The organism is Stakelama flava (genome assembly GCF_019351405.1).
Taxonomy (GTDB): domain Bacteria; phylum Pseudomonadota; class Alphaproteobacteria; order Sphingomonadales; family Sphingomonadaceae; genus Sphingomonas; species Sphingomonas flava_A.
In genome coordinates, this window is the sequence record NZ_JAHWZX010000002.1 from 169,007 (window position 1) to 226,677 (window position 57,671).

General features: G+C 62.3%; 49 protein-coding genes, 2 tRNA genes and 1 pseudogene (2 of these 52 running past the window's edge). 27 read left to right on the forward strand and 25 right to left on the reverse strand.

Features of this window, described 5'->3' with window-relative positions; translation table 11 throughout:
• Together rpoB and rpoC are read left to right on the forward strand one after the other, a co-directional pair.
• Positions 1–2,353, forward strand: the 3' portion of a protein-coding gene (gene rpoB, locus KY084_RS02960; protein ID WP_219236940.1) for a DNA-directed RNA polymerase subunit beta. Its footprint begins 1,799 nt before the window's first position; 2,353 of the gene's 4,152 nt are visible here — the last part of the coding sequence; the start codon falls outside the window, past its left edge; it ends in the stop codon at positions 2,351–2,353.
• Between the two features lie 79 nt (positions 2,354–2,432).
• Positions 2,433–6,710 carry a DNA-directed RNA polymerase subunit beta' gene (gene rpoC / locus KY084_RS02965; RefSeq protein ID WP_219236941.1) on the forward strand — a complete coding sequence of 1,426 codons (4,278 nt, stop codon included), beginning with the start codon at positions 2,433–2,435 and terminating at the stop codon, positions 6,708–6,710.
• Between the two features lie 281 nt (positions 6,711–6,991).
• Here the strand turns inward: rpoC and KY084_RS02970 are convergent, their stop codons facing one another.
• Entirely contained in the window at positions 6,992–7,588 is a 597-nt protein-coding gene (locus KY084_RS02970) for a TetR/AcrR family transcriptional regulator (protein ID WP_219236942.1), read from the reverse strand.
• Positions 7,589–7,687: 99 nt separating this feature from the next.
• On the opposite strand from KY084_RS02970, the gene KY084_RS02975 reads away from it, so the two are divergent.
• Positions 7,688–8,050: a VOC family protein gene (locus KY084_RS02975; RefSeq protein ID WP_246586825.1), complete on the forward strand. Its 363-nt coding sequence runs from the start codon at positions 7,688–7,690 to the stop codon at positions 8,048–8,050.
• Positions 8,051–8,080: 30 nt separating this feature from the next.
• Here KY084_RS02975 and KY084_RS02980 read toward each other — a convergent pair.
• The 3 genes and pseudogenes from KY084_RS02980 to thiS all read right to left on the reverse strand — a co-directional run.
• Positions 8,081–8,359, reverse strand: a pseudogene (locus KY084_RS02980) (acyl-CoA carboxylase biotin carboxyl carrier protein subunit); the annotation flags it as partial.
• 122 nt (positions 8,360–8,481) lie between these two features.
• Positions 8,482–9,390 (reverse strand): formylglycine-generating enzyme family protein, encoded by a 909-nt coding sequence (locus tag KY084_RS02985; RefSeq protein WP_219237098.1) that lies wholly within the window; start codon positions 9,388–9,390, stop codon positions 8,482–8,484.
• Between the two features lie 125 nt (positions 9,391–9,515).
• The gene (gene thiS, locus KY084_RS02990; RefSeq protein ID WP_219236943.1) at positions 9,516–10,520 is read right to left on the reverse strand and encodes a sulfur carrier protein ThiS; all 1,005 of its coding nucleotides are present in this window, start codon (positions 10,518–10,520) and stop codon (positions 9,516–9,518) included.
• A gap of 73 nt (positions 10,521–10,593) precedes the next feature.
• Between thiS and aroQ the strand changes: the two genes are divergently transcribed.
• From aroQ to bfr, 10 genes are all read left to right on the forward strand, one after another.
• Entirely contained in the window at positions 10,594–11,028 is a 435-nt protein-coding gene (gene aroQ / locus KY084_RS02995; RefSeq protein WP_219236944.1) for a type II 3-dehydroquinate dehydratase, read from the forward strand.
• A 31-nt stretch (positions 11,029–11,059) separates the two neighbouring features.
• A complete protein-coding gene (gene accB / locus KY084_RS03000) occupies positions 11,060–11,566 on the forward strand; it encodes an acetyl-CoA carboxylase biotin carboxyl carrier protein (protein WP_219236945.1) in 507 nt (168 codons plus the stop codon).
• 3 nt (positions 11,567–11,569) lie between these two features.
• Complete coding sequence (gene accC / locus KY084_RS03005) at positions 11,570–12,934, forward strand: acetyl-CoA carboxylase biotin carboxylase subunit (RefSeq protein ID WP_219236946.1); 1,365 nt, start codon at positions 11,570–11,572, stop codon at positions 12,932–12,934.
• Entirely contained in the window at positions 12,931–13,275 is a 345-nt protein-coding gene (gene arsC / locus KY084_RS03010) for an arsenate reductase (glutaredoxin) (protein ID WP_219236947.1), read from the forward strand. The genes accC and arsC overlap by 4 nt, the downstream gene beginning before the upstream one ends.
• 6 nt (positions 13,276–13,281) lie before the next feature.
• Complete coding sequence (locus tag KY084_RS03015; protein ID WP_343227941.1) at positions 13,282–14,760, forward strand: phospholipase D-like domain-containing protein; 1,479 nt, start codon at positions 13,282–13,284, stop codon at positions 14,758–14,760.
• A 33-nt stretch (positions 14,761–14,793) separates the two neighbouring features.
• Positions 14,794–17,013, forward strand: coding sequence for a phosphoribosylformylglycinamidine synthase subunit PurL (purL, locus tag KY084_RS03020; protein ID WP_219236948.1), 2,220 nt, complete (start codon positions 14,794–14,796; stop codon positions 17,011–17,013).
• A gap of 88 nt (positions 17,014–17,101) precedes the next feature.
• On the forward strand, positions 17,102–17,476 hold the full coding sequence (locus tag KY084_RS03025) for a hypothetical protein (protein ID WP_219236949.1): 375 nt from the start codon (positions 17,102–17,104) through the stop codon (positions 17,474–17,476).
• 84 nt (positions 17,477–17,560) lie between these two features.
• Complete coding sequence (locus KY084_RS03030; RefSeq protein WP_343227942.1) at positions 17,561–18,838, forward strand: DUF418 domain-containing protein; 1,278 nt, start codon at positions 17,561–17,563, stop codon at positions 18,836–18,838.
• Positions 18,839–18,900: 62 nt separating this feature from the next.
• The gene (locus KY084_RS03035) at positions 18,901–19,071 is read left to right on the forward strand and encodes a (2Fe-2S)-binding protein (RefSeq protein ID WP_219236950.1); all 171 of its coding nucleotides are present in this window, start codon (positions 18,901–18,903) and stop codon (positions 19,069–19,071) included.
• A gap of 74 nt (positions 19,072–19,145) precedes the next feature.
• On the forward strand, positions 19,146–19,631 hold the full coding sequence (bfr, locus tag KY084_RS03040) for a bacterioferritin (RefSeq protein ID WP_219236951.1): 486 nt from the start codon (positions 19,146–19,148) through the stop codon (positions 19,629–19,631).
• Between the two features lie 12 nt (positions 19,632–19,643).
• Here bfr and KY084_RS03045 read toward each other — a convergent pair whose 3' ends face one another.
• The 4 genes from KY084_RS03045 to KY084_RS03060 all read right to left on the reverse strand — a co-directional run bounded on the left by KY084_RS03045 (position 19,644) and on the right by KY084_RS03060 (position 23,064).
• Complete coding sequence (locus KY084_RS03045; protein ID WP_219236952.1) at positions 19,644–20,066, reverse strand: Hpt domain-containing protein; 423 nt, start codon at positions 20,064–20,066, stop codon at positions 19,644–19,646.
• 121 nt (positions 20,067–20,187) lie between these two features.
• Positions 20,188–21,708, reverse strand: coding sequence for a succinyl-CoA:acetate CoA-transferase ScpC (scpC, locus tag KY084_RS03050; RefSeq protein WP_219237101.1), 1,521 nt, complete (start codon positions 21,706–21,708; stop codon positions 20,188–20,190).
• A 129-nt stretch (positions 21,709–21,837) separates the two neighbouring features.
• Positions 21,838–21,912: transfer RNA gene (locus KY084_RS03055), tRNA-Gln, on the reverse strand.
• Positions 21,913–21,966: 54 nt separating this feature from the next.
• Positions 21,967–23,064 carry a branched-chain amino acid aminotransferase gene (locus KY084_RS03060; protein ID WP_219236953.1) on the reverse strand — a complete coding sequence of 366 codons (1,098 nt, stop codon included), beginning with the start codon at positions 23,062–23,064 and terminating at the stop codon, positions 21,967–21,969.
• 91 nt (positions 23,065–23,155) lie between these two features.
• On the opposite strand from KY084_RS03060, the gene KY084_RS03065 reads away from it, so the two are divergent.
• Positions 23,156–23,665, forward strand: coding sequence for a MarR family winged helix-turn-helix transcriptional regulator (locus KY084_RS03065; protein ID WP_219237102.1), 510 nt, complete (start codon positions 23,156–23,158; stop codon positions 23,663–23,665).
• Between the two features lies 1 nt (position 23,666).
• On the opposite strand, the gene proC is transcribed toward KY084_RS03065, so the two are convergent.
• The 5 genes from proC to KY084_RS03090 form a co-directional block, all read right to left on the reverse strand.
• Positions 23,667–24,485, reverse strand: a complete 819-nt coding sequence (gene proC, locus KY084_RS03070) for a pyrroline-5-carboxylate reductase (protein WP_219236954.1) — start codon at positions 24,483–24,485, stop codon at positions 23,667–23,669.
• The gene (locus tag KY084_RS03075; RefSeq protein ID WP_219236955.1) at positions 24,482–24,988 is read right to left on the reverse strand and encodes a type III secretion system chaperone family protein; all 507 of its coding nucleotides are present in this window, start codon (positions 24,986–24,988) and stop codon (positions 24,482–24,484) included. Before KY084_RS03075 ends, proC begins: the two co-directional genes overlap by 4 nt.
• 176 nt (positions 24,989–25,164) lie before the next feature.
• Positions 25,165–25,437, reverse strand: coding sequence for an accessory factor UbiK family protein (locus tag KY084_RS03080; protein ID WP_219236956.1), 273 nt, complete (start codon positions 25,435–25,437; stop codon positions 25,165–25,167).
• A 13-nt stretch (positions 25,438–25,450) separates the two neighbouring features.
• Positions 25,451–26,008 (reverse strand): TspO/MBR family protein, encoded by a 558-nt coding sequence (locus KY084_RS03085; RefSeq protein ID WP_219236957.1) that lies wholly within the window; start codon positions 26,006–26,008, stop codon positions 25,451–25,453.
• A 121-nt stretch (positions 26,009–26,129) separates the two neighbouring features.
• Positions 26,130–26,882: a TlyA family RNA methyltransferase gene (locus KY084_RS03090; RefSeq protein WP_219236958.1), complete on the reverse strand. Its 753-nt coding sequence runs from the start codon at positions 26,880–26,882 to the stop codon at positions 26,130–26,132.
• Positions 26,883–26,958: 76 nt separating this feature from the next.
• Between KY084_RS03090 and KY084_RS03095 the strand changes: the two genes are divergently transcribed.
• Positions 26,959–28,845: an ABC-F family ATP-binding cassette domain-containing protein gene (locus KY084_RS03095; RefSeq protein WP_219236959.1), complete on the forward strand. Its 1,887-nt coding sequence runs from the start codon at positions 26,959–26,961 to the stop codon at positions 28,843–28,845.
• A gap of 21 nt (positions 28,846–28,866) precedes the next feature.
• Here the strand turns inward: KY084_RS03095 and KY084_RS03100 are convergent, their stop codons facing one another.
• From KY084_RS03100 to KY084_RS03110, 3 genes are read right to left on the reverse strand one after another with little or no spacing between them, the layout of a single operon-like run.
• A complete protein-coding gene (locus KY084_RS03100) occupies positions 28,867–29,220 on the reverse strand; it encodes a lysozyme inhibitor LprI family protein (RefSeq protein WP_219236960.1) in 354 nt (117 codons plus the stop codon).
• A gap of 34 nt (positions 29,221–29,254) precedes the next feature.
• Positions 29,255–31,180 (reverse strand): 1-deoxy-D-xylulose-5-phosphate synthase, encoded by a 1,926-nt coding sequence (gene dxs, locus KY084_RS03105; protein ID WP_219236961.1) that lies wholly within the window; start codon positions 31,178–31,180, stop codon positions 29,255–29,257.
• Positions 31,181–31,238: 58 nt separating this feature from the next.
• Positions 31,239–31,697: a Fur family transcriptional regulator gene (locus tag KY084_RS03110; RefSeq protein WP_219236962.1), complete on the reverse strand. Its 459-nt coding sequence runs from the start codon at positions 31,695–31,697 to the stop codon at positions 31,239–31,241.
• Between KY084_RS03110 and KY084_RS03115 the strand changes: the two genes are divergently transcribed.
• On the forward strand, positions 31,671–32,900 hold the full coding sequence (locus tag KY084_RS03115; RefSeq protein ID WP_219236963.1) for an alpha/beta hydrolase: 1,230 nt from the start codon (positions 31,671–31,673) through the stop codon (positions 32,898–32,900). The two genes, KY084_RS03110 and KY084_RS03115, sit on opposite strands and share 27 nt — an antisense overlap.
• Here the strand turns inward: KY084_RS03115 and KY084_RS03120 are convergent.
• Positions 32,836–33,219, reverse strand: coding sequence for a MerC domain-containing protein (locus tag KY084_RS03120; protein WP_219236964.1), 384 nt, complete (start codon positions 33,217–33,219; stop codon positions 32,836–32,838). The genes KY084_RS03115 and KY084_RS03120 overlap by 65 nt on opposite strands.
• A gap of 127 nt (positions 33,220–33,346) precedes the next feature.
• Between KY084_RS03120 and KY084_RS03125 the strand changes: the two genes are divergently transcribed.
• From KY084_RS03125 to KY084_RS03150, 6 genes are all read left to right on the forward strand, one after another.
• Positions 33,347–34,390 (forward strand): COX15/CtaA family protein, encoded by a 1,044-nt coding sequence (locus KY084_RS03125; RefSeq protein WP_343227943.1) that lies wholly within the window; start codon positions 33,347–33,349, stop codon positions 34,388–34,390.
• Entirely contained in the window at positions 34,387–34,707 is a 321-nt protein-coding gene (gene cutA / locus KY084_RS03130; RefSeq protein ID WP_219236966.1) for a divalent-cation tolerance protein CutA, read from the forward strand. The genes KY084_RS03125 and cutA overlap by 4 nt, the downstream gene beginning before the upstream one ends.
• The gene (locus KY084_RS03135) at positions 34,685–35,497 is read left to right on the forward strand and encodes a hypothetical protein (RefSeq protein ID WP_219236967.1); all 813 of its coding nucleotides are present in this window, start codon (positions 34,685–34,687) and stop codon (positions 35,495–35,497) included. Before cutA ends, KY084_RS03135 begins: the two co-directional genes overlap by 23 nt.
• Before the next feature lie 142 nt (positions 35,498–35,639).
• Positions 35,640–36,119, forward strand: coding sequence for a 50S ribosomal protein L13 (gene rplM, locus KY084_RS03140; RefSeq protein WP_219236968.1), 480 nt, complete (start codon positions 35,640–35,642; stop codon positions 36,117–36,119).
• Positions 36,119–36,673: a 30S ribosomal protein S9 gene (rpsI, locus tag KY084_RS03145; protein ID WP_219236969.1), complete on the forward strand. Its 555-nt coding sequence runs from the start codon at positions 36,119–36,121 to the stop codon at positions 36,671–36,673. The genes rplM and rpsI overlap by 1 nt, the downstream gene beginning before the upstream one ends.
• Positions 36,674–36,866: 193 nt before the next feature.
• Positions 36,867–40,406: an autotransporter domain-containing protein gene (locus KY084_RS03150; protein WP_219236970.1), complete on the forward strand. Its 3,540-nt coding sequence runs from the start codon at positions 36,867–36,869 to the stop codon at positions 40,404–40,406.
• A gap of 174 nt (positions 40,407–40,580) precedes the next feature.
• On the opposite strand, the gene KY084_RS03155 is transcribed toward KY084_RS03150, so the two are convergent.
• Positions 40,581–41,525 carry an AraC family transcriptional regulator gene (locus KY084_RS03155; protein WP_219236971.1) on the reverse strand — a complete coding sequence of 315 codons (945 nt, stop codon included), beginning with the start codon at positions 41,523–41,525 and terminating at the stop codon, positions 40,581–40,583.
• Positions 41,526–41,626: 101 nt separating this feature from the next.
• On the opposite strand from KY084_RS03155, the gene KY084_RS03160 reads away from it, so the two are divergent.
• Entirely contained in the window at positions 41,627–42,520 is an 894-nt protein-coding gene (locus KY084_RS03160) for an SDR family oxidoreductase (RefSeq protein ID WP_219236972.1), read from the forward strand.
• A 95-nt stretch (positions 42,521–42,615) separates the two neighbouring features.
• Here KY084_RS03160 and KY084_RS03165 read toward each other — a convergent pair whose 3' ends face one another.
• Both KY084_RS03165 and KY084_RS03170 read right to left on the reverse strand, forming a co-directional pair.
• The gene (locus tag KY084_RS03165; protein ID WP_219236973.1) at positions 42,616–43,353 is read right to left on the reverse strand and encodes a metallophosphoesterase family protein; all 738 of its coding nucleotides are present in this window, start codon (positions 43,351–43,353) and stop codon (positions 42,616–42,618) included.
• 103 nt (positions 43,354–43,456) lie between these two features.
• The gene (locus KY084_RS03170; protein WP_219236974.1) at positions 43,457–46,342 is read right to left on the reverse strand and encodes a DUF2339 domain-containing protein; all 2,886 of its coding nucleotides are present in this window, start codon (positions 46,340–46,342) and stop codon (positions 43,457–43,459) included.
• A 214-nt stretch (positions 46,343–46,556) separates the two neighbouring features.
• Here KY084_RS03170 and KY084_RS03175 point away from each other — a divergent pair.
• Positions 46,557–46,630 (forward strand) — tRNA-Gly (locus KY084_RS03175).
• Here the strand turns inward: KY084_RS03175 and KY084_RS03180 are convergent.
• Together KY084_RS03180 and KY084_RS03185 are read right to left on the reverse strand one after the other, a co-directional pair.
• The gene (locus tag KY084_RS03180; RefSeq protein WP_219236975.1) at positions 46,596–48,215 is read right to left on the reverse strand and encodes a recombinase family protein; all 1,620 of its coding nucleotides are present in this window, start codon (positions 48,213–48,215) and stop codon (positions 46,596–46,598) included. The two genes, KY084_RS03175 and KY084_RS03180, sit on opposite strands and share 35 nt — an antisense overlap.
• A 169-nt stretch (positions 48,216–48,384) precedes the next feature.
• Positions 48,385–49,539 (reverse strand): hypothetical protein, encoded by a 1,155-nt coding sequence (locus KY084_RS03185; RefSeq protein WP_219236976.1) that lies wholly within the window; start codon positions 49,537–49,539, stop codon positions 48,385–48,387.
• Between the two features lie 668 nt (positions 49,540–50,207).
• On the opposite strand from KY084_RS03185, the gene KY084_RS03190 reads away from it, so the two are divergent.
• Positions 50,208–51,230 carry an alpha/beta hydrolase family protein gene (locus KY084_RS03190; protein ID WP_219236977.1) on the forward strand — a complete coding sequence of 341 codons (1,023 nt, stop codon included), beginning with the start codon at positions 50,208–50,210 and terminating at the stop codon, positions 51,228–51,230.
• 8 nt (positions 51,231–51,238) lie between these two features.
• On the opposite strand, the gene KY084_RS03195 is transcribed toward KY084_RS03190, so the two are convergent.
• The 3 genes from KY084_RS03195 to KY084_RS03205 form a co-directional block, all read right to left on the reverse strand.
• On the reverse strand, positions 51,239–52,033 hold the full coding sequence (locus tag KY084_RS03195) for a glycosyltransferase family A protein (protein ID WP_219236978.1): 795 nt from the start codon (positions 52,031–52,033) through the stop codon (positions 51,239–51,241).
• A 99-nt stretch (positions 52,034–52,132) separates the two neighbouring features.
• Positions 52,133–54,256 carry a peptidase domain-containing ABC transporter gene (locus KY084_RS03200; RefSeq protein WP_246586827.1) on the reverse strand — a complete coding sequence of 708 codons (2,124 nt, stop codon included), beginning with the start codon at positions 54,254–54,256 and terminating at the stop codon, positions 52,133–52,135.
• Positions 54,253–55,491 carry an HlyD family secretion protein gene (locus tag KY084_RS03205; RefSeq protein WP_219236980.1) on the reverse strand — a complete coding sequence of 413 codons (1,239 nt, stop codon included), beginning with the start codon at positions 55,489–55,491 and terminating at the stop codon, positions 54,253–54,255. The genes KY084_RS03200 and KY084_RS03205 overlap by 4 nt, the downstream gene beginning before the upstream one ends.
• Before the next feature lie 333 nt (positions 55,492–55,824).
• Between KY084_RS03205 and KY084_RS03210 the strand changes: the two genes are divergently transcribed.
• Together KY084_RS03210 and KY084_RS03215 are read left to right on the forward strand one after the other, a co-directional pair.
• Positions 55,825–56,226 carry a hypothetical protein gene (locus KY084_RS03210; RefSeq protein WP_219236981.1) on the forward strand — a complete coding sequence of 134 codons (402 nt, stop codon included), beginning with the start codon at positions 55,825–55,827 and terminating at the stop codon, positions 56,224–56,226.
• 106 nt (positions 56,227–56,332) lie between these two features.
• Positions 56,333–57,671: the 5' portion of a radical SAM family RiPP maturation amino acid epimerase gene (locus tag KY084_RS03215; protein WP_219236982.1), read on the forward strand. Its footprint extends 116 nt past the window's final position; only the first 1,339 of its 1,455 coding nucleotides appear in the window; it begins with the start codon at positions 56,333–56,335; the stop codon falls past the right edge of the window.

Consider the following 57,671-nt stretch of genomic DNA (forward strand, 5'->3'; position numbering starts at 1 on the left):
GTACCGCAAGGTGATCGACGGCAAGGTGACCGACGAGGTCGTCTATCTGTCGGCGATGGAAGAGCAGAAGCACACCATCGCGCAGGCGAATGCCGAGTTGAACGAGGATGGCAGCTTCGTCGAGGAAATCATCTCCAGCCGTCAGGCGGGCGAGTTCCTGATGGCGATGCGCGAATCGATCACGCTGATGGACGTCAGCCCCAAACAGCTGGTGTCGGTCGCGGCGTCGCTCATTCCGTTTCTGGAAAACGATGACGCCAACCGCGCGCTGATGGGATCGAACATGCAGCGCCAGGCGGTGCCGCTGGTCCGTGCCGAGGCGCCGTTCGTCGGCACCGGCATGGAAGCGACCGTGGCCCGCGATTCGGGCGCTGCGATCGCGGCAAAGCGCGCGGGCATCGTCGATCAGGTCGATGCCGCCCGTATCGTGATCCGTGCCACCGGTGAGGTGGACGCCACCGAAAGCGGCGTCGACATCTACACGCTGATGAAGTTCGAACGCTCTAACCAATCAACCTGCATCACGCAGCGTCCGTTGGTGAAGGTGGGCGATGTGGTCAATGCCGGCGACGTGATCGCCGACGGCCCCTCGACCGAATTCGGCGAACTGGCGCTGGGCCGCAACGCGCTCGTCGCGTTCATGCCCTGGAACGGCTATAACTACGAGGATTCGATCCTGATCTCCGAACGGATCGTGAAGGACGATGTCTTCACCTCGATCCATATCGACGAGTTCGAGGTCATGGCCCGCGACACCAAGCTGGGTCCCGAAGACATCACCCGCGACATTCCGAACGTCGGCGAGGAAGCGCTGCGCAACCTTGACGAAGCGGGCATCGTCTATGTCGGCGCAGAGGTCGAGCCGGGCGACATTCTGGTCGGCAAGATCACGCCCAAGGGCGAAAGCCCGATGACGCCGGAGGAAAAGCTGCTCCGCGCGATCTTCGGCGAAAAGGCCAGCGATGTGCGCGATACCTCGCTTCGCCTGCCGCCGGGCGTTTCCGGCACGATCGTCGATGTGCGGGTGTTCAACCGCCACGGCATCGACAAGGACGAGCGCGCGCTGGCGATCGAGCGCGAGGAAATCGAGCGGCTTCGCAAGGACTCCGACGACGAACGCGCGATCCTCAACCGTGCGACCTGGTCGCGGCTGCGCGAGATGCTGCTGGACCAGACTGCCACCGCCGCGCCCAAGGGCGTGAAGAAGGGCGTCGCGATTGATCACGACGTGCTGGAAAGCGTCGATCGCCACGAGTGGTGGAAGTTCGCCGTCGCCGACGATTCGGTTCAGGCGAACCTTGAAGCCATCAAGGGCCAGTATGACGAAGCGGTGAAGAAGATCCGCGACAAGTTCGAGGATCGCCGCGAGAAGCTGGAACGTGGCGACGAACTGCCGCCGGGCGTGCTGAAGATGGTCAAGGTCTTCGTCGCGGTGAAGCGCAAGCTGCAGCCGGGCGACAAGATGGCCGGCCGTCACGGCAACAAGGGCGTTATCAGCCGCATCCTGCCGGTCGAGGACATGCCGTTCCTGGAAGACGGGACCCCGGTCGATCTGGTGCTCAACCCGCTTGGCGTGCCGAGCCGCATGAATGTCGGTCAGATTTTCGAAACGCATCTCGGCTGGGCCGCCCGCAATCTGGGCATGCAGGTCGCACGGCAGCTTGAAGACTGGCGCGAGGCCAATCCCGATGCCCAGCCGGGCGCGATGCCCGATGCGGTGCGGGACCGGTTGAAGGCGATCTATGGCGATCATTACGTCGCTGAGATCGATGCGCGCGACCCCGAACAGGTTGCCGAGCTTGTCCACAATGTCCGCACAGGCGTTCCCATGGGCACCCCGGTGTTCGACGGTGCGCGCGAAAGCGACGTGACGGCGATGCTGGAACTGGCGGGCCTCGATCCGTCGGGCCAGTCCACGCTGTTCGACGGGCGCACGGGCGATGCGTTCGACCGCAAGGTGACCGTGGGCATCATCTATATGCTGAAGCTGCACCACCTGGTCGACGACAAGATCCACGCGCGTTCGATCGGACCGTACAGCCTCGTCACCCAGCAGCCGCTGGGCGGTAAGGCGCAGTTCGGCGGCCAGCGTTTCGGCGAGATGGAGGTGTGGGCGCTTCAGGCGTATGGCGCCGCCTATACCTTGCAGGAAATGCTGACGGTGAAATCGGACGACGTGGTCGGCCGCACCAAGGTCTATGAGGCGATCGTCAAGGGCGACGACACGTTCGAGGCCGGCATTCCGGAAAGCTTCAACGTGCTGGTGAAGGAAATGCGCTCGCTCGGCCTCAACGTCGAACTCAAGTCCCATGAGGACGAAGAGGACGGCGGCATGGCCGAGGCGGCGGAATAAGGAATTTCGGGCGTCGCCGACCGGTGACGCCCGGCCTTCCCCGCCCGCCAGAGATATCTTCCCCGAAGGGAATTAAAACATGAACGAACTGACCAACTTTTCGAATCCGCTGGCCAAGCCGGAAACCTTCGACCAGATCCAGATCGGCCTTGCCTCGCCCGACCGCATCCGTTCGTGGAGCTTCGGCGAGATCAAGAAGCCCGAAACGATCAACTATCGCACGTTCAAGCCCGAGCGTGACGGCCTGTTCTGCGCGCGCATCTTCGGTCCGATAAAGGATTACGAATGCCTGTGCGGCAAGTACAAGCGCATGAAGTACAAGGGCATTGTGTGCGAAAAGTGCGGCGTGGAAGTGACCGTTTCGAAGGTCCGCCGCGAGCGCATGGGCCATATCGAACTGGCCGCCCCGGTCGCGCATATCTGGTTCCTGAAATCGCTGCCCAGCCGTATCGGCCTGCTGCTCGACATGCAGTTGAAGCAGCTTGAGCGCGTTCTGTATTTCGAAGCATATATCGTCACCGAACCGGGCCTCACCCCGCTGGAAAAATACCAGCTGATGACCGAGGACGAACTGCTCGACGCGCAGGACGAATATGGCGAAGACGCCTTTTCGGCCGGAATCGGCGCGGAAGCGGTCAAGGCGATGCTCATGGACCTCGATCTCGAGACCGAGCGCGACGACCTGCTGAAAGAACTGGCCGAGACCAAGTCGGAACTGAAGCCCAAGAAGATCATCAAGCGGCTGAAGGTCGTCGAAAGCTTTATCGATTCGGGCAATCGCCCCGAATGGATGATCCTCGACGTCGTTCCGGTCATTCCGCCCGAACTGCGCCCGCTGGTCCCGCTGGACGGTGGCCGCTTCGCGACCTCGGACCTGAACGATCTGTATCGCCGCGTCATCAACCGCAACAACCGACTGAAGCGGCTGATGGAACTGCGCGCGCCCGACATCATCGTGCGCAATGAAAAGCGCATGCTGCAGGAATCGGTCGACGCATTGTTCGACAACGGCCGTCGCGGCCGCACGATCACTGGTGCGAACAAGCGTCCGCTGAAATCGCTGTCCGATATGCTGAAGGGCAAGCAGGGCCGCTTCCGTCAGAACCTGCTCGGCAAGCGCGTCGACTATTCGGGCCGTTCGGTCATCGTGACCGGCCCCGAACTGAAGCTGCACCAATGCGGCCTGCCCAAAAAGATGGCGCTCGAGCTGTTCAAGCCGTTCATCTATGCCCGGCTCGACGCCAAGGGTCTGTCCATGACCCTGAAACAGGCGAAGAAGTGGGTCGAAAAGGAACGCAAGGAAGTCTGGGACATCCTTGACGAGGTGATCCGCGAGCACCCGGTGATGCTGAACCGCGCACCGACGCTCCACCGCCTTGGCATTCAGGCGTTCGAACCGGTCCTGATCGAGGGCAAGGCGATCCAGCTTCACCCGCTGGTCTGCTCCGCTTTCAACGCCGATTTCGACGGCGATCAGATGGCCGTGCACGTTCCGCTGAGCCTTGAGGCGCAGCTGGAAGCCCGCGTGCTGATGATGAGCACCAACAACATCCTGTCCCCCGCCAACGGCAAGCCGATCATCGTGCCGTCGCAGGACATGGTGCTGGGTCTCTATTACCTCTCGATGGAGAAGGAAAAGGAACCCGGCGAAGGCATGATCCTGGGCGACATGGCCGAAATCCATCAGGCGCTCGATACCGGCGCGGTGACGCTTCACACGAAGATCACCACCCGCGTGCCGCAGACCGACGAGAATGGCGACGTGTATCTGAAGCGCGTTGAAACAACGCCGGGCCGCCTGCTGATCGGCGAAAAGCTGCCGCAGAGCCACAAGGTGCCGTTCGAAACGATCAACCGCCTGCTGACTAAGAAGGAGATCGGCGACGTCATCGACACCGTCTATCGCCACACCGGCCAGAAGGAGACAGTGTTGTTCGCCGACGGCATCATGACGCTGGGTTTCCGCCACGCGTTCAAGGCGGGCATTTCGTTCGGCAAGGACGACATGGTCATCCCCGAATCGAAGGACGGGATGGTAGAGGAAACCCGTGCGCTGGTCGCCGATTACGAACAGCAATATCAGGACGGCCTGATCACTCAGCAGGAAAAGTACAACAAGGTCATCGACGCCTGGAGCCGTTGCGGCGATCAGGTGGCGAACGCCATGATGGACGAAATCCGCGCGGTGCGTCACTATGAAGACGGGCCGGATAAGGGCCGTGAGAAGCCGATCAACTCGATCTACATGATGTCGCATTCCGGTGCGCGTGGTTCGCCGGCGCAGATGAAGCAGCTCGCCGGTATGCGCGGCCTGATGGCCAAACCGTCGGGCGAGATCATCGAAACGCCGATCATCTCGAACTTCAAGGAAGGCCTGACCGTCCTTGAATATTTCAACTCGACCCACGGCGCCCGCAAGGGTCTGGCCGACACCGCGCTCAAGACGGCGAACTCGGGCTATCTGACCCGCCGTCTGGTCGATGTCAGCCAGGACTGCGTCATCATCGAGGATGATTGCGGCACCGAACGCGCGCTGGAGATGAAGGCGATCGTTCAGGGCGGTTCGACGATCGCATCGCTCGGCGAACGTATCCTTGGCCGTACCACCGCGGAGGACGTGGTCGATTCGAAGACCGGCAAGGTCGTCATCCCGTCGGGCACGCTGCTCGACGAAGCGATGGTCGCGCGGATCGAGGAAATCGGCGTCCAGGGCATGAAGATCCGCTCGCCGCTGGTGTGCGAATCGAAGATCGGCGTGTGCGGCAAATGCTATGGCCGCGACCTTGCCCGCGGTACACCGGTGAATATCGGTGAAGCCGTCGGCGTCATCGCGGCGCAGTCGATCGGTGAACCGGGTACGCAGCTTACCATGCGTACCTTCCACATCGGCGGCGCGGCACAGCTCAACGAACAGTCCAACCTTGAGGCTCCGGCCGACGGCAAGGTCGAGTTCCGCGACCTGCGCGTAATCGAGGACCAGCGCGGCCGCCGCGTGGTACTCAGCCGCAACGGCGAGCTGGCGATCCTCGACGATGAGGGCCGCGAGCGCGCGGTGCACCGCATCCCCTATGGCGCCTATGTCATGTTCGACGATGGCCATATCGTCAGCAAGGGCGACCGGATGGCCGAATGGGACCCGTACACCATGCCGGTGATCACCGATCACCCCGGTACGGTGAAGTATCAGGACCTTATCGATAACAAGACGCTGACCGAGCAGGTCGACGAAGCGACGGGCATCACCCAGCGCGTCGTCACCGAATATCGCGGCAAGTCGAAGGAAGACCTTCGTCCCCGCCTGACGCTGCACGACGCGGAATCGGGTGAGGCCGGCCGCTATATGCTTCAGCCGGGCGCGGTGATCAGCGTCGAGGACGGTGCCGAGGTAAAGGCGGGCGACGTGCTTGCCCGTGTTGCCCGCGAATCGGCCAAGACGCGCGACATCACCGGCGGTCTGCCGCGCGTCGCCGAACTGTTCGAGGCGCGCAAGCCCAAGGAGAACGCGATCATCGCCAAGGTCTCCGGCCGGGTGGTGTTCGGCAAGGATTACAAGGCGAAGCGCAAGATCGGCATTCAGCCCGAGGATGGCGACATCGTCGAATATCTGGTGCCGAAGTCGAAGGTGATCGACGTTCAGGAAGGCGACTATGTCAAGCGCGGCGAGAATCTGATCGGCGGATCGCCCGATCCGCACGACATCCTCGAAGTGCTGGGCGTGGAAGCGCTGGCCGAATATCTGGTCAGCGAAATTCAGGAAGTCTATCGACTGCAGGGCGTGAAGATCAACGACAAGCACATCGAGGTGATCGTTCGCCAGATGCTGCAAAAGGTCGAGATCACGGCCGCCGGCGACACCACCCTGCTCCCCGGTGAGCAGGTGGATCGCGAAGAGATGGACGCGGTGAACGAGAAGCTGGGCAAGAATCAGGCGCGCGCCGAAGGCAAGCCCATCCTGCTCGGCATCACCAAGGCCAGCCTGCAGACCCGCAGCTTCATTTCGGCGGCGTCGTTCCAGGAGACCACGCGCGTCCTCACCGAAGCATCGGTGCAGGGCAAGCAGGACACGCTGATCGGGCTGAAGGAAAATGTCATCGTCGGCCGCCTGATCCCGGCGGGTACGGGCGCGGGCATGAACCGGATGCGGATCGCCGCGACGTCGCGTGACGCGGCGCTGCGCGCCCAGCAGCGCAAGCTTCAGGAAGCGCTGATCGCCGCCGACACGGCCGAAAAGGAGCATGAGGCCGAACTGGCACAGGACCCCGTCGATGCGATGGTGACGTCCGACGCGCTGGAATCGGTCGAAACCTCCGGCGACGGCAGCGACGAAGCGGCGGGCGATTACTTGAACAAGGAATAATCCCCCTACCGCCCGCCTGCCGGGCCGACACGAAAAAGCCGCCGTCCGGAATACCGGGCGGCGGCTTTTTTTATGCGGCGCTCAGGGTGAGGTGTTCCGGCTTCAAGGATGTTTGCTACGGCAAGTTCGCGCCCATTTCGGTCGTAAACGGTCGGCTACATGCTACCTGAAAGCGGTCATCCGATCAGATAGCAGCCACGCTTAGCGAATGGCCGAGATTGGGTGATTTCGCGACGGTCCAGTTTGGGAAAGGTGTGCTACAATGCCGAGCCTTTCGCCACTCAAACTTGATCGCGTCGGAGAAGTTGCGAACAGGCGATCAAACTGTCCGTGATGTCGTCATTCGTAGAAGGGACCTCCCCCGCCAGCCAGCTTCTCAGTATCGCAAATTGAGCAGCCGCGATCCCTTTTGCAGCTAAGAACGCAGCATTGTCTTTGAGACCCGCCCGAGTGCCATGCGATCGAATGGCTTCCGAAAGACACCGCTGAACGGCCGGTGCTGCGGTCGAATCCAAGAGAGCCCGCCAGACCGACCTGCGCTCCCAGAGATGCCGGACCGTTTCGCAAACGTAAGAACGGGCCGCACGCCCTGAAGCTGCCGTTGCAAGAGCCAGAACAACGGGCTGCAAAGCATGAACCAAGACATCGTCCTTGCCGCGAAAGTGCTCATAGAAAGTCGATTTTCCGAGGCCGGCGAGCGCAATGATATCGGATGCGCGTAGCGTTTCATACCGGTGCCGCAGCGCAAGTGCGGTGAAGGCATCGACGATAGCAGCGCGAGTGCGGGATACACTGCGAGTCTCTGACAATGGCAAGGCGAGCATTTGCGGCTGCTTAGCATCGGCAACCGCGCAATCGAAGTCTGGTTCGCCGGACATCTGCCGTCCTATGTCCGATTCGACGTGTCCGAGATGTTTTAGCACTCGTCAAAAGCGAAGAGTGCGGCCAGACCACACAATGATCTGATCTGGGAGACTATGAGCATGGACCATCGGGCAGTTGCGATAATTCCGAGCAACGATTTGGATAAGAGCGAGGCATTCTATCGGCGCCTGAAGTTCGATGTGGTTAGCGATTATGGCCACTACCGCATACTGGACGACGGTCATGGGTGGCACCTTCACCTCACCCATGTAGCCGGTTGGCCAAGGAACATCGAAGACAATCCGTTCGGCTTGTACCTTTATGTCGAAGACGTCGACGCACTGGCCGAGGCCGTGCGCGAACTCATAATCGAAGAGGGCGCGCCGCACGAGAAACCGTGGGGCACATATGAGTTTTCGGTTAGCGATCCCAGCGGGCTTCTCGTGCGCGTAGGCCGCATTATCGACGTTCCGTAGTGTCTGAGGCGGTGGGCTCAATGATTACAATTAGGGTCGCTTTCTGCCTTCAAATTCCATGATTACCGCATCAAGGCCAGGCTGTCGCCCGGCTTTGCGTTGAGCGATTTGACCACGGCCGATTTTTCGGCGCGCAGGATGTTTTCCATCTTCATCGCCTCGACCACCGCAAGCGGCTGGCCTGCCTCGACCGGCTCGCCTTCCTCCACCTCGAATCCGGGTGACGAAGCCCGGCATTGTACACAGCAGCAATCCGGAAAGGTCGGGCGGCTGCTTCTCGATCATATGCCTGGCAAGTTCGGCGATGCGCGATCCGCACCATTAAATCCTGGGACGAGACACGTGGTGCCGCCGAGCATCTTACGGTGCTGCGTAACCCGCGATGGCCCGATCATGCGAGTGATATTCGGCTACTTCATGAATGAAGTCGTTCATGGCCTCCGGACGCAGCGAAATCCGATATGCGAAGTCGAACTCTCGATCATTTCCGGATGGCGGGCGGCGGGGCGATAGCGCTGGCAGTAATTTTCGGCGCACAGATGCGATCCGCCCTTCAGCACCTTTCGCCCGATAGCGATTTGCGGCTGTTCGGGGTCGAGGCTCCGGCGCCGGGTGCCGCCGCGCGGATTTTCGATTGCACAGCATTTTCTGGGGGACGCAGCCGGTCTGGCGCTCCACCAGTCGGCGGTCCATTCCCACACATTACCGATCATGTCGTAAATGCCGAAATCGTTCGCCGGAAAGCTTCCGACGGGGGAAGTTCTTTCCCATCCGTCCAGGCACTGATTGGCGAAGGGGAACAGCCCCTGCCAGTAATTCGCCATCATTCTGCCCGCCGGGGCCAGTTCGTCGCCCCAGGCATATTCCGCGCCCTCCACACCGCCACGCGCGGCACATTCCCATTCAGCTTCGGTGGGAAGCGCCTTGCCCGCCCAGGCCGCATAGGCTTCGGCATCGCGATAGGCGATGTGGACAACCGGGTGATCGTCCAGCCCCTCGATCGCGCTTTGCGGACCAAGCGGGTGACGCCAATCCGCGCCAAAGCAGAATTCCCACCATTGGCCGGGATTTGAGGTATCGACCGGCGTCTTCGTTTTCCGAAAGACAAGCGAGCCAGCATGGCACATTTCGGGAAGGATGCCGGGATACTCTTCTGGATTCGGGGCTTCCTCCGCCATGGTGACATGGCCGGTATCGGCAACAAACCGCGCGAAATCGGCGTTCGTCACTGGATATATGTCGATTTCGAACGGATCGACGCGAACCCGGCGGGTCGGCGCTTCTTCGGGATAGAAACGGTCCGATCCCATCGTGAAAACCCCGCCCGCCACGGCGCGCATTTCGGGCTGGCCGGAATCGGCAGCAAAACTGCTGACGCGGACTGTCGAGGCGGCATGGGCACGCGATCCGGACTGATATCCTTTCTTCATATCCTGCACCCTCCGTCCCCGGCGCGCCGATCCTTTCAGATCAGGCCCGACAACGGGCTGGAGGGGTCGGCGTAGCGGCGCTTGCCCATGCGCCCCGCGCGATAGGCGAGCCGGCCGCTTTCCACCGCCAGCTTCATCGCGCGCGCCATCATGATCGGGTCCTTCGCCTCTGCAATGGCGGTGTTCATCAACACGCCGTCACAGCCGAGTTCCATCGCCACGCCCGCATCCGAAGCGGTGCCGACCCCGGCATCGACCAGCACGGGCACGTTCGCACCTTCCACGATCAGGCGGATCGTCACCCGGTTCTGGATGCCCAGCCCCGATCCGATCGGCGCGCCCAGCGGCATAATCGCCACCGCGCCCGCCTCCTCCAGCTGTTTCGCCGCGATCGGATCATCGGTGCAATAAACCATCGGCTTGAACCCTTCGGCGACCAGCGTTTCAGTCGCTTTCAGCGTTTCACGCATATCGGGGTACAGCGTCTTCGCCTCGCCCAGTACTTCCAGCTTGACCAGGTCCCAGCCGCCGGCTTCGCGCGCCAGCCGCAATGTGCGCACAGCCTCATCCGCGGTGAAGCATCCGGCGGTGTTGGGCAGATAGGTGACCTTTTGGGGGTCGATATAATCGGTCAGCATCGGCGCTTTGGGATCGGACACGTTCACCCGGCGCACCGCCACAGTGACGATGTCCGCCCCCGACGCCTCAAGCGCAGCCGCGTTCTGCGCGAAATCCTTGTATTTTCCGGTGCCCACGATCAGCCGCGAGCGAAACGTTCGTCCAGCGACCGTCCAGCTGTCATCGTCGATCGCCGCCTGATGATCGCCGCCGCCGACGAAATGGACAATCTCCAGCTCGTCGCCGTCCTCGACCCTCACCTCGCCCAATTTGGAGCGCGGAACGACCTCCAGATTGCGTTCGACCGCGATCTTTTCGGGAACGAAACCCAGTTCGCTCGCCAGTTCGGCGATGCTGTGCCCGGCCTTTACCCGGCGGTGTTCGCCATTGATGCGGATCGATGCGGTGCCGTCCTTGTGCATTGCTTTCCCTGTGCCGTAAGACCGATGGCGATTTAGGGGCGCGGCCCGCGCCCCGCAACCGAAAGGCTGTTCCTTGGCGCAAACGATTTTCGTCCTCAACGGTCCGAACCTGAACCTGCTCGGGCTTCGCGAACCCGAAATTTACGGCAACGAGACGCTGGACGACATTGCCGGACGGCTTCAGGACCGGGCGGGCGAACTCGATCTGGAAATCGACCTTCGCCAGTCGAATCATGAAGGGCACCTGATCGATTGGCTGCACGAGGCGCAGTCGCGAGAAGCGAAGGCGGTGATCCTCAACCCCGGCGGGCTTACCCACACATCGGTCGCGCTCCACGATGCGGTGAAGGGCATCACGACACCGGTCATAGAGGTGCATTTGTCCAACCCGCATGCGCGCGAGGAATTCCGCCATGTCAGCTTTATCGGTCGCGCCGCGCGCGGAACCATCGCGGGCTTCGGCGCGCTTTCCTACCTTCTGGCGCTTGAAGCGGCCGCGACTCTCTGACACAGGCCACGCTTCGTATTAAGAGGGGTTCATGAGCGAAGACAAGAAGCACGCAGGTGCAATCGCGGTCGATATCGACCTGGTGCGGCAACTCGCCGCGGTTCTGGACGATACCCAGCTTACCGAGATCGAGGTGGAAGACGGCGACCGGCGGGTTCGTGTCGCGCGCAAGCCGGGCAACGCCGCCCCGGCAAACTATGCCGTGCCGCAGCCGCAACCTGCGCCCGCCCCTGCCGCGCCGGTGCCCCCCGCAGGCGCATCGGTGCCCGCCGTCGATACCGCCGGCCCGTCGGCCGAGGACGATGCCGACGCGGTGCGTTCGCCGATGGTCGGCACTGCCTATCTGGCGGCGGAACCGGGTACGAAGCCCTTCATCGCCCCAGGCCAGAGGATCGAGGCGGGCGACACGCTGCTGATCGTCGAGGCGATGAAGGTGATGAACCCGATCAGCGCGCCGAATTCGGGCACGGTGAAGGCGGTGCTGGTGGAAAACGGCCAGCCCGTCGAGTTCGACCAGCCGCTCGTCATCGTCGAGTAACCGATGGCCAGAATCGAAAAACTGCTGATCGCCAATCGCGGTGAGATCGCGCTGCGCATCCATCGCGCCTGTCACGAAATGGGCATTCGCACCGTGGCGGTCCATTCGACCGCCGACGCCGACGCCATGCATGTCCGCCTTGCGGACGAAGCGATCTGCATCGGCCCGCCGCCCGCGGGCGAAAGCTATCTCAACATCCCGAACATCATTTCGGCTGCGGAAGTTTCCGGGGCCGACGCGATCCATCCCGGCTATGGTTTCCTGAGCGAAAACGCGAAGTTTGCCGAGATCGTCGAGTTACACAACATCCTGTTCGTCGGCCCGAAGCCCGAACATATCCGCATCATGGGCGACAAGGTGGAGGCGAAGCGCACGGCCGGAAAACTGGGCCTGCCGCTGGTGCCGGGTTCCGACGGCGCGATCACCGATGTCGATGAGGCAAAGAAACTGGCCGCCGAAATCGGCTATCCGGTGCTCATAAAGGCGGCATCGGGCGGTGGCGGCCGCGGCATGAAGGTGGTGCCGGGTGAGGACCAGCTCGAAACGCTGATGCGTCAGGCAGGCAGCGAGGCGAAGGCAGCGTTCGGCGACGCCACCGTCTATATGGAAAAATATCTCGGCAATCCGCGCCATATCGAATTTCAGGTGTTCGGCGACGGCAATGGCAACGCCATCCATCTGGGCGAGCGCGACTGTTCGCTGCAGCGACGTCACCAGAAGGTGCTGGAGGAAGCCCCCTCCCCCGTCATCAGCGCTGAAGAGCGCGAACGCATGGGCGGCATCGTCGCTGGCGCGATGGCCGATATGGGCTATCGCGGCGCGGGGACGATCGAATTTCTTTGGGAAAAAGGTGAATTCTATTTCATTGAAATGAATACCCGGCTTCAGGTCGAACATCCGGTTACCGAAGCGATCACCGGCCTCGACCTGGTGCGCGAACAGATTCGCATTGCCGAGGGCGAACCGCTTTCGGTCGCGCAGAAGGACGTCGAATTTCGCGGGCACGCGATCGAGTGCCGGATCAATGCCGAGGACCCGCGCACCTTCACCCCGTCGCCGGGCAAGGTTACCCATTTCCACCAACCCGGCGGGATGAACGTGCGCGTCGACAGCGGGCTGTACGCCGGGTATCGGATTCCGCCATATTACGACAGCATGATCGCCAAGCTGATCGTCTATGGCCGCACGCGGAAGGGCGCGCTGATGCGGCTTCGTCGTGCGCTGGACGAATTCGTCGTGGAAGGGATCAAAACGACGATCCCGCTGCATCAGGCCTTGCTCGACAATCCCGAATTCCAGCAGGGGGCCTATACGATCAAATGGCTTGAGGAATGGCTTGCCGGGGAAGAAGAAGAAGAAGCGGAATGAAGGCGACGATCTGGCATAATCCGCGCTGCTCAAAATCGCGCGAGACGCTGAAAATCCTCGAAGCGGAACCGGGGGTCGAGGTCGATATTGTGAAATATCTCGAATCGCCGCCCAGCCGCGAAACGCTTGCCAAACTGTACAAGCGCGCAGGCATATCGGCGCGCGACGGCCTTCGCACGCAGGAAGCGAAGGCGAAGGAACTGGGGCTGAAAGACGCGAGCGAAGGCGAAATCCTCGATGCCATGGCCGAACATCCGATCCTGATCGAACGGCCGCTTGTGGAGACCGAAAAGGGCGCGGTGCTGGGCCGCCCGCCCGAAAAGGTCCGGGAAATCCTGTAAGCCTTCGTGGTCGCATCCGTCCCTGCCCTTGAGCCCGGCCGTAATTGCTGGCGGATCGAACATGCGAGCGCGGCGAATGTGATCGTCGACGCCGACGATTATTTTCGCATTTGCCGCGATGCGATGAAAAAGGCCGAGCATCAGATTCTGCTGATCGGATGGGATTTCGACGCCCGCATCCGCCTGGTTCAGGATGATGAGGATGAAGCGCCGGGCGAAGTCGGCGCATTCCTCGACTGGCTGATCGCACGAAAACCCGGCCTGCATGTCAACATCCTGCGCTGGGACACCGGCGCGTTGAAAAGCCTGGCGCGGGGCCGAACGATGCTGACGCTGGCGCGATGGTGGTGGCACAAGCGCATTCATCTTAAACTGGATCGTTTCCACCCCGCTGGGGCGTCGCACCATCAGAAAATTGTGGTCATCGACGATTGTCTCGCCTTTTGCGGTGGGATCGACATGACCGACGACCGATGGGACACGCGCGCGCATCGCGACAAGGAACCCGACCGGGTCGAACCGGGCGGCAACGCGTATGGCCCGTGGCACGATGCGACGACGGCGCTTACCGGCCCGGTGGCGAAAGCGCTGGGCGAACTTTGCCGCGACCGCTGGACCCGCGCAGGCGGATCGCCGCTGCCCGTACCGCCGGCGACCGAGCCGCGCTGGCCCGAAACGCTGCCCAGGGCGTTCGAAAACTGCGATGTAGCGATTTCGCGCTCCTTCCCCGCCATGCCGGACCAGCAGCCGATCCGCGAGATCGAGCAACTATATCTCGATCTGATCGCGCGGGCCGAACACTGGATCTATGCAGAAAGCCAGTATTTCGCTTCGCGCCGTATTGCAGAGGCGATCGGCAAGCGGCTGGAAGAACCCGATGGCCCCGAAATCGTCATCGTCAATCCTGTGAAGGCGGATGGATGGTTGGAACAGGAAGCGATGGATTCAGCGCGCGCGCGCCTGCTCCGCGTATTGCAAAATAACGATCCGCACGGCCGGCTGGGCGTTTTTCATGCCGAAACGGCGGGCGGCAATCCGATCTATATCCATGCCAAGGTCACCGTGATCGACGGCCAAATCCTGCGCGTCGGATCGTCCAATTTCAACAATCGATCGCTCCGCCTCGATACCGAATGCGACGTGACGATCGATTCGACGCGCGGCGCCAACAGCGGTTGCGCCGACGCGGTCGCGCATGTCGCGCATGACCTGATCGCCGAACATCTGGGCAGCGATGCGGATCGGGTGAAGGCGGTGCTGGCCGAAACCGGGTCGCTGCTCGCGACGATCGAACGGCTGGCTGGGACGGGGCGGCGGCTGCGCCGCTATCGCCTTCCCGAAATCAACGCGGTGGAAAGCTGGCTCGCCGATAACGAGATACTCGACCCCGAAGGGCCGGAGGAAATGTTCGAACCCATTTCCAAACGCGGGCTGTTCCGGCGGCTTCGTCGTCGCCGGAACCGCAAATCGCGATCGAAACGGTAGCGGGATGCGCGCGCGCCCGCTAAAGGCGCAGACATGACCGACATCACGCCACAGATCGTCGCCGAGCACGGCTTTTCCCCCGAGGAATATGAGCGCGTGCTCGCCGCCATGGGACGCGAACCCAACCTTACCGAACTGGGCATATTCTCCGTCATGTGGTCGGAGCATTGCAGCTATAAATCCAGCCGCATCCACCTGAAGAAGCTTCCCACCGAAGGGCCGCAGGTCATTTGCGGCCCCGGCGAAAATGCCGGGGTGGTCGATATCGGCGATGGCCAGGCGGCGATCTTCAAGATGGAGAGCCACAACCATCCCAGCTATATCGAGCCATATCAGGGCGCAGCGACCGGCGTGGGCGGCATATTGCGCGATGTGTTCACGATGGGCGCGCGCCCGATCGCAAACCTCAACGCGCTTCGGTTCGGCCGGCCCGATCATCCGAAGATGCGCCACCTGATCGCGGGCGTGGTTCACGGCATCGGCGGCTATGGCAATTGCGTCGGCGTTCCCACCGTCGGCGGAGAGGTGAATTTTCATCCCGCCTATGACGGCAACATCCTGGTCAATGCGATGACGGTCGGCGTCGCGGATACCGACAGGATTTTCTATTCGGCGGCCAGCGGTGTGGGCAATCCGATCGTCTATGTCGGATCGAAGACCGGGCGCGACGGCATCCATGGTGCGACCATGGCGAGCGCCGATTTCGGCGAGGATTCGGAAGAGAAGCGCCCCACGGTTCAGGTCGGCGATCCGTTTACCGAAAAACTGTTGATCGAGGCGTGCCTTGAATTGATGGCATCGGATGCGATCGTCGCGATTCAGGATATGGGGGCGGCCGGCCTCACCTCGTCCAGCGTCGAAATGGCGTCGAAGGGCGGCGTCGGCATCGAACTCGTCATGGACGACGTTCCGCAGCGCGAAACCGGCATGACGCCGTATGAAATGATGCTTTCCGAAAGCCAGGAACGCATGCTGATGGTGCTGAAGCCCGGCCGCGAGGGCGAAGCCGAAGCCATCTTCCGCAAATGGGAACTGGACTTCGCTGTCATCGGCACGGTCACCGACACCGGGCGCATGGTCCTGAAATGGCGCGGCGATACGGTGGCCGACATCCCGCTCGGTCCGCTCGCCGACGACGCGCCGCTTTATGATCGTCCGCATGTCGCGCCGGTGGTGCCCGCGATGCCCGACGACATCCCTGAATGCAGCGATATCAAGGCGGACCTGCTGACGCTGATCGGGTCGCCCGACATCGCTTCGCGCCGCTGGATATGGGAACAATATGACCATATGGTCGGTGCCGATACGGTACAGCGCCCCGGCGGCGACGCGGCGGTGGTGCGCGTCCACGGCACCGACAAGGCGCTGGCGATGACCACCGACTGCACCCCGCGCTATTGCCATGCGGACCCTGTCGAAGGCGGGAAACAGGCGATTGCCGAGGCGTGGCGCAACCTGTCGGCGGTCGGCGCGACGCCGCTTGCCGTGACCAACTGCCTCAATTTCGCCAATCCGCAGCGCCCCGAAATCATGGGGCAGTTCGTCGGTTGCCTGGAGGGCATGGGGGATGCGTGCCGCGCGCTCGATTTCCCGATCGTATCGGGCAATGTCAGCCTGTATAATGAAAGCAAGGCCACCGGCGGCGGCTCGGCGATCCTTCCCACGCCCGCGATCGGCGGCGTCGGGTTGCTGAAGGACTGGACCCGATCGTGCCGGATCGGCTTCACCGGAACCGGCGATGCCATTCTGGTCGTCGGCGACCGGATGGGCCATCTCGGTCAGTCGCTCTGGCTTCGCGAGGTGCTCGGCCGTGAAGACGGCCCGCCCCCGCCGGTCGACTTGCGCGCCGAACGCAAGGCGGGCGATTTCATCCGCAGCGGCATCGAAAATGGCTGGGTCACCGCCTGTCACGACGTATCGGACGGCGGCCTTGCCGTTGCGGTTGCCGAAATGGCGCTGGCATCGGGCATCGGCGCGATGATCAACGAACCGCAGCCCTTCGGCGTCGCGGGCAGCTTTTTCGGCGAGGATCAGGGACTGTACGTCGTCACGCTGCGCGACGATTCGCTCGCCGATTTCATGGAAGCTTCGGAAAAAGCGGATGTTGTCGTCGATCTGCTCGGCCGCACCATTCGCGATCGTATCGTGTTCGAACTGGAAGACGCCGATGCGGTCGTGTCGCTTGACGAGCTTCGCGCCGCGCATGAAGGCTTCTTCCCAAAATTGATGGGAGAGGACGCGGCACTGGCCTGAACCGGCACGGCACGGGAAACGGCCAGAGGGAACGGAAAGCGTCGCCGCCGGTTGGCATCTCACCCGTGATTTTTCCAAGGATATCAGCATGACCGACACACTTCCCCCGCTTGCACGAGAGCTCGGCTTCGAGCGCGGGATGAAGTGCTGGTTCCGCGACCTGCCCGACGATGTGCGAAAGGCGATCGCGCCCGAAAAAGCGGGAATGGAAGAACTCGCCGCCCCATCCGCGGGAATCGAGGGCGCATTGATCTTTGTCGAAAGCCGCGAAACGCTCGACAAGGAACTGGGCGCGTTTCACGAACTGCTCGACACCAATGGTTTTGTCTGGGTCGCCTACGGCAAGGAACTGAGCGAATCGGACGTGCTCGACGCCGCATCGCCGTGCGATATGGTACATGCGGGCGGCGTGACGCTTGCCGGTGGCCGCGCGATCAAGCTGGCGCACCGCCCTGGCCACTGATCGCCCTACGCAAACGGACTTGTCGTGCAGTGTCATCCCGCATTAGTGTGTTGATTATATATAACACCTAAAGGGGGAGTCGGGGTGGCAACCACCGGAACGGATCGGATCGTCACGCTGGACATTATCCGCGGGGTCGCGGTGATGGGCATACTGACAATGAACATCGCCGCATTCGGCCTGATCGAACCGGCCTATCTCAACCCCCTCGCGCAGCCCGGCGCCGACGGGGGCGATATCGCCGTGTATCTGATCAACTTCCTGTTTTTCGACGGGAAGATGCGGGGGTTGTTCTCCTTCCTGTTCGGCGCATCGATGCTGATGGTGATCCTGCGCGCCAAGGCAGGCGGCAACAGCGCGATCCGCACCCATTATGCCCGCATGGTGTGGCTGCTGGTGTTCGGCCTGATCCATTTATGGCTGATGTGGTGGGGCGACATACTGACGTTGTACGCGCTGGTCGGGATGATCGCCTGGTTCTTCCGCACCCAGCCGCCCCACAAACTGATCGCTGGCGCAATTGCGCTTATGGTCGCGCAATTCGCGCTGATGCTGCTGCTTCCCTTCGGAATCTTTATGATGCAGCTTGCCTCGCATCAGCCCGATGCGGGCGAACAGGTCCATCAGGCGCTGACGCAATTCCGGCACGGGTTCGGCATCCCCGAACGCGAATGGTCGATGGCGCAGATCGCACTGTACCGATCGGGCTATGGCGCGATCCTCAACCACAGAATGGAAACCGCATTTTCCGGCCCGGTAAATTCGCTGATCTTCTCCGGCGCCGAAACGCTTGCCTATATGATGCTTGGCATGGCGTGCCTGAAATCCGGTTTCCTGTCCGGAGAAGCGCCGCGCGCGACCTATCGCAAATGGGTGCTGATCGGATTCGGAGTGGGCCTTCCCGTCTATGCACTGCTTGCCGCCCTGCTGCTGCTGACCGGTTTTACCCCGCTGGCGGTTGCCGCTATCGTCATGACGGCGACCGTTCCGGTCCGTCCGCTGATGATCATGGGCTGGGCGGCGCTGATCATCCTTGCGATTCCGCGCACCGGCGCGCTGTCGCGGCGTATCGCGGCGGCCGGACGCATGGCCTTTTCCAATTATCTCGGGACCAGCCTGCTGTGCACCTTTCTGTTCTACGGCTATGGGACGGGCTGGTACGGTATGCTCGACCGCGCGCAATTATATCTTGTCGTCTTCGCGGTGTGGGCGATCATCCTGCTCTGGTCCGAACCATGGCTCCGCCATTTTCGATATGGCCCGCTCGAATGGTTGTGGCGATGCTGTGCGCGCGGCAAACTTCAGCCGCTTCGCGGCAGCGCGCTGGCCCCGCCAGCTAATATTGCGACCCACCCGCAATAATTATTGCAACTCGCTATCAATATCCCTATCCCGGCTCCCAGCAGCTTGGGAGACAGACACCGATGGTCGTTTGCGTGTGCAATGCAATTCGGGAAAAAGACGTCCGCGCCGCCGCCCGTGCCGGCGCCACCAGCGCCTGCCAGGCGTATCGTGCGGTGGGGTGCCAGGCCAAATGCGGTCAATGCGTTCCCTTTGCCCGCGCGATCATCGCTGAAGAACGCACCGCCGCCTGAACGCTGAATCGGCCGACCTTGCGCCCCCTGCCCCGCTCGCTTAAGCGATAGGGCAAATCGTTAAGGAGAAAGCGATGAAGGGTGACGAGCGCGTCATCGAATTCCTGAATTCGGTCCTCAAGAACGAGTTGACCGCGGTCAACCAATATTGGTTGCACTATCGCACGCTCGACCATTGGGGTGTGAAGCGGCTGGCCGCGTTCGAACGGCACGAATCGATCGACGAGATGAAGCACGCCGACTGGTTGGCGGAGCGCATCCTTTTTCTCGACGGGCTTCCCAATTTCCAGCTTCTCGGTCGGCTTCGCATCGGCGAAAGCGTCGAGGAGATAATCAAGGCTGATCTGGCGCTGGAGATGGAGGCGATCGCGGTGCTCCGCGATGCCATCGAATATTGCGAAACGGTGCGCGACTATGTCAGCCGCGATCTGTTCCGGCGAATTCTCGACAGCGAGGAAGAGCATGTCGACACGCTGGAACGCCAGTTCGAAATGATCGAGCGCATGGGACTGGAAAATTATATTCAGCTAAACGCGAAATCCGAAGACGAAATCGAATAACCACCGCCCCCTTCAGATTGAGGGCGCGACGCGCCGGCCGAACCCCGGCCTGCGCGTCATCAGCGGACTGGCCGCGCTTTCCAGCGTTTCGAGCGTCGCCCGGAAAACCGAACGCAGCCGGGCGATATGTTCGATCGCCTCACTGGGGTCGTCATGCTGTTCAACGCATTCGCGGCCGATCATCTCGATCGTTTCGGCAAGGTCGGCCAGCAATTCCGCACCCAACTGACGCGCTTCGCCTTTCAGCGTATGCGCCGGCAATACCAGCGCCGCCGCGTTCAGTGTGCCCCCTGCCTCTTCGATCCGGATCAGCGATTTTTCGCCGTCTTCACGAAAATAGCCGACAATGCGGACGAAATTGGCGCCCAACTCGCTGCGCGCCTGCTCAAAGGCCGCGCGATCGAGCAGTTCGTCTTCCTGATACGCCCCCTGCATGTTCGCTTTCCTCACACACCCAGCCAAGTCACCGGCTAATAAATCCGCGTTCGTAAACAGAAGATTTAAAGCGACGCGCATACCCCGGATAGACGCGATCGGGGCGTCCCTGGCGGAGGCCTTAGGCGCGCATGTTTCCGGTTTCGATGAAGCGCTGGTGCCAGGACAACGCTTCGCCGGGGAGCGATGGCGATTGCTGGCCATAGGAATGCATGCGCGCCCGGTCGAAATAATCGCGCAGCGCGTCGCGATACTCGGGATGCACGCAATTGGCGATGATGACATCCGCCCGTTTCCTGGGGCTAAGACCGCGCAAATCGGCCAGCCCCTGTTCGGTCACGATCACCTGCACATCCTGGGTGATGTGATCGACATGGCTTGCCTGCGGCACGATGGCGGAGATCGCACCGTTCTTCGCGATCGAGGGCGTCATGAAGATCGACACATAGGCGTTGCGCGCGAAATCGCCCGATCCGCCAATACCGTTCTGGATACGCGATCCCATGATGTGCGTCGAATTGACGTTGCCATAGATATCCGCCTCGATCAGCCCGTTCATGGCGATGCAGCCCAGACGGCGGACCAGTTCGGGATGGTTGCTGATCTCCTGCGGCCGCAAGATCAAACGATCGTGGAAAAACGCCATATTATCATTGATATGCGCGGCCTTGTCCGGGCTTAACGAAAAGGCGGTGGCCGACGCCATGCGCAGTTTCCCCGCCTCCAGCAGGTCGATCATCCCGTCCTGCACCACTTCGGTATAAGCGGTCATATTATCGAACGGACTGTCGATCAGGCCCGACAGCACGGCATTGGCGATGTTGCCGACGCCCGATTGAACGGGCAGCAGCGACGCCGGCAACCGGCCCTTCGCCACTTCATGCCGGAAAAATTCCAGCAGGTGTCCGGCGATAGCATTCGCACAAGCATCGGGCGGCGCGAACGGAAGGTTGCGATCGGGCGAATCGGTTTCGACGATCGCAACGATCTTTTCGGGGTCGCATCGCAGCGTCGGCTCACCAATCCGGTCGTCGGGCCGTACCAGCGGAATGGGAACGCGGTGGGGCGGCAGCGCGGTGCCGTAATAGATGTCGTGCATCCCTTCCAGCGCTTCGTTCTGCCAGCGATTGACTTCCAATATCACGCGATCCGCGCGATCGAGCCAGGTCTTGTTGTTGCCGACCGAAGAGGAGGGGATCAGCGCGCCGTCCGGCCGGATACCGCTGATCTCGATCACAGCAATGTCGAGCTTGCCCAGAAAGCCCTGCCACGCCATCGGCGCGACCTGGCTGAGGTGCATGTCGAGATATTCCATCGTACCGCGATTGATTTTCTCGCGTGCGATCGGATCGGAATTATAGGGCAGCCGCAATTCTATTCCGTCTGCCTTGGCCAGCGCACCGTCCAGTTCCGGGCCGGTCGACGCGCCGGTCCAGACGCGCACGTGAAACGGCGTTCCTTCCGCATGCGCTGCTTCGATCCGCCGGGCAAGCGCCAGCGGCACCGCCTTGGGATAACCTGATCCGGTAAAACCACTCATGCCTAGCGTGTCGCCCGAACGGATCATCGCCGCGGCATCGTCCGCCGACATAATTTTCGCCGCAAGCTTCGCATTCGCGACCCGAGAAGAACCGCTAACCATGTCCTGCATTCCCAAACCCTCACATCCCTGCGCCACTACCATGCCCGACAGCAAAGCATCGGACCATCAGGGATGTACCGGAAGGACGGGCCCGACATGCAGGCGCAGACAGCCAAGGATTAAACGAACTGGCTGGGGCGGCAGGATTCGAACCTGCGCATGGCGGCACCAAAAGCCGCTGCCTTACCGCTTGGCTACGCCCCAGCATCGCTTGGAAGCGACGCCCTTAGCATCGCTTTGCCGATTCTGGAAAGCCCTTCAGAACAGCCTTTTTACCCAGTCGTGCGGATCGGGTGCCTCGCCGCGCTGAATCGCGACCAGCCGGTCGCGCATTCGCTGCGTAATTTGGCCCGTGCCGCCGCTGCCGATCTGAAAATCGCCGGCGGTGGATTTGACGGTGCCGACCGGCGTCACCACCGCCGCGGTGCCGCAGGCAAAGCTTTCGACCAGCTTTCCGCTGTCCGCATCGGCGCGCCACTGATCGATGCCATACCCTTCCTCACGTACGGTAATGCCGTCGTCGCGCAGCAGGGTTAGGATCGAATCCCGGGTGATGCCGGGAAGGATCGTGCCTTTCAGCGGCGGGGTGACCACCGATCCGTCTTCGAACACGAAGAACAGGTTCATGCCGCCCAGTTCCTCGACCCATTTATGTTCGGCGGCATCAAGGAAGACCACCTGGTCGCAGCCGCGTTCGATCGCTTCGGCCTGCGCGACCAGGCTGGCGGCGTAGTTGCCGCCGCATTTGGCCGCGCCGGTGCCCCCCGGTGCGGCGCGGGTGTAATCGTCCGACACCCAGATGCTGATCGCCTTCGCCCCGCCCTTGAAATATGCGCCCACCGACGATGCGATGACCATGTAGAGATATTCCTTCGCCGGACGGACGCCGAGGAACGTCTCGCTGGCGAACATGAAGGGGCGCAGGTACAGCGCGCCGCCGTCCATATGCGGAATCCATTCGCGATCGATTTCGACCAGCCGCTCGACCGATTCGAGGAAAAGGCTTTCGGGCAGTTCGGGCATCGCCATGCGCGCGGCCGATTGACGAAAGCGCCGCGCATTCTGATCCGGCCGGAACAGGGCGGTACCGCCATCACCCAGCCGGTACGCCTTCATCCCTTCAAAGATTTCCTGCGCATAGTGCAGGACCGCGGCAGCAGGATCCATCGTCAGCGGTTCTCGCGCCTGGATCCGCGCATCGTGCCAGCCCGTCCCCTCGGTATAGCGGATGACCGCCATATGGTCGGTGAAAACCTTGCCAAACCCCGGATCGGCAATCCGCTCGGTCCGCTCGCTCGCCGGGACGGGCGCGCCATGTTCGCGGATGTCGAAGGATAGCGTCGCCTCGGCGTTCATGCGGGATTCCTCAAAGCAAAGGTCACGCCGCGCGACAAGCCGTTCGGCGCCTGGTTGCGGTGGGGTAGAGCCGATGGCAAAGACGGTCAACATGGCCGTACAGTCCCCTTCGGAGCCGTCGCGCACCGCATCGCCGCTGTTCCTGCGCGAGCCCGAAATCCGGCGCGGCATCGAACTGATGCTGCTGGGATATAATCACCTCACCCATGCGCTCGACACGATTCTGGCTGACGCGAGTCTGGGCCGCGCGCATCACCGCGCGCTGTATTTCATCGCGCGCCGCCCGGACCTGACCGTGGGCGAACTGCTTGGCCTGCTCGCCATCACCAAACAATCGCTCGGCCGTGTGCTGACCGACCTTGGTGAGCGCGGGTTGGTAGAGACGCGGCCCGGCACGCGGGACAGGCGGCAAAAGCTGCTTCGACTGACCGAAGCGGGAAAAATGCTCGAAGCGCGGTTGTTCGAGGCGCTGCGCGAAAGGCTCTCAGCCGCTTATTCGCAGGCTGGACAGGGCGCAGTCGGCGGTTTCTGGGCAGTGCTCGAAGGACTGGTGCCCGAAACGGAGCGCGACCGCGCAGCCGCGCTCCATCGATCGGATTGATTCACTCCCCGCGCGCCGCAGCGGCAAGTTCCTGATTGCGATCGCGCGACGCGGTGAGCGTCTTCACCATCAGTTTCTTCAGCGAATCGGCATCGTCGAGCACATTCATGCCCTCACGCGTGGAACCGCCGGGGCTTGCGACACGATCGGCCAGAACGCCCGGTGTCTCTTCCGCCTCCGCCGCCATTTGCGACGCACCGTCGACTGTGGCGGTCGCAAGCCGAAGCGCCTGATCCTTCGGCAACCCGACGGCAGCACCGGCCTCTGCAAAGGCGTCGATGAAGCGGAATACGAACCCCGGCCCGCAGCCCGACAGCGCGGTTCCGGCATCGAACAGCGATTCATCCTCGATCCATTCGACCAGACCCAGCGACTGCATCAGCGCGTCGGCCGCCTTTCCTGCGCCGCTGTCGGGTTCGGCACCGTTCAGAAGCACCACGCCCTTGCCCAGCCCGACCGGCAGGTTGGGCATCACCCGGACCACCGCGCCTGCATCAAAGCGTTTGGAAATCGCCGCAACCTCAACCCCAGCAAGGATCGAGAGCAGCAGCTTCACGCCCTTTACGCGCGGAGCAAGGCCCTTTGCCACATCGTCCAGCATCTGCGGCTTGACGCCCAGCATCAGCGCGTCGGGCATGCCGTCTTCCGGCGGGGTCTTCAAATGGCGAACACCATCGGGGATCTGCGGCTCGCCCGGATCGATGACCGTCACCTGATCCGGAGAGACGTCGCCGCTCTCCACCCACTGGCGCAGCATCGCGCCCGCCATGTTGCCGCAGCCGATAAGCCAGATCGTATTGGGAATGTCGCTGTTGCTCATGCCTCTCCTTGCGTGTCGATTAGTGCCGATGCGATCGCTTCGGCCGGTGTCTTTCCGCCCCACAGGACGAACTGGAACACCGGGTAATAGCGTTCGCACTCATCAATGGCCGACTCCACCAGCAGTTCCGCCTGCGGCAGCGTCAGCGTCGCGGCTTCGCCAGCGCCGATCATCGCGGCGTGACGGAAAAGCAGGATGCCGCTTTGCGACCAGAGTTCGAAATGGCCGATCCACATCTGTTCGTTGATCAGGCCCAGCGCCTCATACACGCTTGGCCGCCGATCCTCGGCGACGCGCACATCGGGAAAGGCCAGGAACTGAAGGACCGCATCCTCCTCCCGCCAGATTGCGCGCAGCTCATATTCGGTCCAGCTGCCCTTCACCCGGGCGACGATTTCATCTTCCTCGCGACGATACACCCAGCCATGTGCAGAAAAATAGCTTTCCAGCATATCGATCGGCTCGGCGGCATCGTCGTGATCGAATTCGGCTTCGTCCAGCATCACCTCGTTCCTAGCTACGAACGCATCGGTTCGTCATTGCGGATCGCTGCACCATGCGAAGAGTGCGCGAATGTCGGTCGGCTCGCAACCGATTTCGCGCCCGACGCTGCCAATGCAGGAAGGCCGGCACAAGCATAGCATGGCCGGCCCATTCGAAAAGTTGTGGAAAACCTGCGTCAGATCGGGGTGGAGGCGCCACCCTTCGCTTTCAGCGCGGCTTCCAGTTCGTCGACACGCTTTTTCAGCGCGTCTGCGTCGTCACGCGCGGCGGCCGCCATCTGCTTCACCGCGTCGAATTCTTCACGACTGACAAAGTCCAGGCCACCCATAAATTCCCTGGCGCGATCGCGCACCGCCTGTTCGCCCTCGCGCGCCATGCCGGCGAAAGTGCCTGCCGCGCCGTTCACGAACTTCACGAAATCGTCGAATACCCGGTTTTCGGATTGCATTGCTTGTCTCCCGTTACAGGGTAATTTGGGTAGCACCGCCGCCGCGCACAAGAGACCCGTCGGCATCGGGGTTGAGCTGATGGATGCGAACGGCGAGATATGCGGCAAAAATGATCCACAGCAGATAGGGCACGAGCAGCAGCGCAGCCATGCCGCGCACCCGCGCGAATAAAAGCGCCGTCATCGCCGTCAGCACGAACATGACCACGATCAGGACGATCGCCCAGACGGTCCGGTGCATACCGAAAAATATCGGCGACCATGCGAGATTGGCGATCAGTTGCAGCGCGAAAAAGGTGATCGCCCGGCCGCGCATGCGCGATCCGCGCGCGTTGATGACGATCGCCAGCGAAAGCCCCATCAGGATGTAGATGACGGTCCACGCCGCGGGGAACACCCAGTCGGGCGGGGTGAACGCGGGCTTGGTCAGCGCCGCATACCATGGGTTCATCGATCCGCTGGGCACCAGCCGCGACGATGCGAAGCCCAGCAGCAAAATAGCGGGCACGGTGACGATCGCCCATCGGAAAAAGGCAAGCCGCAACTGACCGCGCGACGCAAGCTCACTCACCAATATAGCCTCCCATATTCGCCCGCTCGAAAGGCGGCACGGCCGCCCGGCCTCGATGAAATTTTCATCGAAACCGGAAAGGATGGCACAGGGGCGCTGCCTACGCCGGAAATGTCAAGGGTCAGTCGCTTTTCGGGACGGTTTCGCACCGCGCGGCGATGAGAAATTCGACATTCCCCTCCGGCCCCGTAATCGGGCTGGGGACGACACCGTCCACGCTCCAGCCGCTATCGATCAGCCAGTCGCGAACCGCTTCGCACACCCGCGCATGGATTGCGGGGTCGCGAACCACGCCGCCCTTGCCGACCTCTTCGCGCCCCGCCTCGAACTGCGGTTTGATCAGCGCGATCAGCCGAGCGCCCTGGCGGGCAAAGGACAGCGGGCGTTCGAGCACCTTGGCAAGGCCGATGAAAGAGGCGTCGCATACGATGATGTCGATGGGTTCGGGGATATGCGCATCGGTCAGGATGCGCGCGCTGGTCTGTTCATGCACCACCACCCGGTCATCCTGCCGCAATTTCCAGGCAAGCTGGTTGGTGCCGCTGTCGACCGCATAGACGCGCGCCGCGCCGTTCGTCAGCAGCACATCGGTGAAGCCGCCCGTGGAGGAGCCGACGTCGATTGCGACCAAGCCGGTCACGTCCACCCCGAATGCCTCAATCGCATGGGCGAGCTTTATTCCGCCGCGCGATACCCAGGGATGGTCGCGCCCGCGCACTTCCAGCGCGGCGTCGGGGGCGAGTTGCTGGCCCGCTTTCTCTATCTTGCGTTCGCCCGAAAACACGGTGCCCGCCATGATGAGCGCCTGCGCGCGGGTGCGGCTTTCGACAAGGCCCCGTTCGACGAGCAATTGGTCGGCGCGTATCTTTGCCATGGCTCTCGCCTCTGCCCCGTGCCCGGCTTTCGCGCAAGGTAGCGCTGGGCGCGGCGCGGTGATAGGCGCTCCTCCCATGCTTACCCTGAATGGCATCACGGTGCGCCTTGGCGGGCGCACGATCCTCGACGGCGCCACGGCCGCCATCCCGCCGCGCGCGCGGGCCGGACTGATCGGACGCAACGGCGCGGGCAAATCCACGCTGGTGCGCGTGATCGCCGGGATGCTGGAACCCGATGACGGCAGCGCCGACATGCCGAAGGATTCGCGGCTCGGCTATATCGCGCAGGAGGCGCCAGCCGGTAGCGCGTCGCCCTTCGACACGGTCCTTGCCGCCGACATTGAACGCGCCGCGCTGATGGAAGAGGCCGAAACCTGTGTCGATCCCGACCGGATCGGCGAATTACACGAACGGCTGAACGCGATCGACGCGCATACCGCCCCTGCCCGTGCGGCGAAAATCCTCGCCGGGCTCGGGTTTGACGAAGAGATGCAGCATCGCGCGCTCGATGCTTATTCGGGCGGGTGGCGGATGCGCGTCGCGCTCGCCGCGCTGCTTTTCTCTCAGCCCGATGTGCTGCTGCTCGACGAACCGTCGAACCATCTCGACCTCGAAGCGGTGATCTGGCTTGAGGATTTCCTCAAAAGCTATCGCGGCACGATCATCGTGGTCAGCCATGAACGCGACTTCCTGAACAATGTCGTCGATCACATCGTGCATCTGGAACGCGGCAAGCTGACCCTCTATCCCGGCGGCTATGACGCGTTCGAACGCCAGCGCGCCGAACGGGTCGCGCAACTGGAAGCCGCGCGCGCCAACCAGGAGGCGCAGCGCGCCAAGCTGCAGGACTATATCGCGCGCAATTCGGCGCGGGCCTCCACCGCGAAACAGGCACAGTCGCGCGCTAAGGCCTTGGCGAAGATGCAGCCCATCGCCGCGATGGCCGACGATCCGTCGCTATCCTTCGGCTTTCCCGATCCCACCGAACTGCGCCCGCCGCTGATCACGCTCGACATGGCGACGGTCGGGTATGACGAAACACCGATCCTCAAGCGGCTCAACCTGCGGCTCGACCCCGATGACCGGATTGCGCTGCTGGGCCGCAACGGCAATGGTAAGACGACGCTCGCCCGCCTGCTCGCCGCGCAACTTTCCCCGATGGAAGGGGAGATGACGGCAAGCGGCAAGATGAAGGTGGGATATTTCACCCAGTATCAGGTTGAGGAACTCGACCATGCCGATACGCCGCTCGACCATATGACCAGACAAATGCCCGACCACAAACCAGCGGCGGTGCGCGCACAGCTTGGCCGGTTCGGGTTCAATGCCGACAAAGCGACGACGAAGGTGGGTAAGCTGTCGGGCGGGGAGCGCGCTCGGCTGGCGCTGGCGCTGATCACGCGCGATGCGCCGCATCTGCTGATCCTCGACGAACCGACCAACCATCTCGACGTCGATTCGCGTGAGGCATTGATTCAGGCGCTCAACGCCTATTCGGGCGCGGTGCTGCTCGTCAGCCACGATCGCCACATGCTCGAAATGACCGCCGACCGGCTGGTGCTGGTCGATGACGGCACCGCGAAGGAATTTGACGGTAGCATCGACGATTATATCGCCTTCATCCTGTCGAGCGGATCGTCCGCAAAGGGCGGCGGCGATGCAGGCAGCAAGGTCAGCAAGAAGGATCAGCGAAAGGCAAATGCCGCCGCGCGCGAACGCTTCAAGGAACTGTCGAAGCGGGTTAAGGCGATCGAGAGTCGGATGGACAAGCTGACGAAAGAACGCAGCGCCATCGACCGCGCGCTGTTCGATCCCGCCAGCGCAGATGCATCGCTGGCGCAACTCACCGCAAGCGACCTGATGAAACGCCGCGCCGAACTGGAACCCAGGATCGAGGCGATCGAGGCCGAATGGCTGGAAGCGAACGAAGCGCTGGAGGCGGACAGGAACGAGGCGGCGTAAGCATCATCGCTCAACGGTTCGTCATTGCGGGCCGAGAAGCGATTCCAGATATGCGGTCCGATCGCGGATCACGGTCGCGCGGCAGGTGTAGAAATGGATCACCTGCCCTTCGCGGCCGAAATAGCCGGTGCTCCACGCCTGACAGCTCTTGTCCTTGAACCTGACCCATAAGCGTTGCTCTTCCAGCAGCGCCGCCTTGGTCTTCGTATCCAGCCCCGGATACACCTTCTTCCACATGGCGTTCAGCGCGGCATCGGCCTGCTTCACCTGCGCAGCGCCGCATTTGGCAAAGTCCGCGTTCGTGGTCGCAGCCTGTATGCAATCTTCTGATGCCGCCGGCGCGGCGGCGACCATCAACAGGGGCAGAAGAAGCATCGGCTGTCCTTCCTATAGCGCGGTAGCCCGACCGTCAGGCCGACGCCCCGCCCTGCTTGCTGCTCTCGTTCCAGCGCAACGCGCCGAGCACCGTTTCGACGATATGTTCGGCGTTCAAATGCGCTTCGTCATATTGTTTTTCTGGCTTGTCCTGATCCTGAAACGCGTCGGGAAGGCGCATCGTGCGCAGCTTCAGCCCCGCATCGGTCAGCCCTTCGTCACTCGCCATCGTAAGGACGTGCGCGCCGAGGCCGCCGATCGCCCCCTCTTCCACTGTCACCGCAACCTCATGGGTCGTGAGTAGCTTGCGGATAAGCGCCTCATCGAGCGGCTTGGCGAAGCGCAGATCGGCAACGCTGGTCGAAAGCCCCTTCGCCTCCAGCGCATCGGCGGCCTTCAACGCTTCGGCAAGGCGGGTGCCCAGCGACAGAATCGCGACCTTCTTGCCCTCGCGCACCATCCGGCCCTTGCCGATGGGCAGCTTTTTCAGCGTTTCGGGAACGCCGACACCGGTGCCGCCGCCGCGCGGATAGCGCAGCGCGATCGGGCCGTCGTCATATTCGGCCGCGGTATAGGTCATGTGCGCCAGTTCCGCTTCATCCGCGGCGGCCATCACGACGAAATTGGGCAGCGTCGCCAGATAGGTGACGTCGAAACTGCCCGCATGGGTCGCGCCGTCGGCGCCGACCAGCCCCGCCCGGTCGATCGCGAAGCGAACCGGCAGGTTCTGGATCGCGACATCATGGACCACCTGATCATAGGCGCGCTGAAGGAAGGTCGAATAGATCGCGCAGAAGGGCCGCATTCCCTGCGCCGCCAGCCCCGCCGCGAACGTCACCGCATGCTGTTCGGCGATACCCACGTCGAACGCGCGGTCGGGATGCGCCTTGGCGAATTTATCGACGCCGGTGCCGCCCGGCATCGCGGCGGTGATCGCACAGATGCGATCATCGCTGTCGGCGAGTTTGCTCAGCGTTTCGCCGAACACATCCTGATATTTGGCCGGTCCCGGCGGCCCTTTATGCTGCGCGCCGGTGATGACGTCGAATTTCTGCACGCCGTGATATTTGTCGGCGGCGTTTTCGGCCGGGGCATAGCCCTTGCCCTTTTGCGTGACGACATGGACGAGCACCGGCCCTTCCTTGGCATCGCGCACATTTTCGAGCACCGGGATAAGATGGTCGAGATTATGCCCGTCGATCGGCCCGACATAATAAAAGCCGAGTTCTTCGAACAAGGTGCCGCCCGCAACCATGCCGCGCGTATATTCTTCCGCCCGGCCAAGCGACTGGTGCACGCGGCGCGACAGTTTCTTGGCGACCTTGCTCGCCAGACTGCGCAGACCGAGATATTCGGACGAGGATACCACGCGCGCCAGATAAGCCGACAGCCCGCCCACCGGCGGCGCGATCGACATGTCATTGTCGTTCAGGATGACGACCAGCCGGTTACCCGCCTGTTCGGCATTGTTCATCGCCTCATAGGCCATCCCTGCGCTCATCGCGCCATCGCCGATCACCGCGATCGCCTTGCCCGGCCTGTCGTTCAGTTTGTTCGCGATCGCAAAGCCAAGCGCGGCGGAGATTGAGGTCGAACTGTGCGCCGCGCCGAACGGGTCATATTCGCTCTCGGCGCGCTTGGTGAAGCCCGACAGCCCCCCGCCCTGGCGCAGCGTGCGGATACGATCACGTCGCCCGGTCAGGATTTTGTGCGGATAGCATTGATGCCCGACGTCCCAGATCAGCCGATCTTCGGGCGTATCGAAGATATAATGGATCGCCACCGTCAGTTCGACGACGCCGAGGCCCGACCCCAGATGCCCGCCGGTCGTGCCGACGGCGGAAATCATCTCTTCGCGCAATTCATCGGAAAGCTGGCGAAGCTGTGCGGGTTTCAGCTTGCGCAGGTCGGTCGGCGTTTTCACCGTGTCGAGCAGCGGGGTTTCGGGAAGGTCGTTCATTTCCATGGTTCTATCCCACCCTATCGACCGTGTCGATTGATACGGGATTGACGCCGCGTCAGTCGCAGTCGGCGCACTTGCCGCGCACTTCGATCACCGGGCGACTTGGAGAAAAGCCCGCCTCCTGAGCCGCGCTTCGCACGGTTCTGGTGATCGCGTCATTGTCGATATGCACCGCCTGCCCGCAACTGTCGCAGATCAGGAAAATGCAGTCGTGCAGACAGTCGGGATGCGCATTGGCGATATAGGCATTGGCGCTTTCGACGCGGCGCGCCAGATTGGCGCTGACGAACAGGTCAAGGATGCGATAGACGCTGTTCGCCGCGACGCGGCGCCCCGCCCGAGCCGACATGGCTTCGGCGATGTCATAGGCAGAGGCAGGCTTTTCAAAGGTCGCCAGCGCCTCGAACACCTGTTCGCGCATGGCGGTCCATTGTTCGCCCGATTTTTCGAGCGTTCCACGCGCCACCCGCGTCAGGTCGGCGCCTTCATGTTCGTGATGCACGTGACTGGCCATGCCTCCAAGATAGGCGCGCGCGCGAATAACGGCAAGCATGCGCGACGGTGCCGGCCACCATCCCAGCCCAATGGTTTGCGGCGGGATTTGCTCGCATCCTGCAGTAAGCCGGCATTGCCCTGCCACGGCAGCGAAGCTAACCGAAAGTCGAGCGGCACGGGCCAGTACCGACATTTCCTTCGCGAAGCCGCACACGGAAAGGAGCCGATCGTGAGAAGCCGATTGCGAACCAGGGCGACGGCCCTGGCCTGTTCGGGCCTGCTGCTTCTTTCCTTCACCTCCTGCAGCCTTGGCGATCCCGTGCCGCCGCCAGACGTGAACCAGAACGGTGGTGAACCCGGTGAAGCGAGCAGCGGTTGCCCTCAGGCGCCCGATCAGGTCCCCGGTGCGCAAGCCATAGTGTATGATACAAAAGGCAGGCCGTTACGGCTCTTCGTCCTGCGACCTGCCGATCGGGAAAAGAGGCACCCCGCAATCCTGTTCTTTTTTGGCGGCGGCTGGCGAACCGGTTCGGTTCGCGCCTTTCAGGATCAGGCTAAAGCATTCCAGCATCGTGGTTTTGTCACGATACTGGCCGATTACCGCGTTCGTTGCCGGGACGACACCACCCCCCTCGCTTCCACCCGCGATGCGCGAAAGGCGTATGAATGGGTGTTCGATCATGCAACCATGCTGCACATCGACAAGAGCCGTATCGTATTATCCGGCGGATCGGCAGGAGGTCAGCTCGCCGCAGCGGTGGCGATGCTTGCTTCAAAGAAGCGCAGACCGGCAGCCCTTGTCCTTTTCAATCCTGCGGTTGACCTGGTGACGCCTGCGGCATGGTATCTGAAACCCTTTGCGCGCAGAATCTCGCCCAGTGCGCTGGACGCGAAAAACGCCCCGCCGACGATCATATTTCACGGTCAGTCGGATACGCGCGTTCCCATCACCACGGTGCGTTCTTTCTGCGGGGCGATCGTGCGCGTCGGGGGCGCGTGCCGGTTGTGGGAATATCCCGGCCAGGTCCACGGCTTCTACCACGACACGAACCCCATCGGATATCTGGGACGGTCACCATTCGACGACACGCTGGCCAAAGCGTTCGAATTTCTGAAAGACACTGCAATCTTCGGCGTTACCCGCCGAACACCGCGCCCTAATGCGTCGCGCGGCGGTTCAGGTCGTGGCCCAGCACCAGGAAGAACACGCCCAGCATCGTGAACAGCGTTTCGACCTCGCCATGCGGGACATGGAGCGCGCCCGTCATCATCCCCAGTCCGAAACCGCCGACCGCAGCGGGCATCATATAGCCATGGCTGACAATGCCCTTGCCCAGCGCAAGCACGCCGAACAGGATGGCGAATGCAAGGCCGTATTCATGAATGTGCGGATCGAGCAGCGCGCCCGCCGACGCCATCACCACCAGCAGCAGCGATGTCGCAATGCAGTGAACGATGCACAGTCCGCTGATCCCGATGGCGATCGAATCGAAGCGCGAATCGATCCGGTTCCATGCATGGGAGAGGGCGGCGCTTGTCATGACAACAGTCGCTATAGGCGCGCTCCAAAATCGAGACAATATAACATATGATGCCTGTCGGTGCGATTTCCGCGCCGCGCCTCACCCGGTCTGGCATGCGCGATCCGCGCGCGGTAGAGCCTGCATCGTGTTGCAACCGACTCGCGATCCCGTCTCCGCGCGCCCGCTCGCGCTCGCCAACTGGCTGTTCGTCGTGGCCGCATTGATCGTGGCCATGGTGGTGGTCGGCGGCGTCACCCGGCTGACCGAATCGGGGCTGTCGATCACGCAATGGGACCCGGTCAGCGGCATCGTGCCGCCGCTAACCCATAACCAGTGGCGGGCGGAATTCGCACATTACCGCCAGATCGACCAATATGCCGCCGTTCACGCCGGAATGACGCTGGCGCAGTTCAAGGGCATTTTCTTTTGGGAATATTCGCACCGGCTGCTCGGCCGGGTGATCGGCATGGCATTCTTCTTGCCCCTCGCCTGGTTCTGGGTCCGCGGCGTGATTCCGCACGGCTATAAATGGCGGCTGGTCGCGCTGCTGGCGCTGGGCGGGCTGCAGGGCGCCTTTGGCTGGCTGATGGTGCGATCGGGGTTACAGCCGGGCATGATCGAGGTCAGCCATTACTGGCTCGCCATCCATCTGATCACCGCATTGTTCACGATGGCCGGGATCGTCTGGACCGCACTCGATCTTCGCCTGCTTAACCGTGCACATTTGGCCCAGCCCGCGCGGCTGACGGCAGCGGGCGCGTTTACCGGCTTCGTGCTGTTCGTTCAGCTTGTTTATGGCGCGTTCATGGCGGGGCTTCGCGCCGGGCTGGTCACCGATCAGTGGCCGCTGATGAACGGCCATTTTTTCCCCACCCGCGAATTCGCCGCACGCGGCTTTTTCGATGCGATTTTCAACGATCCCTATGTCGTTCACTGGATCCATCGCTGGTGGGCCTGGGTCGTGGTGGCGGCGCTCGTCTGGCTGGCGCGCAAGGTGCGCGCCCTCGATCGCCGCGCATCGATCGCCATTCACACCGCTTTCGGGATTCAGATAGTGCTCGGCATCGCGACGGTGATGACGGGCGTACCGATCTGGCTCGCCGCACTGCATCAGCTCGTGGGCGCGTTGCTTGTGGTCGCGGTGACCTGGGGCGCACATGCGATCGGCACGAAAAGGCAGGCCGTATGAGCGAAATTGCCATCGTGTACGCGACCTTCCCCGACCGGCAGAGCGCCGACACCGTCGCGCATGCCGTGGTCCGTGAACGGCGCGCCGCCTGCGCCAATATTCTCGGCGAATGCATGTCGGTGTATCACTGGGAAGGAAGCGTCCAGTCCGAACGCGAGGTCGCCGCACTGTTCAAGGCACCGGCCGACGCGGCAGAGCAACTGCGCGACCGGATCGTCGCGCTTCACCCCTATGACCTTCCCGCCGTCGAAAGCTGGACCGTTAGCGTGAACCGCGCCGTTGCGGATTGGGCCGATGCCGCCGTTGTACGCGACTGAAGCGCCGCTTCCGCACCCCATGGTCGCCGCGCGCGCCGAACCGTCGGCAATCTTCGCGCCGCCGCTCGACCGGACGCTAACCTATCGCACGGAACTTCGGCGCGAGGGCGATCGGGGACCATTCCGCCTTACGCTGTCGCGTGAACTCAGCTTCCGGCGAGACGGCGCAGGCTATCTTGCGACACTGGTCCTGCGAACGGCAGACGGTGAAGGCGATGGCGCATCGCGCGCACTCGCCGGACTGGCCCCGTTCATCGCGGTGCCTATTCGCTTCCACCTTGATGCAGGCGGCACGATCAAGGCCGTGGAATCGCGCGATTTGCTATGGCAGCTATTTTGCAACGGGATCGCCGTTCAGGCGAAGGGAGATGCGACGCAGCGACATGTGGCAAAACTCGTCCTCGAAAAGCTGCGCGATGCCCCGGCGGCGCAGCGAACCGCGATGTTCGCCGACATGCTGGCCCCGGTCCTCGCCTCGCACGCGGCGGCGCGCGGCGTCGGACCGGACAGTGCGGTAACCGCTCCCGCTGACCCCACCTTCGGCGCGAGCGCTACACTCTCCGGACATCGGCGAACCTGGCGCGAGGGCGCGGCGCTGATCGTATCGACTCATCTGGAAGGCGATGTCGGCGCACCCGCGGGCGGCGCAGGCAGCGAAATCCATATCGTTCGCGATACGCGAACGGCACTCGACCCCGCGACCGGAATTGTCGGCGAGCAGCGCCAGACCACCATCCGCCGAACCGGAGACGGGACCATCCGCCAGAGCGTGGTTTATTCGCTTAAATAAGCATTCGGTATCCAGATACCCGTTCGCTATCGCCCGGTTTCGCTTGACTTGACGCACGTTATGCGCCAAATGGCCACCGTTCGCGCCGCTCCGGCCTGGGGCGGCGCTCATCGTTTCACATAGCCAAAACGGATCAAAGCCCATGAAGGCGCTTATGAAAACCACCAAGTCGGTAAAGCCGACAGAGGTGGAAAAGAAATGGCACATCGTCGACGCCGAAGGGCTTGTCGTCGGTCGTGCGGCGACGATCATCGCCAATGTCCTGCGCGGCAAGCACAAGACCAGCTTCACCCCGCATGTCGATTGCGGTGACAATGTCATCGTCATCAACGCCGGCAAGGTGAAGTTCACCGGCAGGAAGATGACCGACAAGGTCTATTACAAGCACACCGGCTATGCCGGCGGCATCAAGGAAACGACTCCGGCCAAGGTGCTGGAAGGCCGCTTCCCCGAGCGCGTGCTGGAAAAGGCGATCGAGCGGATGATCCCGCGCGGTCCGCTTGGCCGTCAGCAGATGCGCAACCTGCGCATCTATCCCGGCGCCGAGCATCCGCACGAAGCGCAGAACCCCGAAGTCCTCGATATCGCGAGCATGAATCGCAAGAACAAGGTGGGCGCCTGATGTCTGACAATCGCCAGTCCCTTTCCGATCTGGGCAATATCGCCAAGGGCGAAACCCAGCAGAACCAGCCGGCCCCCGATGCGCCCGCGCCCGACGCGGTGGCACAGGCCGACGCCGATACGCCGCAGCAGGAAACCGCTCCGCTGCGCGAACAGGAAATCGATCAATATGGCCGCGCCTATGCCACCGGCCGCCGCAAGGACGCGGTCGCCCGCGTCTGGCTGAAGCCCGGTTCGGGCAAGATCGAAATCAACGGCCGCGACCAGTCGATCTATTTCGCGCGTCCCTCGCTGCGTCTCGTCATCAACCAGCCGTTCGACATCACCGAACGCCGTGGCCAGTATGACGTGATCTGCACGGTCAAGGGCGGCGGGCTTTCGGGTCAGGCAGGTGCTGTGAAGCATGGCATCAGCCAGGCGCTGACCCGCTATGAACCCACGCTTCGCACCACGGTGAAGCGCGCCGGTTTCCTCACGCGCGACAGCCGCGCGGTCGAGCGTAAGAAATACGGCAAGGCAAAGGCGCGTCGTAGCTTCCAGTTCTCGAAGCGCTAAAAGCCTTTTCGATATCGAAACGAATTCAGGGTGGCTTCCGAAAGGGAGCCGCCCTTTTTCGTGTGCACCCAATCCGATTGTAACTATTTTGCCACAGACTCCGGCACCGGAAACATAGCGGAAATGTTTCCGGATTGTTACCAGCTACGCCGCGCATTAGCCTCTTGTTCATAAACAGGAACTTGGGGGTTTCATGACAACATATCGTTCGCGCGCCGGCGCTCGTCTGCGCAATAATGTTCTTCTCGCCTCGTCCACCGCGCTTGTCTGCCTGGTGGTGAGCGGCGCCGCGAACGCGCAGAGCGCTCAGCCTAATTTCGCACTGGACATTGCTCAGGCCACCGCGCCAAATTTCGCATTGAATATCACGCAAGGCGACGCCCCTGACTTCGCAGTCGATGTACCGCAAAGCGCGACGCAGGAATCGCAAAATAGCTTTCGTTTGCCGACCCCGGTCGCGCCCGAACCCCAAGTGGTGATTGCCAATCCCGGCACCCCCGATACGGCCGTCGACGGCAACGACGTCACCGGCATCGGTCAGATGATCATTGATCAGCAGAACGGGTATGTTGGCCTTTGCACCGGCACGCTGATCAACCCGCGCACGGTCCTCTTCGCCGCGCATTGCGTGAACGAAGAGGCAGCGACCGATTACGGCGCAGCGTCGGGCGGCAAGCCGATCGGTTTCGGGTTCGGCGTTAATAACAACACCTCGCCCACTTATGCTTTTGGCGATTGGCTGAATGGCGGCTATACTACGGACGTGTCGGCGGCGATGTATAATGCCGAGTATGTCGCTTACAATCCGGGGTCGCTTGAACCGGAAGCGCAAAGCTTTCTGTACAGCGACGTGGCGCTCGCCGGTCTCGACACGCCCGCGGCGGGGATCCCGACCTGGACGCTTCTGTTCTCCGCGCTTCCAGCGCCGGATGGGGAACCTACCGCTGCGGGGACAGGGTATCATGTCCAGATACAGGGCTATGGAACCATTGGCACAGGTGAGGCCGGGGCAACAGCGGGATCGGACTATCGCCGTCGCGTTGCAGAAAACATGCTCGGCGCACTAACAAACCTCGATACCTTTGAGACTTTCCTCAATTCACCTTCGAACGGTCTCTATCAGAATTTGTATTTTCTCGATTTTGACGATCCCCGTCGTGGTACGGCGACAGCCAATCCATACGACATCAACGCGTTCCGCGACGATGCGACACCGCATGAGGGCATAACTGCCCCTGGAGACTCGGGCGGTCCGCTCATTCTCGACGACACATTCAACCGGCCGGTTGTCATTGGCGTGCTGTCAGGAGGCTATCCAACCATCTATGGCGGCGCACCCTATGGCTACGGCGCGGTCAACTTTTATCAACCGCTCTATCTCTACTGGGACTGGATAGCGGCGAACAATCCATATCATTATGCAAGCGCCAAGGCGGGCGACGGGGCGTGGAGCGATCCCGACCACTGGGTTACCACTATTGATCCAAACTATGCCGTGATTGATGAAAACGGTAATTTGGTAACCGGTCTTCCAGCAACACCCGGCGAGGGCGTCAACGGCACCGATGGTCAGTTTGGCCAAATCTGTGTCGAAGGTCCGCTGATCGGGGGAGTTTCCGACTGTCTAGACGTCAGCACCGGCAACGAGACGGTGGTCTATCCTACCACTGGCACCGGTGACTTTTCCAATGACAAAGGTACGGCTTCGACAGCTTCTCTTCAGAGCGGTGACGATAATGTCGCCACCGCCCCATCACGGACTGCAGCCGCTGACGAGCAGGCCCCGGCCCTACCCGATCCGACGCTGGCCAATGGCTTGCCGGGCGCAACCGGTTTCGTGCCGAACAATGCGGACGGCGACCGCATAAGTGGAACCGCGCCGAGATATTTCGACGTGACCCTTTCCGCCGCCGGCACCACGACGCTTGATCAGGCGGTCACCATCGACCGCTTCACCGTGGCCAACGCCGAAGCCGCGTTGGACATCGGGACAGACGGCTCGCTGACCAGCCTGATGGATATCACCCAATATTCGGGCATGATGCGGGTCAACGGTACGTTATCGACCAACGGCGACTATTTCCTGATGTCCGGCGGTCTGCAGGGCAGCGGTACGATCAATACGCCGTACTTCACCAGCATGGCCGGCGTTATCGCACCGGGTGGTGTCGGTACCGTCGGGACGCTGACCTTCAATGGCAATATCGTCCTGACATCGGGCAGCACTTATATGGTCGATCTGGGAGAGGATGGCGTTTCGGACCTTATCGCCGTTCACGCGACGGCTGAGGATCAGAATGGCGAACCTCTGAACGGACTTGCCGGCCTTGGCGGAGCTGTGGTGTTCACGCCGACTGAGGGAACGTTGCTTCGTGACGGATACAGCTACACGGTCATCACCGCCGATGGCGAGGTTGACGGCACCTTCGACATGGCGACCACTGCCTTCAGCGCGATCCTGCGGCCCGAACTCAGCTATGGTCCCAATTCGGTTACCGTGACGATCGAAGCGGGCAAATATGCCGATGTCATCGCTTCCGGCGCGCCGATCCAGAGCGCCTATGCGCAACTGCTCGATCAGAACCGTGTCCAGTATGACGAATATGCCGATCTGTACGGCACGCTCGACATGATGGATGCGGGCAGGATTCAGGGCACGCTGGAAGGTCTGGCCCCGCGTGCTCAGGCGGCAGCCCCCGCGATGGGCACCGTCGCACTTGATTCGAACGCGCGCTTCATTACACAGCGGATCGCGCGGGTCAGCCAAGGTAATTCAGGCGGCACGCTGGCGCTGTATGGAAAACCGATGCAGATGGCGTCGGCAGCCACGCTCAACCCGACTATGGCAGCCGATGTCGCGGTCGATGCATCGGCGCAGCCCGAAGTGCGGCAGGACGTCCTGCCCGAAGACGCCAGTGCGTTCATCGCGGGCGGCTATATCGACGGCCACAGCCGCGGCATGCCCACCGCCAACCCCTATGCCCGCAATGAATTCGACGGATTCTTCCTTGCCGGCGGCATCGAAAAGGCGATCGGCGATAGCGGCCTGTTCGGCATCGCCTTTTCCTACACCGATATCGATGGCGATGCGGGTACGCCGGGGCAGAGCGCGGACAGCCACCTGTATCAGCTGACCTTCTATTCGGGCACCACGTTCGAAAACGGCATCGCGCTCGATTCGCAGATCAGCGGCGGCGCATTCTCGGTCGATACGCGGCGTCAGGTTTCTGTGGGATCGGACAGCTATGATCTGCGGGCGAACGACACCGCATTCGCGCTGACCGGCGAAGTCGGGCTGAGCAAGGATTTCGGCGCTGGCTCTTCGGTCGCTTTCACGCCGCGAATTTCCGGGCGCTACACCCGGATCGGCTTCACTCCCACCGCGGAGCGGGGCGAAGGGCCGGCGCTGCAATATGACCTTGGCAATTATGACAGCCTACAGGGTCGCGCAGGCCTTACCATCGCGGCAAAGGGCGGCATCGAACCCTATATCACGGGCACCTTCGTCCATGACTTCAAGGACAAGCCCGCGGCTTTCGGCGCGAACTTCGTCGGCGGTGTCGGTCCCAACGCACTGTTCGCGATGCCGGGTTCGGACAAGAACTGGGGCGAAATCGGCGGCGGCATATCGACCAGCGGCCGCTTCATGCTCAGTGCCGAAGCGTTCACCACCGTCGGCCGCGCGGATGTGGAATATCAGACCTATCGCGCAACGCTTCGCATCGCCTTCTGAACGAAGGTTGTCGGACGACAATCATGGGCGGTCCGGTAACGGGCCGCCCTTTCACGAAAAAGGAATGCGATGAAGTACCGCCGCGCGAAGCGGCATTGTCACTACCCGCAGCGGTACAGTGCAAAGAGCATCGCATGAGTTTCGCTTCATGGCCGCTGATGCGGTGGTGCCATGTCAGATCAGGCCATTCCGGTTTCGCCGATAAAAACCGGGGCGACACTGAACGATCCTGTTGAACGCGGCGCTGAAAGCGCTTTCAGATTCGTACCCCACCTGGCTGGCCACTTCTGCGATGCTGTATTTTCCTTCTTTCAGGAAATCGCACGCAACCTGCATTCGCCAGCGCGTGAGATACTCGATCGGCGAAACGCCGATGAATTTCCTGAAATTCGCTGCAAGACCGGCCCGCGACATGCCGGCCGTTTCGGCCAGTCGCGCAAGCGTCCAGGCCTTGCCATAATCGACATGAATCGCCCGCATCACCCTGGACAATTTCGGATGCGACAGCGCGATCATCCAGTTTTTGTCATCGTTGCCCGCTGCGAGATGAAGCCGCAGGATTTGCAGCAGAAGTATCGGGGCAAGATATCCCATCATCAGCGCCTGCCCGGTGCGGCATGCATAAAATTCTGCAACGAACGTCTCAACAGTCCAGCGCAGCGTCGCAGCCCGGTCGGAATGCGCAGGGATCAGGATGACAGGGGGAAGCGAGCGCACAAACGTCTTCGAAAATGTGCCGTCGAAGCGAAACATCGTGCCGATCGAGACAACGTCGCCACCGCCGTTGCAAATGGCCATGCCGTCCTCACGCCTCGCGCGCGCCAACGCTTCCACCGACGTTCGCTCACCGGGATTTTGGTCTTTGGACAATATAAAACCCCGACCTCCCGAAATCAGGAAACAGTCTCCGCTGTTCAGCAGATGACGCTCCGCCAACCCCTCTACGGCAAGCCAGCATTCCCCTTTCGTTACAACCTTGAAGGTCAGGGCTTCGCCGGGTGAAAATTCGATCGCCCATGCGCCACCCGCATCGAAAGCGCCGGTTGCGAACGCCTCCAGCTTCAACCGGGAAAGCACGACAGACAGAATATCGTCGGGGGAAAAGGCGCCAATCCACATTGTTTGGATGATCTCACATAAAAACGCATCCAACTAGCATTATCGTACAATATTATTTGCCGTAGCGATCATTTTCCACAAACGACATTCAAGGAAAATTGATGCGCGTTTTTATCACCGGCGCGACAGGCTGGGTCGGGTCCGCTCTGACAGGCCAGCTGGTCGAGGCAGGGCATCAGGTGGTCGGCCTCGTGCGGTCCGAAGAGAAAGCCCGGCTGCTCACTTCGCTTGGCGGTGAACCGCTGTCAGGTGCGCTCAACGATCTCGACACGCTGAAACGCGGCACGAAGGGCGCGGATGCCGTGGTCCATACCGCCTTTGGCCGCGGTCTGGGCCAACCTGCCGCGTTCGCGGAAGCGGCAAGGCAGGATCGCCAGGCAATTGAGGCGTTCGGCGAAGTCTTTGAAGGGTCGAACCGGCTTATCCTGGTTACCGGCGGAATCGGGGTGTTGCCTGAGGGTCAGGTGCTGACCGAGGAGACGCCCCCCCTTCCCGTCAATCCCGCGTTTCCGCGCGATTCCGAACAGACCGCAGCGGCACTTGCAGAGCGCGGCATACGCGCCGCGACCGTACGGCTCCCCCGCTCGGTCCATGGCGCGGGGGAAAGCCACGGATTTCTCCCCCAACTCATGAAACTGGCGCGCCAAAAGGGAGAGAGCGGTTATATCGGCGACGGCAAGAATGTCTGGCCATCGGTCCACCGGCTCGACGCGGCCCGCCTCTATAAATGCGCTCTCGAAAAAAATGGCGGGGCGAGCACGTTCAACGCCGTGGCCGAACAAGGCATCGCCTTCAGGGACATCGCTGAAGCGATCGGCCGGCGGCTCGGCCTTCCCACCCGCTCCATCGCGCCCGATGAGGCCATGGAATATTTCGGCCCCCTGGCGATGCCGGTTCGCGGCAATGGCCCCGTTTCCAGCAACCTTACAAAACGCCGCCTGGATTGGGAGCCGCGCGAACCGGGTCTTATCGAAGATATCGAGGACAATTATTGAGCGTCTGGTTTGCGAAGGGATGCGTGGGCATGCCGGTCGGGGGCGGTCCGGTAACGGGCCGCCCTTTTTCGCGCGAAACGTTTCGTCCCCGCCTGTCAGGCGTGCTCGGTCAGATAGCGGTGACGGACGTCGATCGCGCCGTCGCGCACCACAATCTGGTTGAAAGAAGGTGCGGCGTCGCGAGTGCGTTCCGACAGCGTGCCCGCGCCGATCAGCCGCACCGTGCGACCGGCGACCGGATGGGCGACATCGAATGGGTCATGAACATGCCCGCTGAGCACGGCATGCGCGCCCGCCTTCGCCAGCGCTTCGAGCGCCTCGGCCCCGCCGCGTGTTCGCGATGTGGAACGCGTTCCCGGCTCCAGCAGCGGGTGGTGACACGCCACCAGCATCATGTCGCTCCCGTCATGGGCAGCCATCTCCTCCACCGCCTGTTTCAGCGCGCCGCGCCCGACCCGCCCTTTCGACCAGTTGAGGCGAAGCTGGAAACGCGCCGTCGTTCGCATCGGCACAATCGTGACGCCGCTCAGATCAAGCGGCCGTTCAACCATCCGCTCCACCGCACGATAGCGGCCATAGGGACGAATAAGGCGCGCCAGCGGATTTAGATAGGGAAGGTCGTGGTTGCCCACCTCCACAGTGACCGGGCAACCCAGATCGGCGAGCCAGTCAGCGGCAGCGGCAAATTCATGTCGCCGCGCGCGCATGGTCAGGTCCCCCGTCATGATGATCGCATCGGGCCGTTCCGTGGCAACGACATGCGCGAACCAGTCAAGCGCCGTCCGGTCCTCCGCACCGAAATGCAGGTCGCTGACATGAAATAACCTGGTCACCTTTCACCTCACCTGTGCGTATAGCTTGCAGCCGTTGCGCGCTTTTCGTTTCAACGCACCGCACCGGCGAAAAGAGCCAATGGTGGGGCGCGTGCGTTGCGCGTTACCCGGGAGTGCGACCCAGCTGACGCGAATAGAACCAGCCGATCCCGATCAGGCAGATGCCAAGCGCAAAGAAGGACGCGATCCTGCCCAGCCCCTCCAGCCCGGCAGCGTCAAACAGGAACACCTTGCACACCGCGAGCAGCATGAGCACCAGCGATCCGATCCGCCAACTGCGCTGCTGCGACTTCGCACCCCATGCCAGAAAGGCGAGCGCCAGCGCGATCGCAAGGATCGAACGAAGCAGGTCCTCCACCTGACCGACATGCCCCGGCAGGATGGTGCCGGCAAAAACCTGTCGCAGCGTGCTGATCGCATAAACCGACAGCAGCAGCATGATCGCCGCATCGAATGCCGTGCGCCGCCTGCCCTGTCCGATTTGCCCACGCAGCCAAATGGTCGTGCCGATAACAATGCCATAGGCGGGTAGCAGCAGGTTCAGCAGGGGCAGACCACCCACCGCCTGCGCCGCCCACAGGGGATTGTGCAGCGCCATGCCGAACCATGCGAAATGCGCCAGCGCAACCACCGCCAGCGCATAGGACGCCTTTTTGCGTCCCGGAACGTCGACCGGTGCGCGCATGACCCCGATCGCGCCGAGCGCCAGAATCGCCTCCCACACCGTCCGTTCGGCCAGTCCTCGACGCACGAAATCGGCCGTATTGGCGATGGCAAAAAGCTGTTTGAACAGGATATGGCCAAGGACCAGCGTTACCGCGAACGCCAGACCGGCAATCGCGGCATGGGTGCGCGAACCGATCCGCCCCGCCAATACCGTCACACCGATCAGCGCCACGGCAAACGGGGCGAGATATCGGATCGCGTGGGCAAGCGCGGGAAGATCGCCGATCAGGAAGGGTTCGCCCGACAGCGCGGCAAGGCCCCCGCCCGACCATTGCAGCAGCGGAACCGCCGCCCATAGCGCGGCGATGGCGAGCAGCGTCGCGATCGCGGCCCGTGCGAATGCGGCGCGCCAGGCGATCGCGAGTATCACCATAGCCACGACCAGCGGCAACCAATGTTGCGGTGTAACCATCGCCACCGCGCCATAGCCCAGCAGTGCCGCGAGCGCTTCACCCGGCCGGCGCTCCGCCTTGCGGCGCGCTTCGATGCGCAGCAGTACGAAAGGCACTGCCGCCATGGTCCAGCGCAGCGCGGCGCGCCAATCGATGTGCCGCGCGGTGCCCATCATCGTCGTCGCCTCGCTCCACCGGCTCGTCGCGATCAGCAGCGCAACCCCGGTCAGGGCGATTCCCCATTGCAACGCGCGCGGCAGAACCGCGTCGCGACCGCGCAGCAGTATGAAGACAGCGATGGCTGCGATCATGCTTGCCAGCGGCGCGCTCCATCCCGGCAATGCCAGCAATATCGTCAGCACCGTCATCACGGACGCGCCGGCAAGCGCCGCGAACGGGCCGGCTGTGAATTGTTCGTCGCGCGCGGGCCAGTCACGCCGCGCCGCGAACCCAGGTGCGCCTGTCAAAACAAGAGCGGCGAGCGCGACAAGCGCATTCTGCCCGGCGACGATGTCGATGCCAAACCGGACGCACGAAGCGAAGACAAGCGCGATCGGATACAGCGCGACCTGTCCCCAATCGACGCGTTGCGCCTCGCGCCGAGCAATGACGAGCACAGGCGCGCCTGCAAAGATCAATGCCATCGCGCCTGCGATCACGGCGAACCATCCGGCGCTCGCCCCGGTCCACGCGGCGAGCAGCCAGACCGACAGCGCGGCCGCGACGCCCCCTGCCCGGCGCATTACGGGCACCCGCAGGCCGAGCGCGGCGATCGCCACCGCCAGCAGCAGATAGCACCCCCATGCAAGCAGGCTGTACCCCGATTCACCGACCAGCGCGGCGATCTGCGCCGTTGCCAGCGCCGCTGCGATGACGCGGCTGATCCGGCCCAGTGCTCCGGCCCCGATCAGCGCGGGCAGCATCGCCCCGATCAGGATCAGGTAAAAGCCAAGGGCAAGGATACCGCCGCTGCCGAACGGCGCGGCGAACAGCATCAGCACGGCCCAGCACAAGCCGCCCCCCAGCGCGGCAACGCCGAGCCAGGGCCGCTTCTGCCGTTGCCCGGTTGCGGCAAGCCCGCCGGTCACCAGCGCCAGATAGGTCACCAGCAGCGGCAGGTTCGGCGCGGTGTCGCCCGCCAGCGCCGGCGCGGCAAACCCGCCGACAAGGCCCAGCACCGCGCTGGGCAATCCAAACCGGAACGAAAGGCCGATCGCCAGCGCCGTCACCACCGCCATGCCGACAAAGGAAGCGACCGGACCGATCAGCGCGTAATGGCTGCCCGCAAGGTAGAAGCTGGCATACAGGGTGGCGAGGCCCGCCCCGGCAAGCGCCTGACGCACGCGGGCATCGCGAACCCGCGCTTCAAACCGAAGCGCGCATTCCGCCGCGATCAACAGCAGCACGCCGAAGCCGAAGCCCATCGCGGCGCGCACCGTCCGGGTGAGCATGCCCACCTCGATCGACCAGCGCACGAGGAAGAAACCCGCGATCGCAAGCGCGATGCCGCCGCCCCAGATCGGAAGGAGCCGCCCGAAAATCTCTTCGAAATCGAAACCCGGCTTCAACCGCTTCAGCCGGTCGGCGATTTCCAGCCGGTTCGGGATATTCGGCGCGGTGCGCGCATGTGGTCGAAGTTCCGGCGCAGGTACAGCTTTCGTCGCTATGGAAGTGGCAGGTTCGACAGGTTCGGCCGGCGGCGTCGTCGGTGCGTCCTCGCGCACATCCGGGCGGCGTTCGCCAACCGGCGCTGGCGCATCGGCAACCCGCATTCCGGCTTCCAGTTCGGCAACGCGGCGTTCCAGCAGCCCGATCCGGTGCCAGCACCACGCCAGCACGCCCGCCCCGATAAAGAAAAACAGCAGCTCCACCCGTGCCCCTTCGACCATTGCCGCGGTGTAGCTACCGCAAAAAGCCGATCGGTGCACGGTCAGCAGCACCCGATGACCATCGCCGCTGTCCAACATAGTTGTTGACCGGTCTTGCCTTGTCGTGGCAATCCGCAACCGCGTTTCGCAGCGGGTGCCCGATGCATCCCGATCTGCAGGAAGGCGGCTGGAACCGGTCCGTGTTTCCAGCAGCATCGCGGGCGTAGCTCAATGGCAGAGCAGAAGCTTCCCAAGCTTACGACGAGGGTTCGATTCCCTTCGCCCGCTCCACCTTTGCAGTAAGTGACACTGGCGGCTCGCGCCCGGTGGCGAGTGCGATGATGCCGGCGAGCCTGCCTTCTATCTCCATCAACACGCCCCGGCCGTTGGGGTTGGGCGTTATCACGATACGATCGATGAGCGACCGCAGCGCGGACGCGGCATCCTGGTTGGCGTCAGGATCTGCAAGTGCCGACTGAAGCCTGACGATCTGCCGTCGGTAGTCGGCGGCGATGGCGGGATGCAAGGCGACGACCGGCAACGCATCCTGCTCCTGCAGTTCGGCTAAGGCGATATCGCGATCGGTGCGCGCCTTGACGAGAGCTTCTTGGATTTCGGCGAATCCGCGCGCGCCTGATCCCAGAGCGGCCACGAACCTGTCAATTCGGGCGTTGGCATTCACCACCCGCCGCTCCGCTCTCCTGCGCTGCCGCAGGGCATACTCCGTGCGCTTGGCGTATTCTGCCTGATACTCGGCGACAAAGATTTCTACCAATTCGGGGGCGAGCATGCGCTCGCGCAGCCCGGCCAGCACCCGCGCTTCATAGTTTTCCGTCGAGATGGTGCGGTTGTTGGTGCAACCGCTCCCTTCGTTGCGGTTGCCGCAGCCCCAGAACTTGGCCGTACGAACGTTCCATGAACCGCCGCATACGCCGCAGACCCCTACGCCAGAAAGCATGTGCCGCTCTCGCCTGTGCTGCACTGGTGCACCGCCCTCACGACGCGCGAGGCCCTCCTGCACCTTGTCCCACAGCGCCTGATCGATGATCCGCAGATGCGGTACGTCCTGAATTTTCCACTGATCGGGCGGGTTTGGGCGGATGCGCACCGTGCGCGTCATCGGCTCGGTGATCTTGGATGTGCGGCCATGCACGATACGACCGATGTAGAGCTGATTCTGGAGCATGCCGTTTCCCCGGGTGCGATCGGGTCGCAGCGTCGTCGCGCGCCAACGCGTCCCTCGGGGGCCGGGGATGCCCTCGGCATTCAGTCGTTCGGCTATTCGCTTTGGACTGAGCCCGTCGGCATATTCCGCGAACACGCGCCGGACCACTGCTGCCTGTTCCGGGTCGATCTCGCGCAGACCGCGGACAGCGCGGCCATTGGCGTCGATCCGATTGGCCATACAGTAGCCATAGGCGATTCCGACGGGCGAACGCCCCTGCGCTACAGTGCCCTGCTGGCCCCGCCTGACCTTGGCACCGAGTTGCTTTCTGAAGTCCGCGTCCATCAATCCCTTGATGGTCCCGGTCAGATGGTTAACCTCGCCGTCCGACAAGGTGAACAGCCTGACACCGGCATAGCCAAGTCGCTCGCGGATCGCGAAGCTGTCACCTTCGTGACGCGCAATCCTGTCGGTGCTTTCGGCAAAAACCTGCTCGATGCCGCCTGCCTCGACGCGGGCCAGCATCGCGGCAAGGCCGGGCCGCTGGCTTTCGCTAATCCCCGCCGCCCCAGAAATGGCGTAATCGGTATAGACCTCGACGATCGGCCAGCGTTCACGCTCGCAGCGTTCGCGGCAGATCCTGATCTGGTCTTCGAGCGAACGGCTGTTCTGCAGAAGGCTGGAGAAGCGGGCATAGATCAGCGTCTTCATATCAAGGCTTTCGGGTGCGGAGATGGGCAGTGTCCCGCGCAGCACTTGCCCTTGCAAGAGCCTTGACCAGTTCCACGAGTCCCGGATCGAGTCGCTTCCGCCCGTCCTGTTCCGGATCGGGCGGAAGCGGTGTGGGTGCGGTCATGATGCTCGCTCCCGCAGGTATAGATCACACGGGCGCGCCGAGGCCGAAGTACCGCCGGATGTGGGTAATGAAGCCCTCCGCCGCGGCTTCGCGCTCGTTGTGGTTCATGCCGCCCACGACGGTCGCCGACGGCAGGGTGAGACGTTCGGCTCCGTCCGCGAGCTGCTCGGCACTGCCGACCTGCTGGTCGTCGTGGCCGAAAATGGCTTCGGCCGCGTCGTCGGCCTCCAAGGTGATCATATTATCGGAGCCATCGGCTTTGGTCACCCGCTGGTGCGGGATGTCCAGCAGATCGAACAGATCACCGGGACCACAGCGCTCGCCATCTTCAACGCAGGCCGCGGCACGCGCGAGCAGATCGACGAAGTCGGCCTGCGTCATCGCCTTCACGGCCTTGTTGAGCGCGACGGCCAGCGAGATCGGTGCCTTGTGCGGCTCTTCCAGCACTTGGAACAGCACGGGATAGGCTTCCTGCAGACGAGCCGCGATCAGCATCTGGCTGACCTTGTCCTTGGTGAGAGCGCCATAGCGCTCGGCGAGCGCAGTCTGGCTGATGCGGTTCGCGCGCTGGAGCGCGAGCAAGCCATGCGCCATCTCCATCTTCGTCGCGACCGCGGTGCCGAGCGCGCCGTCGCACATGGCGGCGACCGCTTCGCCCTCGTCGCCGCTGAAGAGGACAACGCGGACCATGACATCATCGTCGCCGGGGTGCTGTGCCTTGATCGCTCCGAGCATGAAGCGGCCGTCGACGACGAGATACTTGCCGTGCTTTTCCAGCACGACGATCGGACGGAGAGAGCGCGGATCGGACGCGCTCAGCGCCAGCGCGGAGGCATGCGAGGCCCTGACCGGCGAGAAGCGGCGGAGGTGATATTCCCACTCGCCGATTTCGCGGATCGGCACCAGGAATTCGCCCGGCACCGTGGCGGCGGGCCTGAATTCTTCGGTGCAATTGTGATCCTCGGCATCCTCGACGTGATCGGCGTGATTATTGCCCGTTTCAAAGTCGGCGAGGTTCTCGGCAACCTTGTCGTTGGCATCGCTGTCGGTATGGACTTGGAGGCCATCTTCGATCGGCTCTGCGTCGTTCAAAACGCCGGTCTCGCTCTCAGGCATTTCGGGCACATGTGCATTCGGCTCATCGTCGAACGGCAGAGGGTTGGACTTCGTGCTCATCATCTGTCTCCCACGATCCGGCCGCCCTGTGCGGCCGCGATCGCGAGAGAGGTCAGTAAGCAGATTTATCCCCAAACAGTCCCTGACCAGCTCGACGCCGCCAGTGTCGCGTCGGCGGTTCCAGTCTTTATCGACGCGGTTCCGCACGCCAGGCGCATCGACATCTGCCCAAATCCGCTCGAAGTGATTGGGATCATCGGTAATCGGACTAGCTTGATGTAATTTTCATTCAGCCTGTTAAACTCGTAACCACCCGATGATTAAGAGGGGTCCACAGAATGCGTGTACCGTTGAGCGTAATTGCCGTGATCGCGATCTCCTCCCCGTCCCAGATCGTCGCAATGCCTGTTCAGGAAGCGGACGCATCGTTGTCGACGGGAGACTGGAAGGGAGATCTGACGCCGGTGCCGGGAAGCTCGCTTCCGCTCATCCTTCACGTAATAGGAAGACCAGGAGACTGGATCGCGACGCTCGACAGCCCAGCTCAGGGAGCTACCGGCCTCCGGATTACAAGCGTCGTTCAAAAGGCGACATCTTATCGCTTCATCCTTGAGTCTCCGCTAGCGGAGTTTAACGCCACACTTTCGCCCGACGGAAGAACGCTTGTTGGCTACTGGACGCAAAACGGCACGACAATCCCGCTAACGTTGACCAAGACGACGGCGCACTAGGTGACGATCCGAAGACCGCAGAAACCCACTCCGCCGTTTCCCTACGACACAGAAGAGATGCTGTTCGACGGTGGACAGGACGGCATCCGTCTAGCGGGAACGCTGACGATACCGGCCGGTGAGGGACCGTTTCTCGCCGCACTGCTCATCACCGGCTCGGGACGGCACGACAGAGACCAGACGGTATTCGGCCACAAACCCTTCCTCGTCTGGTCTGACTTCCTCGCCCGTCGCGGTATCGCGACGCTTCGTGTCGACGATCGCGGTATCGGGGGGTCCGCTGGTTGCGCGTCCGATGCCACAACTGCGGACTTCGCGAAGGATGCGAAAGCGGGCTTCGCACATCTCAGGGCGCACAAGAAAATCGATTCTAATCGCGTGGGCCTGCTGGGTCAGAGCGAAGGAGCGCTGATCGCATCGATGGTCGCGGCTCATGAGCCGAACGTCTCCTTTGTTATCATGCTGGGCGGCATTGGCATTCCCGGCGCCCAGCTGCTGTTGGAACAGAAGCGCCTGATCGAGCTGAGCGAGGGAGTTCCTTCGGAACTCGTCCACGCATCCAACGAACGCATGGAGCATCTTTTCGAGATCGTGATGCAAGCCAAGGGCGCGGCGTCTGCCTCCGTCGCGCTCAAGGTGGAGTGGATGCGCTTGGCAAAAGAGGATGGCGAGGAGCTCCATGATATCCCACCCGAGGTGGCAGCGATCGCTTCACCCTGGATGCGCTGGTTTCTCGCTCACGATCCGCGCCCCAACCTCTCGCTGATAAGGTGCCCAGTCCTTGCGATCACCGGGGGCAACGACCTGCAGACGCCAGCGTCGTCGAACCTTTCGGAGATTAAGCAGGCTTTGCGAGGGCACGCTGACGCGACAATCCGCGAGGTCGGAGGCCTGAACCACCTTCTGCAGACATCAGAGTCCGGCAGGATAGGCGAGTATCAGGAGATCGAGGAGACAATCTCGCCGATCGCGCTGAAGATCGTTGGAGACTGGCTGGCCGCCATGGACGGCCCTCGACACTGACCGATCATTCACCGCAGCATCTGTCCGGCCTCGAACAGGGACATGCCATACCTTGCAACGAGGTTGGCGACGGAACGATCGTTACCGAACGGGACGTTGAACTTGAACAGCCCAGCATCCTGCGAGCCATCCCACAACACCGCCTTCAGACGCGGCCCGACCTTTCGAACACGCGTGCCCTTGAGCCTGGCCATCGCGAAATACCACAGATCGTCGCCATGCGGGCATATCCGCTGGCTCAGCTCGACATCCGCCGCCTCGGCCGACAGGGCGCCAGGCGGATAAAGCACGCCGCCGACGCCGATCGCAACGAGGTCTTCGGACGATCTTCTGCTGTAGGCATCCTGCACATCCCGGCTCCATTCGGAATACTTCGCGACCGAGCCATCATCGGCCAAGTGGAACCGGAACGCTACGTGGCAGAGCACGTCGGGTGTGCCGATCCGTGCCTCGTGGACCAACGACTCGAGCCACTTGCGGTGATAGAAGACGTCGTCGTCCGCAGTCACGATGTAGGAGTCAGGATGACGTTGGAGCGCAAATGACAGCTTCTTGTAGGATTTGACGTCAGCGCAGGCGACGAACTCGACCTCACTTTCGAATGCCCAGCACTCCTGCGGCAGTGCGTCCAGATCGTCATCGGCGATCCATACAACGATCCTATCGGGCTTCACGGACTGGTCGATAAGACTCTTGAGAGTAAGGTGGAGATAGGGAAAACGCGGCGGATACGAGGTCAGCGACACGATCAGCTCCCGATTCAAAGGATTTGCCGTTTGCACGCGTACCACTCTGTCTTCCACTACCACTCTCCCTGTTTCTTCCAGTCGCTCGCCCGCATGTCGGCGACGAAAGCGCTGAAATTCTGCGGCCTTTGCTTGACGCCCGTCGACGGGTGCCGATCACGACGTCGACACCTCCGACAGCTTGCCATCGCGAAGCATCAGGACGCGGCCAGCCATGTCGATCGTCTCCTGGCGATGCGCGATTATGATCCGGGTGATGCCCATCTTCGCAACGGCCTCGTTGATCCGGCGCTCGTGCTCCAAGTCGAGCTGCGCGGTTCCCTCGTCCATGATCAGCAAACGGGGTCTGCGATAAAGCGCTCTCGCAAGGAGCAGACGTTGCTTCTGTCCACCGGACATTGTCGAGCCCATGTCGCCGACCAGCGTCTCGTATTTCATCGGCATCCGGACGATCTCGTCGTGGATCGAGGCCAGTTCCGCAGCCTCCGCGATCATGTCGAGATCCATTTCGTCATCATAGAGGGCAATGTTCTCCGCCAAGCTCCCGGCGAACAGGCTGTCCTCCTGCAGGACCGCCGCGACTTGACGATGAAAGCTCTTGCGACCGAAGGTCGTCAACGGTTGCCCATCTACCAGGACCTCGCCTCTGCTCGGTTCGATGAGGCCGAGCATCAACTTCACGAGGGTCGACTTGCCGCCCCCCGATGGTCCTGTGATCGCGACATGTTCTCCTGCGCCGATAGATACCGACAGATCGTCCAATATAATCGGATCCGTCGGACCATAGCGGTAGAAAACCCCCTTGAGGTCCAGGCGGCCGCTCAACTCGCTTTCGATGTCCTGATCCGGTCCGAAGCTCGCGTCCTCCTCTGCCAGCGCGATGTCAGATAGGCGATCGAGATGGAGTCCAAGCATGCGCAGCGCGATCGCTTGGTCTACGAACGAGGAAGCTTTGGTGATGAATTGCTGCTTGTAGGCCATGTAGGCGAACACCATGCCGACGCTGAACCCGTTTCCGGATATGACGAGCCTAATCGCGAGCCATACCGACAGCACCGCCTCGAGCCCGAATACCAGTGCGTTCCCGCTGTTCTGCCAGACTCCGATGCGCGACACCCTCAGCTGAGCGTTGATCGCCTCGACAAGCCTGGTCTGCCAGAATGAGTGGCGAGCGGCCTCGTGGCCGAACAGTCGGAGCGCCGTGATGCCGCGCACCGTCTCGATCATCGTCGTCTGCTCTTTGCCGTGCGCGACGATGTAGGATTCGTTGGCCTCCCGTTCGAGCGAAAAGGTCACGAGCCGCAGGACGAGATAGAGCGCGAAAGCGACTGCCGCTACCAGTGCCAGTGTGGGACTATACCATATCATCAGGACGAAAGTGAACGCAGCCATCGAGCCGTCGATGATGCCAGCAACGGCACCCTGCGTGAGCAGGGTCTGGATCGGCTGAACCGACTGGAATCGCGAAAGAACGTCACCGACGTGCCGTTTCTCGAACCAGTCGATAGGAAGGCGGAACAGTCTCCGCGCAATACTCGCGGAGATTCCGAATCCGAGCGACGATCCCGCGACCAGCAGAACGAACGATCTGAGGAAGCCTGCCGCGACGTTGACCAGGGTGAAGAGGGCGAAGCCGACAGCAAGAACGCTGAGCAGATCGAGATCGAGCGACGGCAGCGCGTCGTCGATCGCGATCTGCATGTAGTAGGGCGACGCGAGAACGAACGCCTGCAGAACCAAGCTGAGCGTCAGTGTTTGCATCAGCGCCCGCTTCAAGCCGGACGCACTCTTGCGCAGTTCTCCGAGAGTTATCCGCTCCTTGCTCGTCGACGGCACAAACGAACCCGACGGACGCAATTCGAGCGCCACCCCGGTGAAATGCCTTGAGACCTCGGACATCGGCAGCCATCCGGAGCGCCCGTCAGGATTGTGGATCAGCGCACGTCCGTGCCTCACCCGCTCGACAACCACGTAGTGGTTCAGATCCCAGTGCAGGATCGCGGGCAAATGGAGGCCGCCGATTTGCTCCAGCGGGGCCTTGACGGCCCTTGCCGTCAGACCGATGCGGTCCGCCATCAACATGAGAGAGCGAAGCGGCGCGCCGCGAAGAGATAGAGCGAACCGTCGCCGCATCGATCCGAGATCGACGGAAAGCCCATGATAGCAGGCGATCATCGTGAGCGCCGCCAGTCCGCACTCCGCGATCTCAGTCTGCCGCACGAGCTTGATCCGCGTCCGCGTCAGGAAGCCGATGTCGAGGGATCGGTCGATCTGAGTCAACGGCGGCTCACCGCGAAAAGAGGATCGAACAACCATTGCAGCAGCGACTGACGGTCGGTGACGATCCTCGCCGTCAGGGTCATGCCGGGGATCAGTCTCTCGCGGCGACCGTAGGCTAGGGAATAGGTCGTGGAAAGCTCCACCACGACAGGATAGACCGACACGGCAGTTCCAGACGGTCCAGGCTGGGAGATCGGACTCGCCGCGACGGTGAGGACCGTCCCCGCCACAGTCCCGAACCTTTGGTAGGGAAACGAGTCCATCGCCAATCGGACCTGCTGGCCCCGCTTGACGAAGCCGATCGCCGAGCTCGGCACCGCCAGCTCGGCCCTAAGCGGCGAGTCGCCCGGCACGACGGTCATTAACGACGCCTGGGTCGTCGCCGGCTGCCCGATCCGAGCCATCAAGGCCGCAATCTGACCAGACAGGGGCGAACGGATGGCATAGGACCTGTTACCTTCAGCGGATGCAGCCTGCTGCTTAAGCTGAGCGCGGGACGCTTCCAGCGCAGCAACCTGGGCATCGGCCTGGAAGCGCGATTGATCCGACATCTTGGCGGCCTCCGCGAGCTGGGACCGTTTAGAGGCCAGCGCCTGCGTAAGCTGCGACATGGCCTGCCTGCGCGATACGACTGTATCCTGGAGAGCCTCCAGGTCGCGCTGACTGATGAAACCGCGCTCGGCAATCCGTCGCGCCCTATCGTAGGCACGGACAGAATTTTCGATGAGCGTCTGCTGAAACGCGATTTGCGACTCGAGTTGCCCGATCTCCGCAGCGAATCCGGCCCTCTGAGCTTCGAACTGCCTTTGAGCCGACAATGCCGATGCCTGAGCGGCGCTGAGCTGCAGCTGAAGGCTGGAATCCTGTAGCGAGATCGCGTCTTCGATCCGCGCACCGACCGACTCTCCAACGGCGACATCCTCCTCGCTGCGGACTATCGCCACCACTTGGCCGGCCTTGACCGTCTGTCCCTCGACCACTCCGATTGAAACGATCACCCCGGCTCTCGTGGGAATGATCGGTGCAACGCCCGCAGCCGGTACGATCGAGCCTCCAACGGTCTCGATCCGCGCATATGTCGCCAGCGAGGCGAACAGCACCGCCGTCGCGACGGCGGCGAACAGCAGGTAGCCGATGACCTGCCAGGACGCCGGAATCAGGACGCTGACCTCACCAAACACGCGTTCGGATCTCGAGACGGCGACCTCGCTTCGAAAGAGCTTCGACGAACTCATTCAGCGAAGACCCATGACTATGAACATGCGAAACTCACGCTCATCCAGCACACATCCGACCATTGATCGATCTTCCACCTCCGTCTCCTGAGTGTCGTCCAGGAAACAAAGTAGAAAGACAAGGATCGAGTAAACAACTACCCGACGAACTAATCAGACCAAAACGGATTCTTCTCCGAAAATGAGGACTTTCAGGGCACTTGACGGGACTAAACCACCATGATATCGTCAAAAGATTGATTTGGCATGAGCGGAGTCTGGCCATCCCCGCCTTCCGAACACTCGTCTTTTGACTAAATAAAGCGCGCTTTATTTCTATTGGGGGAGTATGCTGTGCAAAGTTCTGCCATTCGAAACTACGAGAGTTCGCTCGAAGCCAACTGGAACGAGTCGCGTAAAGAACTTGAGGATGACTTCAGCCTCGGATCCCTAATGGAGCTCGGCGTTCGCCAGGAGCGCGGCATTGCGCAGGACGACTGGCAGAGCTATCTGTCGGGTCTCACGCTGTCGAAGAGCTCGATCAAGTTCGTGAAGTCGGCAAACGACAACACGATCGTGGAACTGTCGGAAGCTGAGATCGACTATGTCGTAGGCGGCGTCGCCGCAGTTCCTGTGCTCGGCGCTGTCGTCGTCGTTGCGGCTGCGGTCGCGCTGGCCGTCGCCGTCTTCGTCGCCGCTGGCGGCTTCGTGTCGATCTACGCGGCGGCCGCGACGCACGTCTGGGTCTCCAGCTGACTGCCGTTCCCGAAGCCCGACCGGACGCAGTTCGGTTGGGGCACCGGGGCGTCTCCCAAAGTGACGATAATGCGGTTGGCCAATCTGGGAAGGTGGGGAGTCTGGTATGCTCACGTCGGCAAAGGAAGCGCCGCAGTCGCTCGCGGCCAAATCGATAGCGGACCGCTTCCGCGACGTGTTTGACCTGGACTACGACACCACGAGGACGTTGGCGCACGCGAAGCGCTTTCTCGAGCGGTGGACCGTCGATGAGGACCTCCGTGGCGCGATCATCCAGGAGACGATGACGCTGGAAGAAGCGCAGAGGTTGTGCGGCTGCGAGGTCGACGTGACTAGTCTGCAACCCATCTTCCATCCCGACTACTTCGTTTATCGGCGATCGGCGAATCTGTTGGACTGGCCGCTCGCATTCCTCTGGGACCGTCACCTCATCGGAGCGATCGAGGTGCGCGACGCCATCGCGCCAGCTGCAGGAAGCAATGGCCTCACGCCAGCGTTCGATCTCTGGAGAGCCCGCAACATCAACCGTGCAGCGCTGCAGCTCGACGTGTCCGCCATCGGCATTACCCACCCTCCCGTCGCATTCGAGCTTTCCTCGGGCTGCTCGGTCGGCTGCTGGTTCTGCGGCATCTCAGCGAAGCAGTTTAAAGGCCACGCCACGCTTGCGGATGGGGGTGCCGTCGAATGGCGCAAGACGCTAGAAGCCGTCCAGAGCGTGGTCGGCGATGGCATGCAGTGCGGATTCTGCTACTGGGCGACCGACCCCCTCGACAACCCGGAATATGCCGAGTTCTTAGAGATATTCGAGCAGGTCGCGGGTGTAGTGCCGCAGACGACCACCGCCATTCCCATGCGGAACGTCGAGCTCACTCGCCGGGTGCTGGAGATTTGGCGCGAGCGAAAGACCACGCCAAACAGGTTCTCGGTCATGACAAAGCGCAAGCTGCTAGAGATCCACGAGGAGTTCACGCCCGAGGAGCTTTACGGCGTCGAGCTAGTCCTCCAGACCGGCAAGGAACTTGCCGTCACGAAGTTCGCCGCCGGCAGGAACTTTGAGAAGAAGCGGAGCAAGGAAGAATCGCACGACGGGACGATAGCCTGCGTGACGGGTTTCCTCGTCAACATCGTAGAGAAGACGGTCAAGTTGATCAGTCCGACGATGCCCTCCGATGCGTGTCCGGATGGATATATCATCTTCGACTCGCGCACTTACGTCGATGCCGACCAGCTGAAATTCATTCTTCACACGATGGTCGCAGAGAATATGAAGCCCGCGCTATCCGGCCGACAGCCGGTGAGGCTTGCCGACGGCGGAAAATTCGATCGCGAGAGAAGCGCCCGTGGAGTCGTGTTCCGCAAGATCGAAGTCGCGAACGACTTCATCGGCAATGTCGGCCCGCTCCTTGCCAGCGGCGAGGAAACACCGATCAGCATCGCCGAGCACT

Coding starts and splice junctions, on each gene's coding strand:
- accC (WP_219236946.1), top strand. CDS start 11,570: ATGGCCAGAATCGAAAAACTGCTGATCGCCAATCGCGGTGAGATCGCG.
- accB (WP_219236945.1), top strand. CDS start 11,060: ATGAGCGAAGACAAGAAGCACGCAGGTGCAATCGCGGTCGATATCGAC.
- KY084_RS03120 (WP_219236964.1), bottom strand. CDS start 33,219: ATGACAAGCGCCGCCCTCTCCCATGCATGGAACCGGATCGATTCGCGC.
- KY084_RS03075 (WP_219236955.1), bottom strand. CDS start 24,988: ATGCTGGACGAAGCCGAATTCGATCACGACGATGCCGCCGAGCCGATC.
- KY084_RS03035 (WP_219236950.1), top strand. CDS start 18,901: ATGGTCGTTTGCGTGTGCAATGCAATTCGGGAAAAAGACGTCCGCGCC.
- KY084_RS03080 (WP_219236956.1), bottom strand. CDS start 25,437: ATGCAATCCGAAAACCGGGTATTCGACGATTTCGTGAAGTTCGTGAAC.
- purL (WP_219236948.1), top strand. CDS start 14,794: ATGACCGACATCACGCCACAGATCGTCGCCGAGCACGGCTTTTCCCCC.
- KY084_RS03180 (WP_219236975.1), bottom strand. CDS start 48,215: ATGAAGACGCTGATCTATGCCCGCTTCTCCAGCCTTCTGCAGAACAGC.
- KY084_RS03060 (WP_219236953.1), bottom strand. CDS start 23,064: ATGAACGCCGAGGCGACGCTATCCTTCGACATCCGCGAACATGGCGCG.
- KY084_RS03155 (WP_219236971.1), bottom strand. CDS start 41,525: ATGTGGATTGGCGCCTTTTCCCCCGACGATATTCTGTCTGTCGTGCTT.
- KY084_RS02975 (WP_246586825.1), top strand. CDS start 7,688: ATGAGCATGGACCATCGGGCAGTTGCGATAATTCCGAGCAACGATTTG.
- KY084_RS03045 (WP_219236952.1), bottom strand. CDS start 20,066: ATGCAGGGGGCGTATCAGGAAGACGAACTGCTCGATCGCGCGGCCTTT.
- rpoC (WP_219236941.1), top strand. CDS start 2,433: ATGAACGAACTGACCAACTTTTCGAATCCGCTGGCCAAGCCGGAAACC.
- KY084_RS03135 (WP_219236967.1), top strand. CDS start 34,685: ATGCCGCCGTTGTACGCGACTGAAGCGCCGCTTCCGCACCCCATGGTC.
- rpsI (WP_219236969.1), top strand. CDS start 36,119: ATGTCTGACAATCGCCAGTCCCTTTCCGATCTGGGCAATATCGCCAAG.
- KY084_RS03100 (WP_219236960.1), bottom strand. CDS start 29,220: ATGCTTCTTCTGCCCCTGTTGATGGTCGCCGCCGCGCCGGCGGCATCA.
- scpC (WP_219237101.1), bottom strand. CDS start 21,708: ATGGTTAGCGGTTCTTCTCGGGTCGCGAATGCGAAGCTTGCGGCGAAA.
- proC (WP_219236954.1), bottom strand. CDS start 24,485: ATGAGCAACAGCGACATTCCCAATACGATCTGGCTTATCGGCTGCGGC.
- dxs (WP_219236961.1), bottom strand. CDS start 31,180: ATGAACGACCTTCCCGAAACCCCGCTGCTCGACACGGTGAAAACGCCG.
- KY084_RS03150 (WP_219236970.1), top strand. CDS start 36,867: ATGACAACATATCGTTCGCGCGCCGGCGCTCGTCTGCGCAATAATGTT.
- KY084_RS03185 (WP_219236976.1), bottom strand. CDS start 49,539: ATGATGAGCACGAAGTCCAACCCTCTGCCGTTCGACGATGAGCCGAAT.
- KY084_RS03160 (WP_219236972.1), top strand. CDS start 41,627: ATGCGCGTTTTTATCACCGGCGCGACAGGCTGGGTCGGGTCCGCTCTG.
- arsC (WP_219236947.1), top strand. CDS start 12,931: ATGAAGGCGACGATCTGGCATAATCCGCGCTGCTCAAAATCGCGCGAG.
- KY084_RS03205 (WP_219236980.1), bottom strand. CDS start 55,491: ATGAGTTCGTCGAAGCTCTTTCGAAGCGAGGTCGCCGTCTCGAGATCC.
- cutA (WP_219236966.1), top strand. CDS start 34,387: ATGAGCGAAATTGCCATCGTGTACGCGACCTTCCCCGACCGGCAGAGC.
- KY084_RS03115 (WP_219236963.1), top strand. CDS start 31,671: ATGTTCGTGATGCACGTGACTGGCCATGCCTCCAAGATAGGCGCGCGC.
- rplM (WP_219236968.1), top strand. CDS start 35,640: ATGAAGGCGCTTATGAAAACCACCAAGTCGGTAAAGCCGACAGAGGTG.
- KY084_RS03025 (WP_219236949.1), top strand. CDS start 17,102: ATGACCGACACACTTCCCCCGCTTGCACGAGAGCTCGGCTTCGAGCGC.
- KY084_RS02970 (WP_219236942.1), bottom strand. CDS start 7,588: ATGTCCGGCGAACCAGACTTCGATTGCGCGGTTGCCGATGCTAAGCAG.
- KY084_RS03065 (WP_219237102.1), top strand. CDS start 23,156: ATGGCCGTACAGTCCCCTTCGGAGCCGTCGCGCACCGCATCGCCGCTG.
- KY084_RS03090 (WP_219236958.1), bottom strand. CDS start 26,882: ATGGCAAAGATACGCGCCGACCAATTGCTCGTCGAACGGGGCCTTGTC.
- thiS (WP_219236943.1), bottom strand. CDS start 10,520: ATGCACAAGGACGGCACCGCATCGATCCGCATCAATGGCGAACACCGC.
- KY084_RS03110 (WP_219236962.1), bottom strand. CDS start 31,697: ATGGCCAGTCACGTGCATCACGAACATGAAGGCGCCGACCTGACGCGG.
- KY084_RS02985 (WP_219237098.1), bottom strand. CDS start 9,390: ATGCGCGCCGTGGCGGGCGGGGTTTTCACGATGGGATCGGACCGTTTC.
- bfr (WP_219236951.1), top strand. CDS start 19,146: ATGAAGGGTGACGAGCGCGTCATCGAATTCCTGAATTCGGTCCTCAAG.
- KY084_RS03095 (WP_219236959.1), top strand. CDS start 26,959: ATGCTTACCCTGAATGGCATCACGGTGCGCCTTGGCGGGCGCACGATC.